This is a genomic window from Allobosea sp. 2RAB26 (genome assembly GCF_052115465.1).
Lineage (GTDB): Bacteria > Pseudomonadota > Alphaproteobacteria > Rhizobiales > Beijerinckiaceae > Allobosea.
Genome location: NZ_JBFRGS010000006.1, coordinates 56,299 through 113,536 on the forward strand (window position 1 = coordinate 56,299; position 57,238 = coordinate 113,536).

Genomic DNA, 57,238 nt, shown 5'->3' on the forward strand with positions numbered 1-57,238 from the left:
GGCGCTTCATCATATCGGCCTCGCGGCCGGGCCGGAACGCCGAACCCGACACCTGCGTCTTCTTCACGGCGATCAGCGTTTCGATGATCTGCGAGCGCTCCATCAAGAGCGCGTGCATCTCGCTGTCGATACGGTCGATCTCGCCGCGCAGATCGGCAAGGGTGGTCGGAGCAATTTCGGTCATGGCGTGATCTTGGCGCGTGAGGCGACGGACGCGCGTCTCTTAGACCTCAAGCCGGCGCTTAGCAAAGCCAGCTTCGCGCGGGGCCGCGTTGACAGCGCGCCTGCGGCACGCCATCGGTAAGTTCGATCTTTCGAACGAGCCGACCGGCAAGACAAATCAGCCTGTCAAAGCGGACGACTATGCACGACGAAATCCAGAGCCTTGCGGACCCGCTGAAGGAAGCGAACGAGCCCTCCAGTCCTGTTGTCCGGTTCGACGCGGCCACGCCACTGGTGATGGATTGCGGCGTAGTGCTCGACAGCTGGCAGATCGCCTACCAGACCTATGGCGAACTCAATGCGGCCAAGTCGAATGCCGTCCTCGTCTGTCATGCACTGACCGGCGACCAGCATGTCGCCAGCCGGAACCCGATCACCGGCAAGGGCGGTTGGTGGACGGCGATGATCGGCCCCGGCAAACCGATCGATACCGACCGCTTCTTCGTGATCTGCGCCAATGTCGTCGGCGGCTGCACCGGTACGACGGGACCGGCCTCGACCAACCCGGACACCGGCAAGCCCTGGGGCCTCGGCTTTCCGATGGTGACGATTCGCGACATGGTGCGGGCTCAGGCGCATCTGGTCGATGCGCTCGGCATCGAGTCGCTGTTCTGCGTCGCCGGCGGCTCGATGGGCGGCATGCAGGTGCTGGAATGGGCAGCGAGCTATCCCGCACGCGTCTTCTCGGCGCTGCCGCTTGCGACCTCCGCCAAGCACTCGGCCCAGAACATCGCTTTCCACGAAGTCGGCCGCCAGGCGGTGATGGCCGATCCTGACTGGCGCGGCGGGCGCTATCTCGAAGAAGGCACGCGTCCGTCCAAAGGCCTCTCCGTGGCGCGCATGGGTGCGCATATCACCTATCTGTCGGAACCCGCTCTGCACCGGAAATTCGGTCGCAAGCTGCAGGATCGCGAGGCGCCGACCTTCTCGTTCGATGCCGATTTCCAGGTCGAAAGCTACCTGCGGCACCAGGGCCTGAGCTTCGTCGAACGCTTCGACGCCAATTCCTATCTCTATGTGACGCGCGCGATGGATTATTTCGACATCGCCGCCGATCATGACGGCGTGCTCGCCAAGGCCTTCGCGGGCACGAAGACGCGCTTCTGCGTCGCCTCCTTCACCTCGGACTGGTTGTTTCCGACCGCGGATTCACGTGCCGTCGTTCATGCGCTCAATGCTGCCGGCGCTTCGGTCTCCTTCGTCGAGCTTGAAAGCGACAAGGGCCACGACGCCTTCCTGCTGGAGGAACCGAACCTGTTTGCGACCACCCGCGGCTTCATCAATGCGGCAGCTCGGGCAAGAGGGTTGTGAGGCCATGGCGCTGAGCGAGACCTATACCAATCGCATCGACCTCAAGCTCGTCGCCGAGATGGTGACGCCGGGCACGCGCGTGCTCGATGTCGGCTGCGGCGACGGCGCATTGCTGGCCCTGCTGGCCGAGACGCGCCAGGTCGACGCACGCGGCATCGAACTGTCTCGCGAGGGTGTCGCGGGCTGCGTCGCGCGGGGGCTGTCGGTGATCCAGGGCGACGCCGATACCGACCTCGCCGACTATCCCGATGATTCCTTCGACTACGTCATCCTCTCCCAGACGATCCAGGCGACGCGCAATCCGCGCCTGGTTCTGGAGCACATGCTGCGCATCGGCCGTCGCGCCATCATCTCCTTCCCGAATTTCGGGCATTGGCGCATGCGCAGCCAGATCTTCTTCCGCGGCCAGATGCCGGTGACCGATGCCCTGCCCTATTCCTGGTGGGACACCCCGAACATCCATTTCTGCACGATCCGCGACTTCGTCACCCTGTGCGATGTCGTCGGCGCACAGAAGGAGCGCGCCGTCGCGCTCGATGCGGCGGGCGGCAAGGTTGGCGTCAGCGCACCCTGGTGGTTCTGGAACCTGTTCGGCGCGCAGGCGGTGTTCCTGCTGAAGCGAGGCTGAGCCCTCCCGCTCCCGAGACCGAGTGCCGGACGAAGCGTCGGCGGATCGGCGCAGCGCAGCCCTAAAACGAGAAAAGGGCCGCTTGCGCGGCCCTTCCCTCATCCGTCTCGCGGCGGTCGCTGCCTCCTTCCCAGTAGGGAAGAACGAGGTCGTACCGTCCCTATTAGTTCAGCGGCACGCCCTCAGGCCGCCTTTCGCGGGTGACGCTGACATCGCCCAGCATCAACCCGGTCGGCCCAACGGTGACCTTCACCGTCTCGCCATCCGTGACCTTGCCGGCGAGCAGCAGTTCCGCCAGCGGGTCCTGCACCGTTTTCTGGATCACCCGCTTCAGCGGACGTGCGCCATAGGCGGGATCGTAGCCCTTGTCGGCCAGCCAGGCGCGGGCGTCTTCGGAGAGATCGAGCACGATCTTGCGGTCGGTCAGCAGCCTGGCGAGGCGTGCCAGCTGGATATCGACGATCGCCCCCATATCCGCCCGCTTAAGGCGATGGAACAGGATGATGTCGTCGATGCGGTTCAGGAACTCGGGCCGGAAGGCCTGCCTGACCACGCCCATGACATCGTCACGCACGGCGTCGCTGTCCTGCCCTTCGGGCTGGTTCACCAGGAACTCCGAACCGAGATTCGAGGTCATGATGATCAGCACGTTGCGGAAATCGACCGTGCGGCCCTGACCGTCCGTCAGACGACCATCGTCGAGCACCTGCAGGAGCACGTTGAAGACGTCCGGATGCGCCTTCTCGACCTCGTCGAAAAGGACGACCTGATAGGGCCGCCGCCGTACGGCTTCGGTCAGTGCTCCGCCTTCCTCGTAACCGACATAGCCGGGAGGCGCGCCGATGAGACGCGAGACCGAGTGCTTCTCCATGTATTCCGACATGTCGAGGCGCACCATCGCCGTATCGTCGTCGAACAGGAACGACGCGAGCGCCTTGGTGAGCTCGGTCTTGCCGACACCCGTGGGTCCGAGGAACATGAAGGAGCCGATCGGCCGGTTCGGGTCCTGCAGGCCGGCACGGGCACGCCGCACGGCTGTCGAGACCGCCTCCACCGCCTCGCGCTGGCCGACGACGCGCGCTGCCAGCACCTCCTCCATCCGGAGCAGCTTGTCCTTCTCGCCTTCGAGCATGCGATCGACCGGCACACCGGTCCAGCGGCTGACGACCTGCGCAACATGGTCAGGCGTCACCGCCTCTTCCACCATGCCGGAGGTATCGCCAATCGCCTCGACCTCGGCGAGTTGCTTCTCCAATTGCGGGATCTCGCCATAGGCGAGCTCACCTGCACGCTGATACTCGCCCTTGCGCTGCGCCTGGGCCAGTTCGTTGCGGGCATTGTCGAGCTTGGTCTTGATCTCCGCCGCCTGGCCGAGCTTGTCCTTCTCCGCCTTCCAGCGGGCCGTGATCGTGGCCGAACGTGTTTCAAGATCGGCGAGTTCGGATTCCAGCCGCTTCAACCGCTCCTTTGAGCCGCTGTCGCTCTCCTTCTTGAGAGCCTCCTGCTCGATGCGCAGGCGCACGATCTCGCGGTCGATCGAATCCAGCTCCTCGGGCTTCGAATCGACCTGCATGCGTAGGCGCGCCGAAGCCTCGTCGACAAGGTCGATCGCCTTGTCGGGCAGGAAGCGGTCGGTGATGTAGCGGTTCGACAGGGTCGCGGCCGAGACAAGCGCCGAGTCCGTGATGCGAACGCGGTGATGCTGCTCGTATTTCTCCTTGAGGCCGCGCAGGATCGAGACCGTATCCTCGACCGTCGGCTCGTCGACAAAGACGGGCTGGAAGCGGCGTGCAAGCGCGGCGTCCTTCTCGACATATTTGCGGTACTCGTCGAGCGTGGTCGCGCCGACGCAGTGCAGTTCGCCGCGCGCGAGCGCCGGCTTCAGCAGGTTCGAGGCATCCATGGCGCCGTCCGTCTTGCCGGCACCGACCAGGGTGTGCATCTCGTCGATGAACAGGATGACGCCACCATCGGAGCTGGAGACCTCGTTGAGCACCGCCTTCAGGCGCTCCTCGAACTCGCCACGATATTTCGCACCCGCGATGAGCGAGCCCATGTCGAGCGCAAGCAGTTCCTTGTCCTTCAGGCTCTCCGGCACGTCACCATTGACGATGCGCAACGCAAGGCCCTCGGCGATGGCGGTCTTGCCGACGCCGGGCTCGCCGATCAGGACGGGATTGTTCTTGGTGCGGCGGCTCAGCACCTGGATGGTGCGACGGATCTCCTCGTCGCGGCCGATGACCGGGTCGAGCTTGCCCTCGCGGGCAGCAGCGGTGAGATCCCGCGCATATTTCTTCAGCGCGTCATAGGCCTGCTCGGCAGAGGCTGAGTCCGCGGTGCGACCCTTGCGGATCGCCTCGATCGCGGCATTCAGCGCCTGCGGCGTCACGCCGGCCTTGGCCAGCGCCTTGCCGGCCTCGGTTTCCTTCTCGACCGCGAGGGCCAGAAGAAGGCGCTCGACCGTGACGAAGGAATCGCCGGCCTTGTCCGCAGCCTTTTCCGCCGTATCGAAGACACGGGCGAGGCCTGGCGTCAGATGCAGGCCGCTGGCGCCACCGCCGCTGACCTTGGGCAGCTTTGCGAGCGCCGCATCGGTCAGTTGCAAGGCAAGTTTCGACTGGCCACCCGACCGATCGATCAGGCCGGCTGCCATGCCCTCGCTGTCATCAAGCAGCGCTTTCAAAAGATGTTCGGGCGTAAACTGCTGGTGCCCGTCGCGCAGCGCAATCGTCTGCGCCGCCTGCAGGAAACCCTTTGCCCTGTCGGTGTATTTCTCAATGTTCATATTGTCGCTCCGCCCGCCGGCACGCCCCGTGGCGACGCATCCGGCTGCCTTTCATCAGGATAGGGCTCCCGAGGGACACCCTTCGCAACCAAAGATAGTGTGACATCCGCGCAACGGAAGGGGGCCCCTTGCGAATGATTGACGGCGCCCTTCCGACAGGCTCAGCCTTGGCCATGGCGGGAACAAGGCGACAGCAGGCGATTCGCAAAGCGTTGAGGGCGCTCGCCCCCGGCATTCCGCTTGCCGATGCCGAAGCGGTCCTGGCGCTCGCCGAGCGCCGCCACATGAAGGATCTGCCGCCCTCGACGGCGCTCTGGCTCGCTCTCGGCAGCCATGTCCGCCACGTCCATACCGATTACGAGCGGCTTCTGGCGGAAGGGTACGACCGCGACGCGGCGCGCTTTTTCGTCGTCGAGGACACCGATGCAGTGCTCTCCGCCTGGGGCTGCCAGCGCTCCGTGGAGAACGAAGAGGCCGAGGCCGAGGAGGCTTGAAGTCAACCTGATCGAACCGATGCAAGGATTTGATCGGTCCCGCCTCGTAGAACCCGCTATATCACCCCTGCCCGATCAGCCTGCGGACTGAAAGACTCCATGCGTGTCGCCTCGCTCTATCGCTACCCCGTCAAGGGTCTCTCGCCCGAACCCGTGCAATCGGCTTCGCTGAGCACGGGGGGCTTTTTCCCTGGAGACCGGCTTTTCGCCATCGAGAACGGCCCTTCCGGCTTCGACCCGGCCGCGCCCGTCCATCAGCCGAAGATCAAGTATCTGATGCTGATGCGCAATGAATCGCTGGCACGGCTGCAGACGCGCTATGACGACGAAAGCCGCGCGCTTGTCATCAGGCAGGATGGACGCGAGACCTTGCGGGCCGACATGACGACGCAGGACGGCCACGCGGCCCTGACGGCCTTCTTTGAAGGTTTCATGCCGGACGAGCTGCGCGGCAAGCCGCAATTGCTCACCGCCCCGCAAAGCTATCGCTTCATGGATTCACGCTCGGGGTTCATGTCGATCATCAACCTCGCCAGCGTCGCGGATCTCGGCAACCACCTTGGCACCCGGCTCGATCCGCTGCGCTTCCGCGGCAATGTCATGGTCGAGGGGCTGGCCGCCTGGGCGGAGAACGACCTGGTCGGGCAGGAGCTGTCCACGCCGTCGGGCCTGCGCCTGCGTGTGATCAAGCGAATCGAACGCTGCGCGGCAACCAATGTCGACCCGCAGACCGGAGCCCGCGATCTCCAGATCCCGAAGGCGTTGATGAAGACCTATGGCCATGTCGACTGCGGAATCTACTGCGAGATTCTGAATAGCGGCACGCTGACCGCTGGCATGCATCTCGAAAGCCAGGCCCCGCAAGCGACGCTCGACCTCGGCGTCGCCTGAGCCAAAAAAACAGGGGCCCGTCGGGCCCCTGTCATATCTGGTCAAACCGGAGCGCCTTACTCGGCAGCGCTATCGGTTTCCGACCCCAGCGCGTCCATGACTTCGCGTGGCGAGCGGCGGCGGCGCGTGCGCTTCGGTGCGGCAGCCTCTTCGGCGGCCGGCGCTTCGGCAGGAGCAGCAGCAGCCTCGACCGGTGCCGCAATGGGCTCCTCGGCGACGGCGATCGGAACCCGGACCGGATTGGTCAGGAAGGACGGAAGCGAAGCAGCGACATCGTTCGCCTCGCCTTCAGGCTCGACCTCCCGGCGCGGACGACGCTCGGCGCGCTCGGGACGCGGCCCCCGCTCCGGCCGGTCGCCGCGCTCGAAGCGACGCTCGCCCTGGCTCTGCGCCGGGGCGTTCTCGCCCTGCTCGGTAGAAGCCGGCTGCTCGGAACGCGGCGCGAAGCCCCCGGGCTGGCCGTTCTGCCCGCCTTCGGGACGGTCGAACCGGCGTTCACCACGATCGGGGCCACGGTCCTGGCGATCATTGCGATCGAATCGGCGGTTGTTGCGGTCGTTGAAGCGATCGGTGCGGGGCGGGCGGTCGAAGCGTTGGCCGTTGTTCTGCTGGCCATCCTGGCCCTCGCCATCCCCACGGGGGGCAGCATTCTGGCCATACCCGTTGCCGTTCACGCCTCCCTGAGCCTGATGCCGCAGCTCAGGCTGAGGCGAGCCCTGCGGGAAGGCAGCATTCTCATCGCCCTCACCCTCATCGTCCCCCTCGTCGCCCTCCTCACCAAAGGCGCGATTCGGCGGGAAGCTATGGCCGTATTGCTGGGCCATCTGCTCCTGCGCCGCGAGAAGGATGCGGTAATAGTGCTCAGCGTGCTGGAAATAGTTCTCAGCTGCGACCGGATCGCCCGACGACTGGGCATCGCGCGCCAGCTGCAAGTACTTCTCCGCGACATGCTGAGCGGTACCACGAACTTTGACGTCCGGGCCGTTCGACTCGTAGCTGCGCTGCAACGGGTTGGGCGACTTTCGATTGCCGTTGTTGTTATTGTTATTGTTGTTGTTGTTACGGCCGCGCATACGCCGGTTCTGACCTGGTCTCATTCGCGTCTATCTCGCGCTCTGTCTGTTCAAAGCAACCGGGTCACTGTCATACGCGTACCGGCACGCGGCGGGTTGCGGCGCCGTGCCGGAGGGAGTCGACCTGAAGGGGCAATGCGCCGTTCTTGGTCTTCACGCGCTCGTTTCCAAAAGAGGCGGTAACTCGCCCCATGAGCCGAACGGCACATCCATGCCTTCGGAATTCCGATCTTGCTTTGTCAGTTCCGTCAAACTTCGGACGTGTCCGGAGGCAAATCCTCGTCAATCAGGAGGAGGCTGCCCTAGGCTCGGCGCTGACGACACCAGCTTCGGCTGGTATCTGCATAGCGGCTTTTGCGTCCGGTTCCAAGCAAATTCGCACAATCCCTGTGCGTATCCGGTTCAGCGGGAGAAGATCAGCGCGCGCTCGTGTCCACCAAGGTCCTTGCGCGCTCCGTGATACCGGAAGCCTTCGGCCCGCATCAAGGCAGAGACATCCGGCTCCTGCCCGGCACCGATCTCGAAAATAACGATGCCACCCGGTGCCAGAAACGGCGTCAGCTCGCGCGCGAAGAGCCGATACGGAACGAGCCCGTCGATCCCGCCATCCAGCGCCAGGAGCGGATCATAGGCGCGCACAGCCACATCCAACCCGGGAATCTCATCGCCTGGAATATAGGGCGGATTGGAGACGATCAGGTCGAAGCGGCCCTCAAGGTCCTTCACCCAGTCGCCTTCCCGAAACGCCACGCGGTCACCGACGCCATTTGCAAGGGCATTTGCGGCTGCGACCTTGCAGGCCTCTCCCGACAGGTCGATACCCAGGCCCCTGGCCTGCCTGAACTCACTCAGGATCGCGATGAGCAGGCAGCCCGTGCCAGTCCCGAGGTCCAGCACCGACAACGCGTCCCCGCGCCTCTCACGAAGGGAATGGACCGCGGCCTCGACGAGCGTCTCGGTATCGGGGCGCGGCTCGAGCGTCGCTGGCGAGAGCTTGAAGGTCAGTCCCCAGAACTCACGCTCGCCGAGGATGCGCCAGACAGGTTCGCCTGCCAGCCGCCGCGCGACGTAGCCATCCAGATCCGCGGCGGCCTGCTCACCGAGCAGAGCGTCGTCCTCCGCGCCGGCCCCAGCCACGGCTTCAACAAGAAGGCGCGCATCAAGAACCGGCGTATCGCCCCCCACAGCGCGAAGACGCGCCGCAAGCTGCCGGCGTGCCTCCCGATTGGTCAGCACACCGACAGCTTGCGGCGAAGGCGTTACAGCGTCGCCACCGCTCTGCAGTGGCGACGTCACTGGGCTGGCGCTCGCATCGACATCAATTGCCCTGCATCTTGTGGTCCATGCAAATCTTCATCTTCTGATTGATTGACGATTTACTCTCGCGCGCTCCGTGCATTTCCTGCGAACACGCCTTGCGCGCCTGCGACTGCGTCATCGCATTCTGCAGCGGCACGGCCTGTCCCTGGACGACGCGGCCAAAAGTCTGCGTCTGAGCTTCAGCGGTCCCTGCCGTAGCCAGCGCCATCAGACCGGTCATCGCAATCACTGATGCAAGTTTCATGGTTTCCTCCAGCCTGCTTTCAGGTCGATATGGAAACAACGCCAGTCCGGTAAAAAGGTTTCACGCGCCGCTTTGCGCTGCAAGCAACGTCGCCTGGTGCTCCGCCGTAAGGGCATCGATGATCTCGTCGAGCGCCAGCCCCTGCATCATCTCGTCGAGCTTGTAGAGCGTCAGGTTGATGCGATGGTCGGTCACGCGGCCCTGCGGGAAATTGTAGGTGCGGATCCGCTCGGACCGGTCACCGGAGCCGATCTGCGAGCGTCGGTCCGCCGCGCGTTCGGCGTCGGCCTTCATGCGCTCCATGTCGTAGAGCCGGGCGCGCATCAACTCGAAGGCACGCGCCTTGTTCTTGTGCTGCGAGCGCTCATCCTGGACCACGACCACGATCCCGCTCGGGATATGGGTCAGGCGGACGGCCGATTCGGTCTTGTTGACGTGCTGGCCGCCGGCGCCCCCGGCACGCATCGTGTCGATGCGCAGATCGTTGTCATTGAGCGCGACGTCGACCTCGGTCGCCAAAGGCAGCATCGCCACCGTCGCGGCCGAGGTGTGAATGCGGCCGCTCGCCTCGGTATCCGGCACGCGCTGGACGCGGTGAACCCCGGATTCAAACTTGAGCTTGGCATAGACGCCCCGGCCCGAGATCTCCGCGATGACTTCCTTGTAGCCCCCAACCGTGCCTTCGCTCTCCGAGATGATGTCGACGCTCCAGCCCTTCTGCGACGCGTAGCGCTGATACATCCGCAGCAGGTCTCCGGCGAAGAGCGAGGCCTCGTCGCCGCCGGTGCCGGCCCGGATTTCCAGAATGACGCCGCGTTCGTCGGCAGCGTCCTTGGGCAGGAGAGCGATCAGGATCTGGTGGGCACGCGTGTCGATCTCGGCTCGAGCGGTGTCCCGCTCCTCATAGGCGAGATCGCGGAATTCGCTGTCGGTCGCCGGATCGTCGATCAGCCCCTGCGCCTCGTCGAGAGAGGCCTGCGCATTGCGCCAGGAGGCAATCGCTGCAACGACGGGTTCGAGCTCCGCCAGCTCCTTGGCAAGCTCTACCGTACGCACGGCATCGGTCGAGCGATTGATCTCGTCGGTGGCAACGGCGTGGCGAGCGACGATGCTGTCGAGACGGTCTTGAGGAAGCTGAAGGGACATCAGGAACTCGGAAACACTGTTTGGGGACCGGCGAAGCGCGCTTCAGCGTCGCTAGACCGGCACTTTCAATTCGGTCGCCAATGCCGAAAGCTGCGAACGCAGGCTCGATGCACCATCGGAAGAGGCGAGCATCCAATCCATACGCTCGCGCAGCTTCCTGACGTCAAGCGCACGCAGCATCGCCTTGACCGGCCCGAACGACGCCGCCGACATCGAGAAGGAGCGATAGCCTAGGCCGATCAGCGCCATCGTCTCCAGCGGCTTGCCACCCATTTCACCGCAGACCGAGACCGGGCAACCTGCCTCGCCCGCAGCCTCAACGATCGTGCGCAGCGCGCGGAGCGCTGCAACGCAAAGCGGATCGAAGCGCTCTGACACCCGGCGGTTCTCACGATCGGCAGCGAACAAGAACTGCATGAGGTCATTGGTGCCGATCGACAGGAAGTCGGCCTCGCGCGAGATCTCTGCCAGTTCGAACAGCAACGACGGCACTTCGACCATGACGCCGAGCTCGAGATTGGTGGGCGCCGGACGCTCCTGCTTCTCCATCATGGCGAGCTCGCGGCGCACGATGAAGCGCGCGCGCAGGAACTCGTCGACGGTCGCGACCATCGGCAGCATGATGCGCATGTCCTGGCCGGCTCCGGCCCGCAGCATCGCCCTGATCTGGCCGCGCAGCAGGCGCGGCTTGTCGAGGCCGATCCGGATCGCGCGCCAACCGAGCGCCGGATTCTCCTCCTCAACGCGCTCCATATAGGGCAGGACTTTGTCGCCGCCGATATCGAGCGTCCGGAAGACGACCGGCCGGCCCTGCGCTGCCTTGAGCACGGCCCCGTAGAGCGCTTGCTGCTCGGTCGTCGTCGGCATGTGCTGGGCGACCATGAATTGCAGTTCGGTACGGAACAGCCCGATCCCTGCGGCCGCCGTCTCATCGAGACTGTGCATGTCGACCAAAAGGCCGGCATTGATCTGGAGGTTGATCTCGACCCCGTCCTTGGTGACGGCCGGCAGATCCTTGAGCTTGCGGTACTGTTCCTGCTTGCGGGCGCGCAGGCGGGCCTTGTCCTTGTAGGCGTTCTCGACGTCCGGCTGCGGACGGATCTGCACCTCGCCAGCCTGGCCATCGACGATGACGGCGTCGCCGGACTGGATCAGCGCGGTTGCGTTGACGATCTCGCCGACGGCCGGAATGCCAAGCGCCCGCGCCACGATGGCGATGTGGCTGGTCGGTCCGCCTTCCTCGAGGATAAGCCCACGCAAACGGACGCGGTCATAATCGAGCAGCGCCGCCGGCCCCATCGAGCGGGCGATCAGGATGGCGTTCTCGGGCAACTTCTCGTGAGCAACGCCATTCGCCTTGCCCATCAGGGTCCGCAGCAGCCGATTGGCGAGATCGTCGAGATCGTGCAGCCGCTCCCTGAGATAGGGGTCGGTCTGGCGCAGCATCTTGGCGCGGGTGTCGGATTGCACACGCTCAACCGCAGCTTCGGCGGTGAGACCGGTCATCACCACTTCGCGCATCCGCCTGAGCCAGCCCTGGTCATGGGCGAACATGCGGAAGGTTTCGAGAACGTCACGATGCTCGCCGGTATGAGCCACGTCGCCACGCTCGATCAGTTCGTCGATCGCGGTTCGCATCTCGGCGATGGCGGCCTCGAGCCGCTTGACCTCGCGGGCGGGATTCTCGGCAATCAGATTGGTGATCGCGACCCGGGGTTCGTGGAGAACGGCGTAGCCGAGCCCGACACCGTCCGCCAGCTTGACGCCGACACCGTGAATCGGCCGGTCGAGGCCAATCATGCTGCCGGGCGGCGCCAGCGATTTCAGCCCGCCGGCCGCGATCATCTCCGCCATGATCATGGCGGTGGTCTGCAGCGTCTCGATCTCTTCCTCGTTGTAGAGCCGCGATGCGCGATTCTGGATGACGAGGACGCCCATCACGGCGCCGCCGCGCAGGATCGGGACGCCAAGGAAGGAATGATAAATCTCTTCGCCCGTCTCCGGACGATAGGAGAAGGCCGGGTGCGACTGCGCGTCGGACAGGGCGACAGGCTCGGCTTCGCTGGCGATCAGGCCAACGAGACCTTCGTCGGCGCGCATCCGGGTCAGGTGCACCGCCTCGCGATTCAGGCCCTCGGTCGCATAGAGTTCAAGCGAACCGTCCTCGAGCAGGACATAGACCGAACACACCTCCGCGACCAGATTGCCGGCGATCAGGACGACAAGCCGATCCAGCCGCTCCTGCGGGCTGACGGGCGCTGCCATGACCTCGCGGAGACGGCGCAGCAGAACGCCCGGACCTCCGAGAGCGCCTCGCATCAAATCGGCCCTCCGCCCGCCTCCTCAGACATCGTTGCCGATGCCGCTCGCAGACCTGATACCTGGCTCCGGATGAGTCGGCAGCATGCCCCGGTTCTTGTCGCCTTCTAGCGAGCGAAAGGAGTGTTCGGCAAGGGCCGCCGTTACAACCCCGAGGTGAAATCGGCGGCAGCGCTTCTCATTAATGTGGCAAGCGCCCGTTTCCAGCCGAGATTTGTGACAGATCCGACAATGTCGGAACGGTCGTTGCGGCGCCGCTTGCGGATTTGGCCGGAGCGCGCGAAGTCGCCGGTCGCTGCTTGGCTCCGGTCGCCGGCTTGGCGCGAACCGCTCTCTTGGTCGCTGGGAGCGTCACCGGAAACCCGGCTTCGCCCTCTGAGAGCGCGGCAAGATAGGTCTCGGTCCACCAGCCGATATCGGTTGCGGCGATGGTGGCGTAGAGCTTCTCGAAACGCCGGATTCGCTCCGGCTTCGGCATGACCAGCGCCTGCTGGATCGCCTCCGACATTTCCGAGAGATCGTAGGGATTGACGATCAGCGCGTCCTTCATCTGGCGCGCCGCCCCTGCAAAGCGCGAAAGAACCAGCACGCCAGGATCGGATGGATCCTGCGCCGCAATGTATTCCTTGGCGACCAGATTCATGCCGTCGCGCATCGGCGTGACCAGCCCGACTTGGGCACGGCGATAGAAGCCGGCCAGGACATTGCGGGAATAGGCCTTCTTGACCACGCGGATCGGCGTCCAGTCGAATTCGCCCAGCGCTGCGTTGATCCGCCCGGCCGTCTCGTCCGATTGGCGATCGAGTTCCGCGTATTCGGGAACATCTGAGCGGGAGGGTGGCGCGATTTGCAGCATGCCGACACGGCCGCGCTGCTCGGGATTTTCCAGCAGGAAGCGCTCGAAGGCCTCCAAGCGCTGGACGATTCCCTTGGAGTAATCGAGGCGATCGACGCCGATGACCAGCTTGCGATCGCCAAAGGCCTCGGTCGCGCGCCGGATCGACACCGCGGTCGTGCGCGCAGAACTCGTCGCAAGCTTGCGAAAGCCTTCGACATCGATGCCGATCGGGAAAGATTTGACCTGGATCGAACGCCGACCGAGGCGGACCCCGTCGCCATCGACCTTTGCGCCGCAGAGATTGACCAGTCCGCTCACCACATTGCGCGCATCGATCTCGGTCTGCAGTCCAACGAGATCATAGGCGCCGACCGTCTTCATCAGGGTGATGCTCGAGGGCAGAGCGCCAAAAACCTCGGAGGGCGGCCAGGGGATGTGGTGGAAATATCCGATCCGGTTCTTCACCCCGAGCCGCCGAAGTTCCGCAGCCAAGGGGATCAGGTGGTAATCGTGAACCCAGATCAGGTCGTCCGGCCGCAACATCGCGACGAGCGCCTTGGCAAAGCGGCGATTGACGGCGAGATAGCCCGCATAGTCGGCCCGCGAAAACTCGGTAAGGCCGAGGCGGTAATGCATGTTCGGCCAAAGGGCCCGGTTCGAGAAGCCGAGATAATAGGTCTGCCGCTCCTCCTCGCTCAGATCGGTCACCGCATAGGTCACCTTGCCGCGCTGGAGCGTCCGCACCGCGTGGGTCTTCTCTTCGCTGACATGCCCGCTCCAGCCGAACCAGAGCCCGCCATGTTTCTCCAACGCTTCTCGTAACGCCACGGCAAGACCGCCGGCGGCGACCTTCTCGCTGCGGTCGGGAATGGTGACGCGGTTGGAAACGATGACGAGACGCATGTCCGGGAAAACTCCGATCAGCCGGCTGCCCGAATTTCGACACCGGAAGCGGGAACAGAACGCGCCGGCGCACGTAATGTTTCCGAGGGGCTTCGGATGTCAGATGGCGAAGCCGCGTCAGGCTCGCGTTGAAATCATGATGACTGTGGCAAACTGAAAGCAGAATGTGGCAAGTTCACTAACATCCGCCCATAGCGCGGATGATGCAAGAACCCTCGCTCAGGCATTGGACAGCTCACCTGTCGTTCTTTCGCCCGTTTCGTCACGCAAACAGAACGAGATGATGGAACTGATCGAATCGGAATCTACCAACGAATCCCGCGACTTCACCAAGGTGGCGAAGCAGGTCGCTCTGTTTCTCGACTTTGACGGAACGCTGGTCGAAATTGCGCCGATGCCCGACGAGGTCAAACTCGACAGGCAGCTCGCGCCGGCGCTCGATACCCTGCGCTCTACGCTGGGCGGAGCGCTGGCGCTTGTCTCCGGGCGCCCTATCCCCGACCTCGACGGGTTTCTCGCCCCCTATCACTTCGACATCGCCGGCCTTCATGGCGCACAGATCCGCCTCGGCGGAACCATCCGCAGCCAGGCGGACGCTCCCGAAGCCCTGCGCGAGGCGCTGCGGGAGCTCATCCGTTTCGCCAACAGCCATGTCGGCATCCTCGTCGAGGACAAACGGATCTCGGCCGCCCTGCACTGGCGCCTGGCGCCGCAACTCCAGGATGAAGCCCTCGCGCTGGCCAGGAAGCTTGCCGCCGGGATGGGCCCCTCCGTGCGCTTGCAGGAAGGCAAATCGGTCGCCGAGCTGGTCCCAGCCGGGGCCAGCAAAGGCAACGCCATTTCCTGGCTGATGCGGGAAGCACCCTATAGCGGCCGGACACCGGTCTTCATCGGCGACGACATTACCGACGAGGCGGGCTTTGCCACGGTGAACGCGCTCGGCGGCCTGTCGATCCGCATCGGTGCGGGCGAAACCTGTGCCGGCCGACGCCTCGCCTCCCCGACTGCGCTCCGCACCATCCTGCTCGCCGCCGCAGAAAGCGGCAGCCTGACGACTGACGCTTTCTGCCAAGGCTGATCATGACCGTAGAAACCTCCACCACGGCGCGGCATTCCGCCTCGCTCGATCTTGGCGTGATCGGCAATTGCTCGATCGCCGCACTGATCGACCGGCGCGCCCATATCGTCTGGGGCTGCTTTCCCCGCTTCGACCGCGACCCGGTTTTCTGTTCGCTGATCGACAACAAGCCCGATGACGGCGACGCCATGCCCGAGAAGGGCGTGTTCGCGATCGAACTCGTCGGCATGACGCGATGCGAACAAAGCTATCTCGACAACACCGCGATCCTTTCCTCAGTCCTGTCCGACGACCAGGGCAACGCCATCGAGATTCTCGATTTCGCGCCTCGTTTCGTGCGCTACGAGCGTTCTTTCCGGCCGCCGCTGCTGGTGCGGCGCGTGCGCCGGCTTTCTGGCCGGCCGCGTATCCGGGTCGTGCTGAAGCCATGCCTCGGCCTCGGCGAATTGCCGGACGAGATTACGCGCGGCTCCAACCATGTCCGCTATGTTGGCGCCGACCAGACGATCCGGCTGACGACGGATGCGCCGATCTCCTATGTGATGGACAGCGTCCCTTTCGCGGTCGACCGGACCTTCTCCTTCTTCATCGGCTCGGACGAGGCATTGCGCGCCGAGATCGAGACGACCGCGCGCGAGTTCCTGGACAAGACGACGGATTACTGGCGCGACTGGGTGCGCTCCCTCTCCATCCCCTTCGAGTGGCAGCAGGAGGTCATTCGCGCCTCGATCACGCTGAAGCTTTGCAGTTTCGAGGAGAGCGGCGCCATCGTCGCCGCGCTGACCACCTCGATTCCGGAAGCTCCCGGCACCCAGCGCAACTGGGACTACCGCTTCTGCTGGCTGCGCGACGCCTATTTCGTGGTGCATGCGCTCAATCGGCTGGGCACGACGCGGACGATGGAGGATTATCTCGGCTTCATCACCAATATCGTCGACACCTTCTCCGAGAGCGGAGCGGAGCATCTGCCGCCACTCTACCCGATCACGCGCGGCGGCGTGCTGACCGAATTCGAGGTGCCAAACCTGTCAGGCTATCGCGGGCACCAGCCCGTGCGCGTCGGCAACGGCGCCGCGACGCAGATCCAGAATGACGGCTACGGCGCCGTGGTGCTCGCGGCGACGCATTCCTTCTTCGACCGCCGCCTGATCCAGCCCGGCAAGGACGCGCTCTTCGGGCAGCTCGAACGAATGGGCGAGCTCGCCATCGCAGTCTTCGACAAGCCCGATGCCGGCCCGTGGGAGCTGCGCGAGAAGCAGGTCGTGCATTCCTTCTCCAGCGTGATGTGCTGGGCGGCCTGCGACCGGCTCGCACGCATCGCCGGCACGCTCGGTCGCACCGACCGCAAGGACTATTGGCGTGGAGAGGCCAAACGTCTGAAGGGCGTCATTACCGACCAGATCTGGAACCAGGAGAAGGGCACCTTCGTCTCGACCTTTGGCGGCAGCGATCTCGACGCGACCCTGTTGCTGATCGCGGAGCTCGGCTTCGTCACGGCGGAGGATCCGCGCTATATTGCGACCGTCGAAACCATCGGCCGCGAGCTCGGCCGCGGCGACCTCTTGCTGCGTTACGGCACGCAGGATGATTTCGGCTTCATGCATACCGGCTTCTTGATCTGCGCCTTCTGGTATGTCGACGCGCTGCATGCGATCGGCCGGCGCGACGAAGCCAAGGACCTGTTCTGCCGCATCCTGAAACGGCGCAACAGCTTTGGCCTGCTTTCGGAGGATGCCGATCTCGAAACCGGCGAGCTCTGGGGCAATTTTCCGCAGACTTATTCCATGGTCGGGCTCATCAATTCGGCGATGCGGCTCAGCCGAAATTGGGAAGAGGCGTTCTGAGGGCCCACTGAAACAGGGGGCCATTCCCGCCATCGACGCTGGCCCCGGGAGCGAGCATCGATGCTGTTTGCGTCGCCACCCTGTCAGCAGCGATTCGACCGACGGATGGTTGGGACGCGACCGCGCATCCGCGTCGGGGCAATGCGCCCGGACCTCACTCCATGCGCGCAGCCGTGCGCATCACGGCAAGCGCCAGCACCTGCGCCGCCGGCACGATGCTCTCGACTTCGAGGAATTCGTCGGGAGTGTGCGCCATTCCGCCGATCGGGCCGACAGAGCACAGGGTCGGGCAACCCTGCGCCGCAGTGAAGCCGGAATCCGCACAACCACCGGTGAACTCGGCGCTGACGCTGATCCCGAAGCTCGCGGCGGCATCACGATAGGTATCGTAGAGGGCAGCGGCCTCGGGGGTTTTCTCCAGCGGCACGAATTCGCCCTTGATGGTCAGTTTCGCACTCGAGCCTTCGACGATGGGGGTCTCGATGATGCCGCGGATCGCGCTGACCAGTTCATCGCGTTGCGCGGCCGTGACATAGCGCAGATCGATTTCGCACCAGGCATGGGGAGCGACCGTATTGACGGTCTGGCCGCCGCCGATCAGCCCGACATTGACGGTGACGCCGCGCTCGAGATCGGTCAGCCCCTGCAGCTTCGGGATCTTGTGGCCGAGGTCGACAATGGCCGAGACGCCCTTCTCGTAATTTGCGCCGGAATGGGCGGCCTTGCCGACAAATTCGGCACGCATGAAGACGCCACCCTTGCGGCCGCTGGTGATCGACTGCTTGTGATCGCGCAGGAACTCGGTGCCGGGCGGCAGCCGGCTCGGCTCGGCATTGAAGACACAGCGCGATTCACGCGCCGCCGCCTCGATGATCGGGCGCGAAGAGGGGGAAGCGATCTCCTCGTCGCTCGTCGTCAGCATGGTGAGCGGAGCGGAAAGCCCACCGCATTCGGCAAAGGCGGCGGCGGCGAAGGCCTCGATGACGAGACCAGCCTTCATGTCGGCGACACCGGGACCATAAGCCCGGCCGGCCTTGATGGTGAAGGGCCGGCGCGTCGGCTCGCCTTCCGGGAAGACGGTATCGCGATGTCCCAGCAACAGCACCGGGCGCTGGTCGTTGGCGGCCGGATTCGGCAGTCGCGCCTTGACGGCATCGCCATAACTAGCATCCGGGATGATCTCGACGCTGAGCCCGTTCGCTTCGTGGAACCGGGCGAGCACCTGCCCTGCCCTGTCGACGCCCGGCTTGTCATAGGAGCCGGAGTCGGTGTCGACCATCTCCCGCAGGAGCGCGACCATCGCGTCCTTGCGGCTGGCAAGCCACGCCGTCACCTTGGCTTCGTCCGGGGTCAACTCACTCATGGCCTGCGCTCTCTTGGTTCCGAATGGGACCGCGAAGCTAGAGCAGGACTGCGAAGTCTGGGAACGGGCATTTGCGCCGGACAGCCCTGCTTTTGCCGAGCAGACCTCTTCACGAGAATGCGCCCGCCGCATTGCGGCGAGCCTTAGCCGTCAGATCAGCGGATCGTATCGGGTCCGATGATCTGACCTTCTGTGCTTGCATCGGCTTCCCCGAAAGCTGCAATCCACCCTTGGGGCCGATTCCCAAACCGCCCGGTTACGCGCCTTGGGCCAGATGCGTGATGGCTGCAGCAACGCCACCGGCACCATGCGGGATATTCTGCGCCTGCAAGGCCATTTCGACGGCGCTCAGGCTGCCAAGCACCATCGGCGCATTGACATGGCCCATATGGGCAATGCGAAAGGCCTTGCCGGCGAGATCGCCGATCGCGAGCCCGAGCGTCACGCCGCAGACCGTCCGCGCATAATCGGTGATCGAACTCGGATCGCCCTGAACGAGGATGGTCGTGACCGAGGGCGCCCGCTGCGATGGTTCCTCGATATTGCAGGTCAGGACCTGGCCCTCGGCCCATCGCGACATGGCAGCATGGGTTGCCCCGGCAAGCAGGGCATGACGGCGCCAGACAGGCTCCAGTCCCTCCTCGAGGATCATGTCGAGCGCGGCGCGCAGGCCGAACATCAGATGCTCGGGCGGAGTGCCGAAATGCTTCATGTAGAGGAGCGGGCTCAGCCGTGAGGTCCAGTCCCAGTAGGCCGTCCGCATCGTCGCGTGCGGATGCGCATGCAGCGCCTTCCCGCTCGCCGCGACGAAGGCCAGCCCGGGCGGCGTCATCAGCCCCTTCTGCGACGCAGACATGGCAATGTCGACGCCCCAATCGTCCATCTCGAACCGCATGCAGCCGAGCGAGGCGACGCCATCGATCATGTACAAGGCCGGGTGGCCGGCGGCATCGATCGCCTTGCGCACGGCCTGCACGTCGTTGACGACGCCGGATGCCGTATCGATCTGCACCATGAGCACGGCCTTGATCTCATGGTTCGTGTCGCGCCGCAGGCGTTCCTCGACGGCCACCGGATCGACCGCTGCGCGCCATGACCCGGCGAGGACCTCGACATCTGCCCCCAGGAAACGGGCCATCTCGCCCCAGCCTACGGCAAAGCGCCCGCTCGCCAGCACGAGAACCTTGTCGCCGCGGGAGAGCACATTGGTCAGGGCCGCTTCCCAGCCGCCATGCCCGTTGGCGGCATAGATGAAGGTCTCGCCCTTGGTGCGGAAGATCTTCCGGAAATCGGTCAGGAGCGTCTCGGTCAGATCGAGGATCGGCTTGGAGCTGAGTTCCTCGGCCGGCCGCATCATCGCCTGCAGCACGCGATCGGGGATATTGGTCGGGCCGGGGATTGCGAGCAAAGCCCGGCCGTTGGCGACACTCATGAAAAACTCCTGCTGGCCTTGCTGCGCCGCATGTCCATGCCCGTTGCGGCCGGGGCTACGACGCATGATGTCCGGCACGATATCCGGAAAGGGGATGTGAGCTAGCGCTGCGCTTCCGTCGCCATCTTCACCGCGAGGCCGGCAAGCACCGTGCCCATCAGCCAGCGCTGCACCACCGCCCAGAACGGCCGTGTGCGAAGGAAGAGGGCAATGCTGCCGGCGGTAAAGATGATCAGCGCATTGACGCTGCCGCTGATCACGATCTGGATCGCGCCGAGCACCAGCGACTGCGTCAGGACATTACCCGCCGCGGGATCGATGAACTGCGGCAGCAGCGCGAGATAGAACATCGCGATCTTGGGATTGAGCAGGCTGGTCAGGAAGCCCATGGCAAAGAGCTTGCGCGGCCCGTCAGGCACCAGCTCGCGAACCTGGAAGGGCGAGCGCCCGCCCGGCCGCAGCGCCTGCCAGGCGAGGTACAGGAGATAGGCCGCGCCACCGAAGCGCAGCGCGTCATAGGCATAAGGCACGGCGAAGAGCAGCGCCGTGATGCCGAAAGTGGCGCAAAGCATGTAGATGACGAAGCCAAGCACGACGCCGATGAGCGAGATCAGCCCGGCAGCATGTCCCTGCGAGATCGAGCGCGAGATCAGGTAGATCATGTTCGGACCGGGCGTCAGCACCATGCCGAACGCGATCAGGGCGAAGGCAAGCAGGCTCGAGAGCTCGGGCATGGCGGGTCTCCGAAACAGCGCCGGCAACCTGCATCGAACCGGAACAATCGACAAGCCGCATGGAACAGTGGGCCGCCATGCCCGTTTCTCACGCCAACCGCCCGAATTTCTGCGGACAGACTGCGTCTCTCATGTTGCTCTTCAGTCGCATCCTCTACACCGCCATTGCGGGTTCCCTGCTCGCCGCCTCGGTGATGCTGATGGTGGTTGCGGTCTGGCGGACGTTCACCGGGTTCCGAACCGGCGACGGCGCACTTGAGACCATGCTCGACGGCATCGGCCTCGTGATCATTGCGGTCGCGGTCGCGGATGTCGGCAAATTCCTGTTCGAGGAAGAGGTGATCAGCGATCGCGAATTGCGGCGCCCGGCAGAAGCGCGCGGCTCGCTGACCAAATTCATGACGATCATCATCATTGCGCTCAGCCTGGAATCGCTGGTGCTGATCACCAAGGCGTCGCGGTCCGCGATGAGCGACGTCGTCTATCCCGGCCTGCTGGTCCTGCTCGCTGTGCTGGCGATGGTCGGGCTCGGCCTGTTCCAGAAGCTGAGCCAGAACACGACGGCAACCGTGCCTGAAGCGAAAGAAGACAGCGACAAGCCTGCCCCCGTGAAGACCCTGGCCCGGGCGAAACGGACCAAGCAGGCCTGAACCGGAGGGCCGTTCAGCGCGGTTCGTCGACGAGGAGGAGATCGGTATCCTCGGGTCTGGTGCCGGCCGCCGTCAGCATGGCGTGAACCTGCCCGCGATGATGCGTCTGGTGGTTGAACATGTGCATGAGCGCAAAGGCGCGCGGCTTGCCGAGTTCGCGGCCGGCGGCGCCCGAATACCAGATCAGGGTCCCGCGCAGCCAGTTGGCGTCGACGGTAGCAGCCCAGGCCAGGATCGCCTCGTCGCGCTCGGCACGCCGACGGCGGAACTCGGCCCAGTCATCGACATAGATCGGTGCATCGCGGCCGCTGATCGGCGGCTTGGGCGTCCCGATCAGCCGGTGGAGCCAGATTTCGTCGGCCCACAGGATATGGTTCAGCGTACCGTGGATCGACTTGAAGAAGGCGCCGCGATCCCGACGACGACCTTCCTCGTCAAGTGTGTCGGCCGCATCGCACAGGCTCTGGTTCTGCCAGGCGTTGTAGCGCGCCATGGTCTGAACATAAGCCGGATCGACCATGCGTGCCTCCTCAGATGATATTGGCCTCCGTCAGCGGCCGCCCCGCAACGATGCGCTCGTGACCGAGATCGGCAAGATCGAGCGTGCGATAGCCGCCATGCACAATCTGCTCGGCAATCCCCCGTCCCACAGCCGGGGACTGCTGCAGGCCGTGCCCCGAGAAACCATTGGCAAGATAGAGATTCGGCAGGCCGACGGCCGGGCCGAGGATGGCATTGCCGTCGAGTTCATTCATGTCATAGGGGCCGGCCCAGGCGCGACCGGGCTTGATCGCCTCGAAGGCGGGCACACGATGGGCGAGCGGCGCCCAGACATGCTCCTCAAAAAAGGACCAGTCGACATCCTCCACATCGGCATCGGTCTCGATCCATTCGCGATCGAGTTCGGCCGGCGGGGAGGCGCCGCAAATGAACATCTGCCCCTCGCTGCCGCGCTTGCCCTCGGGCCGGCAATAGGCACCGGAGGTATCGATCAGAAGCGGGCAGTTATCGACCTCGCCCTTGCAGGTGAAGCTGAAGACGTAGCGCTTCATCGACCTGACGGGAATCGCGATGCCGGCCGTTGCCGCCAGCCGCGCACCATGCGTGCCCGAGGCGTTGACGACCGCGCCACAGCCGATGCGGCTGCCATCGCCAAGCTCGACGCCGACGACGCGGCCGCCTTCCACGATATACCGCGCCGCTTCGCCCTGGCGGTACTCGACACCGAGCGCGCGCGCCTTCTTGCGAAAGGCCTGGAGCAGCGCCCAACCGTCGAACCAGCCCTCCCCGCTGACCCCATAGGTGCCGCAGGCGAGATCCTCAACATTGAGCCAGCTAAATTTGCTGCGCAACATATCCGCAGCATAGAGCGCAATATCGGCGCCCTCGTCCTGCTGCAGTTTCTGGTTCGAGGCGAGGACCGGGGCTCCCTCGCCGCTCGCGACATAGAGGTAGCCGCCCTCATGCAGATCGATGGCCGGAACCTCGCCATCGACGGCGAGATGCGTCCCGATATTGCGCAAAAACTCGATGCCGTGGAGCGAGATACGGATGTTCACCGAACTCGAGAATTGCTGCCGGATCGAAGCCGCCGAGAGCGCCGAGGCGGAGTAGCGGTAGGTCGGATCCTTCTCCAGGACCACCACCCTGCCCTTGAAGCGTGGGTCGGCGGCGAGATGATAGGCGACGGAGGAACCGATGGCGGCCCCTCCACAGATCACGACATCGGCGGTCTCGGAAAAGGACGGCATGTCAGTCCTGCGCAGTTCGGGCCACGACGCTCTGTGGCCGGGGTTGGTGAATTTCACGCATGAATGACGTGACAGCGCCGGCTTGTCGAGTGCTCAGGCCGTGAGCCCGCATTCGCCGAGCAGCCAGTCGCGAAAGGCGATCACCGCCGGCAGCGCGGCCCGGGTCTCGGGATAGACCAGGTAATAGCCCTCCGTGCCGCTGACCGGCCGGTCGACCGGGACGACGAGCGCGCCCGACCGTAATTCCTCCTCGATCAGGAAGCGCGGCACGATCGCAAGACCCAACCCAGCCACGGCCGCCTGCGAGACCATGGCAAATTGCTCGAAGCGCGGCCCCATCAGCGCCCGCTCCGGAGGCAGCCCCTGTTTTTCCAGCCAGTTCGCCCAGGCCCGGGGTCGCGTCGCCTGCTGCAGCAACGGCGCGCGCAGCATATCCGCCGGCTCCTTCAAGCCCAGGCGCTCGACCAGCGAGGGCGCCGCCACGGGAACGACCTCCTCCCCCATCAAGCGATGCAGCACCGCGCCGGGCCAGACCGGATCGCCGAAATGCACGGCGGCATCGATCGGCTCGCGCCCGAAATCAAAGGGCACCAGCTTGGTCGTGAAGTTGATGGTGACGCCGGGATGGGCCTCGATGAAGCGCGGCAGACGCGGAATCAGCCAGCGTGTGCCGAAGGTCGGCAGGATACCGAGATGCAGCACGCCGGCCGCGCCGCGAAAGGCCATGGCCGAGACGGTCGCAGCCGCAAGGCGCGAGAGCCCATCGCGGATCTCGGTCGCATAGGCGCTCCCGGCCGGCGTCAGGCTGACGCGTTTCTTGACGCGCTGGAACAGACTGACGCCGAGCACCTGCTCGAGATGCGCGACCTGGCGGCTGATCGCCCCTTGCGTCAGGTTCAGTTCCTCGGCGGCGCGCGTGAAACTGCCATGGCGCGCAGCCGCCTCGAAGGCCGCGAGCGCCGACAGGGAGGGCACCGAAAGGCGTCCGGGAACGAGATCAAAGGTCATGAGCTATTCTCATCAACTCGTGAGAACATATCTGTTGCCGAGCGCGACCGGAAGAGGGCATTCTGCGCCCTTCCGGCGCGGCGGCTCTTTCCCGCGCCATTTGACATACTAGCAATCGACAGGTCGGAACCAGGACATGGCTTCATCTTTGCCGAAGGATGCGCTCGCGCTGCTCAAGCGTCTCGGCGTGCCGGACACCGTCTTCGCGTCCGCGGGCCTTGCCGCACGCTCCCCCATCACCGGCGAGACGGTGGCGACGCTGCGCGAGACGAGCGTTGCGGAGACCGAGGCGGCGATCGGCCGCGCGCAGTCCGCCTTCCTGGCCTGGCGCAAGGTCCCGGCCCCGCGCCGTGGTGAGTTCGTCCGCCTGCTCGGCGAGGAGCTGCGCAACGCCAAGACCGATCTCGGCCTGCTGGTGACGCTGGAAGCCGGCAAGGTCACCTCCGAGGGGCTCGGCGAAGTCCAGGAGATGATCGACATCTGCGATTTCGCGGTCGGTCTTTCGCGCCAGCTCTACGGCCTGACCATCGCCACCGAGCGCCCGAGCCACCGCATGATGGAGACCTGGCATCCGCTCGGCGTCTGCGGCGTGATCTCGGCCTTCAACTTCCCGGTCGCCGTCTGGTCCTGGAATGCGGCGCTTGCATTCGTCTGCGGCGATAGCGTCGTCTGGAAGCCCTCCGAGAAGACCCCGCTGACGGCGCTCGCCGTCCAGGCCATCGTCGAGCGCACCATGAAGCGCTTCGGCCCCGAGGCTCCGGTCGGCCTGTCGGAAGTCCTGATCGGCGGTCGCGAGATCGGCGACGCACTGGTGCAGGATCACCGCGTGCCGGTTCTTTCCGCCACCGGCTCGACCCGGATGGGCAAGGAAGTCGGCCAGAAGCTCGCCGCCCGCTTCGCCCGCGCCATTCTCGAACTCGGCGGCAACAATGCCGCGATCGTGGCGCCTTCCGCCGATCTCGATATCGCGCTGCGCGGCATCGCCTTTGCTGCGATGGGCACGGCCGGCCAGCGCTGCACCACGCTGCGCCGCCTGATCGTCCATGAGAGCGTCTATGACGCGCTGATCCCGCGCCTGATCAAGGTCTATGGCTCGGTCAAGATCGGCGATCCCCGCGAGGCCGGCGTGCTGGTCGGGCCGCTGATCGACGAGGCTGCCTATGAGGGCATGCAGAAGGCGCTCGGCGAAGCCAAGGCTGCCGGCGGCAAGGTCCAGGGCGGCGAGAAGGTCGATGTCGGCAGCGGTGGCTTCTATGTCCGCCCGGCGCTGGTCGAGATGCCCGAGCAGACCGGCCCGGTCGAGCGCGAGACCTTTGCGCCGATCCTCTATGTCATGAAGTACAAGACGCTGGACCAGGCGATCGCGCTGCAGAACGCGGTCGGTGCCGGTCTCTCCTCGTCCATCTTCACCCTCGACATGCGCGAGGCCGAGACCTTCGTTTCCGGCGAAGGCTCGGATTGCGGCATCGCCAACGTCAATATCGGCCCTTCGGGTGCCGAGATCGGCGGAGCCTTCGGCGGCGAGAAGGAGACCGGCGGCGGCCGCGAGGCCGGTTCGGACGCGTGGAAGGCCTATATGCGCCGCGCTACCAATACGCTGAACTACGGCACGACATTGCCGCTGGCGCAGGGCGTCAGCTTCGACGTCGACGCCTGAGCGAACGGGAGAGAAACCATGGCCGAAGCCGCACGCAGCCACTCCGCAAGCCACAAGCTCGCGGAATTCCAGTGGGACGATGCCTTCCTGCTCGACGACCAGCTCAACGAGGACGAGCGCCTGATCCGCGACACGGCCCGCCAGTACGCGCAGGAGAAGCTGCTCCCGCGCGTCTCGGAGGCCTATCTCGAGGAGAAGACCGACCGCTCCATCTTCAATGAGATGGGCGAACTCGGCCTGCTCGGCGTGACGGTGCCGGAGGAATATGGCTGCGCCGGCGCCAACTACGTCTCCTATGGGCTGGTGGCCCGCGAGGTCGAGCGCGTCGATTCCGGCTATCGCTCGATGATGAGCGTGCAGTCCTCGCTCGTGATGTATCCGATCTACGCCTATGGCGACGAGAACCAGCGCAAGAAGTACCTGCCCAAGCTCGGCTCCGGCGAGTGGATCGGCTGCTTCGGCCTGACCGAGCCCGACGCCGGCTCCGACCCGGCCGGCATGAAGACCCGCGCCGAGAAGGTGGCCGACGGCTACAAGCTGACCGGCTCGAAGATGTGGATCTCGAATTCGCCGATCGCGGATGTGTTCGTGATCTGGGCGAAGTCGGCCGCGCATGACAACCAGATCCGCGGCTTCATCCTCGAGAAGGGCATGAAGGGCCTGAGCGCGCCGAAGATCGGCGGCAAGCTTAGCCTGCGCGCCTCGATCACGGGCGAGGTCGTCATGGACGGCGTCATCGTGCCGGAAGAGAACCTGCTGCCGAACGTCTCTGGATTGAAGGGGCCGTTTGGCTGCCTCAACCGCGCCCGCTACGGCATCTCCTGGGGCGTGATGGGCGCCGCCGAGGACTGCTTCCACCGCGCCCGCCAGTACGGGCTCGACCGCAAGCAGTTCAACAAGCCTCTGGCCCAGACCCAGCTCTACCAGAAGAAGCTCGCCGACATGCTGACCGAGATCACGCTCGGCCTGCAGGGCTCGCTTCGCGTCGGCCGCCTGCTCGACGACGGCAGGATGGCGCCCGAGATGATCTCGCTGGTGAAGCGCAACAATTGCGGCAAGGCGCTCGACATCGCCCGCCAGGCCCGCGACATGCATGGCGGCAACGGCATCTCGATCGAGTTCCACGTCATGCGCCATGCCGCGAACCTGGAGACGGTCAACACCTATGAGGGCACGCATGACGTTCATGCGCTGATCCTCGGGCGCGCCGTCACCGGGCTGCAGGCGTTCTTCTGAGCCGCGACCTCATGCCTGGGGCTTGCCCCAGGCATGTCTTTTGCCGCGAACCCTTCAAGGGATGGCTGGGCCAAACCCGGCCCTGACGGCAGCCTCGAAGCCGGAATGACCTGATGACGACTCCTCCCCTTGCCGGCCTGCGCGTCCTCGAACTCGCGCGCATCCTTGCCGGCCCCTGGATCGGCCAGTTGCTGGCCGATCTCGGCGCCGATGTCGTCAAGGTCGAAAGCCCCGAAGGCGACGACACCCGCAACTGGGGTCCTCCCTTCGTCGAAGGGACAGACGGCGGCACGCTCTCGGCGGCCTATTTCCACAGCGCCAACCGCGGCAAACGCTCGATCACGGCCGATTTCCGCACGGAAGAGGGCCGCGCCCTGGTGCGCAAGCTCGCCGGCCATGCCGATGTGGTGATCGAGAACTTCAAGGTCGGCGGGCTCGCCAAATACGGGCTCGACGCCGCCTCGCTGCGCAAGCTTCATCCGAACCTGATCTATTGCTCGATCACCGGCTTCGGACAGGACGGTCCCTATGCCGAGCGCGCCGGGTACGACTTCCTGATCCAGGGCATGGCCGGCTCGATGTCGATCACCGGCCAGCCCGACGGTCAGCCGACCAAGGCCGGCTATGCCAAGACGGACATCTTCACCGGGCTCTATGCGACCGTCGGCATCCTGGCGGCGCTGCGGCGACGCGATGCCACCGGCGAGGGCGCGACGCTCGACCTCGCCTTGATGGACACGCAGGTCGCCGTGCTCGGCAACCAGGCGCTGAACTACCTGGTCTCAGGAAAAGCCCCGGCCCGGCTCGGCAACGCCCATCCCAATATCGTGCCCTACGAAGTCTTCCCCGTCGCAGACGGGCACATCATCATCGCGACCGGCAATGACGGGCAATACCGCAGGCTTTGCGACGTGCTTGGCCGCTCCGATCTCGGCAGTCATGCCGATTATGCCGACAACAAGGGCCGGGTCGCCAACCGCGCAATCCTGATCCCGATGCTGGCCTCGCTGACCGCCCGCCGCCACAAGGCCGAACTTCTGGCTGCGCTGGAAGAAGCCGGCGTTCCGGCCGGCCCGATCAACACGATCGACGAGGTCTTTGCCGATCCGCAGGTGGTGGCCCGCGGCATCAAGGTCGACCTGCCTGCCGCGGCTGCGGCCAAGGGCGCGATCCCGACCGTCGCCTCGCCCATCGTCATCGACGGCGAACGGCAGGTCGCATCGCGGCCTAGCCCTCGGCTCGGCGAACATCAAGACGACATCCTGAACGACCCCGCCTGGGGAGGGCATACACATGGCTGAACGGACTGGCGGGCAGATCCTCGTCGACCAATTGCTGATTCATGGCGCGACCGACGCGTTCTGCGTGCCCGGCGAGAGCTATCTCGCCGTGCTCGACGCGCTGCATGACGCGAAGCTGAAGGTCACCATCTGCCGCGCCGAAGGCGGCGCCGCGATGATGGCCGAGGCTGCCGGCAAGCTCACAGGCAAGCCCGGCATCTGCTTCGTCACCCGCGGCCCCGGCGCGACCAATGCCTCGCCGGGCATTCATATCGCCGACCAGGACTCGACCCCGATGATCCTGTTCGTCGGCCAGATCGAGCGCGGCATGCGCGAGCGCGAGGCCTTCCAGGAACTCGATTACCGCGCCGTCTTCGGCACCATGACGAAATGGGCGACGGAGATCGACGACGCCGCCCGCATTCCCGAGATCATCAGCCGTGCGTTCCATGTCGCGACAGCCGGCCGCCCCGGCCCGGTGGTGATCGCGCTGCCCGAGGACGTGCTGACCGACCTCGCCGACGTCGCGGACGCAGAACCCTATCAGGTCACCGAGACGCATCCCTCGCTGCTGCAGACAATCGACCTGCAGAAGCGGCTCTGGGCCGCGAAATCGCCGATTGCCATCCTCGGCGGCTCACGCTGGAACCCGCAGGCGATCGAGCGTTTCCAGCGTTTTGCCGAGCGCTTCGACCTGCCGGTCGCGGTCTCCTTCCGCCGGCAGATGCTGTTCCCGGCCAACCATCCGAATTTTGCCGGCGATCTCGGCATCGGCCCCAATCCGAAGCTCCTGAAGCGCATCCAGGACAGCGATCTCGTGCTGCTGGTCGGCGGCCGCCTCTCCGAGATGCCGAGCCAGTCCTACACGCTGTTCGGCATCCCCAATCCGGGCCGGCCGCTGGTGCATGTCCATCCCGATCCGGAAGAACTCGGCCGCGTCTACCGGCCGAGCCTCGCGATCAATGCCTCGCCGACCGCCTTCTGCGCCGCCTTGGAGACCGTTCATCCGCCCCAGACGATCAACTGGGCGGGTGCGGCGGCCGAAGCGCATGATGCCTATCTCGCCTGGAGCGAGCAGCCCGCCCCGGTACCTGGCGCCTTCCATCCCGGCGAGGCCGTCACCTGGCTGCGTCGCTACCTCCCCGACGACGCGATCCTCTGCAACGGTGCCGGCAACTACGCCACCTGGGTGCATCGCTTCCATCGCTTCACCAAGTTTGCGACGCAGCTCGCGCCGACCTCCGGGTCTATGGGTTATGGCGTGCCGGCGGCAATCGGCGCCAAGCGGCTGTTTCCCGAGAGAACGGTGGTCGCCTTCGCCGGCGACGGCTGTTTCCTGATGAACGGCCAGGATTTCGCGACGGCCGTGCAGTACGAACTGCCGGTGATCGTCGTCGTCGTCGACAACGGCATGTACGGCACGATCCGCATGCATCAGGAGAAGCACTATCCTGGTCGCGTCTCGGCAACGACGCTGAAGAACCCGGATTTCGCGGCCTATGCCAAGGCTTTCGGCGGCCATGGCGAGCGCGTCGAGACCACGGCCGAGTTCGCTCCGGCCTTCGAGCGCGCGGTCGCCAGCGGCAAGCCGGCGATCATCCACTGCCTGCTCGATCCCGAAGCGATCACGCCGGCAAAGTCGCTCTCCACGATCCGCGAGGAAGCCTTCGCCGCTCAGCGCTGATCGCCGCGGAGCGCGACCCATCTGCGGCCGAACCACATGCGGCGCAGCAGACCGTCACGCCAGATCAGCACGTGAACCAGCGCCGCCGCGACATGAATCGCGGCGAGCGCGAGGAGAAGATTGCCCGCCCAGGCATGCAGAGACTGCATCAGCTCATAGGTCGCCTTGTCGGGCCCAATGAGATGCGGGACGGCAAGCCAGCCGAAATAGAGCGTCGGGATCTGCAGCGGCGCGGCCGACACCATGAGCAATCCCGTGACAGGCAGCGCGATCAGGCAGACATACAGGCCTGCATGGACCACGTCGCTGGCCCGCTGCAGCCATCGCCCAGCATTCGCCGGCGGCGGCACAGGGGCGACCATGCGCAGGACAAGCCGCAGCACGATCATGCCTGCGACCGTCAATCCCACCGACTTGTGCAGTTGGTAGAGTTCGAAACGCTCGACGAGGTTGCGGCTTTCATCGCGCATCGGCGACGCGATCAGGAACTGGGCAATGACCAGCAGCAATGTCAGCCAATGCAGCGCGACGAGGGCCGGGTGCCAGCGCATCGGCCGCCCCACCACCTCGCTCATCGCGCAAGCTGCCCCTTGATCACAAGCTCGACCGCGTCATCGACGACATTGACCTCCCGGCCGAGTTCGAATGCAGGGCGCAAAAAGGTGCCATTGGCCTGGAAGGGCAGCTTTTCGCCGCGCCTGGCCCTGTCGATGTCGCCATCGACGACAGCCATCACCGTAATGGGTCGGGTGATCGAACGGATGGTGAGCTGCCCGCGTATCTCGAGGCTGCGGTCGCCGGTGCGGGTCACCGCAGCAGAGGTGAAGCTCGCGGTCGGATAGCGCCCCGTATCGAGCATGCTCTCGCCCTTGATGAAGCCATCCATGAGGGCAGAGCCGGCCTGGAGCGAACCCGTCTCGATCGTGACCCTGATCCGGCTGCGTTCAGGCCGATCGAAATCGAGCGCCAATGTCCCATCATAATGCGTGAAATGGCCGGTCGCGACGACTGCCCCGAAGCGGCGGGTCACGAAGCTGATATCGGTGACCCCGCGCTCGATCCGCCAGGTCGTTTGCGCCGCTGCAGGCTCGGCGACGACCAGGCCGGCAATCACGAGGGCGACATAACGGAGCATCCCGCCATTGTCGCGCCCATGATGGCCGGGCCGTGGCACCCAGCCCCGCACACGCAAAGGTGATGCCGCCCTAAAGCATCGGCCTGAAAAGTGGATTGCGACTTTCGGGAAAGCCGGTGCAAACACAAAGGGTTAGATCACCGGACCGGATACGATGTCCGGTCCGATGATCTAGCCTGCCTGCGGCGTCGCTCGCCTGGCGGCGGCGCCATTGAAGGTCGAACGGATCGCCATGGCCAATGCGACACAAGCCCAGCCCTGGAAGATCAGCTCGATCGCGAGGAAGGTGCCGAGGACCCAGAAGCTCGAGGCCGGCCATTGCGCCAGGATCATCCCGCCGAGCGCGAGTGAAAGCAGCCCGGAGACCAGAACCCAGATCCAGACCGGCGTCGGCCGCGTCTGGAAGGCGACGATGATGCGGAAGATGCCGGCTGCGACCAGGGCACAGCCCGCCAGAAGCGTCAGCGACGCCGTCGCCACGACCGGGTTGATGAAGGTCATGATGCCGACGCCGAGATAGAGCAGGCCGATCAGCACATGCATCAGCAGGCTTTTCCAGCCGCTGTGCCGGAAGGCGTCGATCAGCATGACCACGCCGCCGGCGAACATCATCGCGCCGAACCAGATGGCGCTGGCGACGCTGAGCAAGGCGGAAGCGCCAAGCCCGAGCACGCCAAGGATGACCAGGGCAATACCGGCTGCGAGCAGCCAGCCCCAGTTACGTCGCAAAGGCAGGAGATGCGTACCGAGAGAAGGTGGTTGATGCGCGGGTGCGTCCGACATGACCAGGCCCCCAGTGGAACTTCACGAAGGCTCCCACCACCGGGGCTCGCCGTCAACTCCGGGCGCACCCTAGGGGCGAACCGCTAATGTTCTCAATAGGTTGCCAGACCGGCCAAAAGATCGAAAACGGCGCCGGCGGAGAAACTGCAGCGCTCACTCGCCAGCCAGGCGACGAGCTCGGCCAGCTCATCGGCCGTTCCCAGCCGTCCGAGCGCGCTCTTGCCGACCGCGCCGGGCCGCCATTCAGGCGAACGCGACCTGAGCCAGCGGCGTGACGCGGATCGTCGCGGAACCGGCATCGAAACCGTCCAGCAGGGCATTGTGATGCGCCACGATCTGCTCGACCTGCAACGTATCGCTGTCGGCCGTCGTATGCGCATCGGCGACGAGCGTGACATCGAAGCCCAGGCTGACGGCACGCCGGCAGGTGGTGTCGACGCAATACTGCGTCATCAATCCGGCGATCACGAGATGGCCGATCCTCCGTTCCGCAAGCACAACCTGCAGGGCTGTGTCGTGAAAGGAATCGCAGGCCGTCTTGTGAACGATGATGTCGCCCGGGTGTCGCGGCAGGTCGGGATGAGTTCCCAGCCCGGGGTCCCGGTTTCCAGGCGGTGCCCGGCCGGGCCGTCATGCTGGATGAAGATCACCGGGCGGTGGGCAGCATGCGCGCGGCCGATCAACTCGGCCAGGCGCTCGCGCACTTTCGCAAAGCGCTCCCCGACGACTGCGCGCGCAGCTCCAGGCACGGCCAGGATGTCGCGCTGGACGTCGATGATGACAAGTGCCGTCATCAAGCGGCCTTGGCGCCCTCGAGGCGTGCATCGACCAGCTTGCGCAGGCTGCGCAGATCCTTGACGAAGCCGCGAATGCCTTCGGCGAGCTTCTCCGTCGCCATCGCATCCTCGTTCAGCGCGAAGCGGAACGCCTTCTCATCGAGCAGCAGCTTCGCGGGTGCCTTCCCGGAATTGTCCGGCGAGAGCCTGCGCGGCAGGTCGCCCTGCGCCGCAGCGAGCTCGTCGAGCAGGCCGGGGCCGATGGTCAGCCGGTCGCAGCCCGCCAGCGCCTCGATCTCGCTCGTGTTACGGAAAGAGGCGCCCATCACCACCGTGTCGATGCCGTAGGCCTTGTAATAGGCATAGATGGTGCGGACCGAGACCACGCCGGGATCGGTTTCCGCCGTGTAGGGGCCGCCGCCGGCCTTGACGTGCCAATCGAGGATTCGACCGACGAAGGGGGAAATCAGGAAGGCCTTCGCATCCGCACAGGCGATGGCCTGCGGCAGCGAGAAGAGCAGGGTCAGGTTGCAGTCGATGCCCTCTGCCTGCAGCACCCTGGCCGCCTGGATGCCCTCCCAGGTCGAGGCGATCTTGATCAGGATGCGCTCCCGCCCGATGCCGCGTTCCTGGTAGGCAGCGATGATGGCACGGGCCTTGTCGATGCTCGCCTGCGTGTCGAACGAGAGATCGGCATCGACCTCGGTCGAGACCCGTCCAGGGACGATCCCGGCAAGTTCGGCGCCGAAGGTCACGGCCAGCCGGTCGCAAACCGCATGCACGCGGGCGTCGCTGGAACCGGCAGCCTTCCGGCCCCAGACAATCGCCTCGTCGACGAGATGGGCATAGGCCGGGGTTTCGACGGCCTTGAGCAGCAAGGTCGGGTTCGTGGTGCAATCGACAGGCTTCAGACGGCGCACCGCTTCGATATCGCCGGTATCGGCGACGACGGTGGTCATCTTGCGGAGCTGGTCGAGCTTGGAAGCGGTCATGGCGATCCTGCCGAAATCGGTGTCTTGAACAATGGTCAAACCTGCGGCGCTCTTCCGGCCCGGTCAAGCGAGTAGGCCGGAAGGACGGCTGCGCGCACGGCGCAGATGGGTCAGCTCTTGACTGCCCCCGATGTCAGGCCCCCGACCATGTTCTTGCGGAAGCCATAATAGATCACAGCCGGCGGGATGGCGTAGAGCAGGCCCGCGGCCATCAGCAGATTCCAGGGTGCGTCATCCGCCGAGAGGAAGAGTCCAAGCCCCACCGCCAGAGGCACCGCCTTTTCGCTCGAGAGCAGCAGGAAGGCGTAGAGATACTCATTCCAGGCGAGCAGCAGCGCGTAGATGCCGATGACCACCATCGACGGCTTCATCAGCGGCAGATAGACCATGCGGAAGAGCTGCAGCGAGGTCGCGCCATCCATGATCGCCGCCTCGTCGAGTTCCTTCGGCAGCTTGTCGGAGGCCTGCTTCAGAACCCAGATCGCATAGGGCGAAGCCAGCGCGACCATGGCGAGGATCAGCGCAGTCTGCGTGTTGAGCAGCCCGTAGGAGCCCATCGCCTTGTACATCGGGATGGCGAGGAAGGCGGCCGGGATGAGGTAGGTCGCCAATGCCAGGTTCATGATCGTGCGCCCGCCCCTGACCCGCAGCCGGGCGATGGCGAAAGCGGCGCAGGTGGCAACGAAGAGCGTCAGCAGCCCCGTGGCCACGGCGATGAAGAAGCTGTTGAACATCTGCAGCCAGAAATTGGTCAGGTAATAATGCTGCTGCTTGAAGACGATCTGGAAGTTCTGGAGCGTCGGCTGATCGGGCCAGAGCTTGCCGGCCAGCATCGACTCCTGGTTGGAGATCGAGAGCACGAAGAGATGGTAGATCGGCAGAAGGGTCCAGAGCAGGACCGGGATCGCGATCAGGATCAGCTTGCCTTCGTCGAGAACCTTTTTCATCACTCGGCTCCCTTGGACAGGCGCTTCACCATCACGAAGACCATCGGCAGGATCAGCGGCATCGCGACGATGATGGAGGCGATACCGAGATCCAGGTTGTTGTTGCGCATGTAGCGGATGCCGAGTGTCGCCAGCACATGGTTCAAGTCGCCCGGCCCACCCCCGGTGAGCAGGTAGACGCTGTTGAAATCACCCAGCGTCCAGATCATCGAGAGCATGGTCGAGGTGACATAGAGCGTCGCCAGCGACGGCCAGGTGATGAAGCGGAACTGCTGCCACCCGTTGGCTCCGTCGACGCTCGCGGCCTCATAGAGATCCTGCGAGATCGCCAGGCGGCCGGTGACCAGGATCAGCGTCCAGAACGGCAGCGACTTCCAGATATGGACCATGATCGAGCTCGCGAAGGCGAGTGTCGGGTCGGTGAGCCAGCCCGGCCCCTCGACGATGCCGAACCAGTGGAAGAGCTGCTGGTTGAGCATGCCGTTCTCCGGGTTCAGCATCACCCGGAAGGACAGGATGGTCGGAATCGAGGGCACGGCCCAGGGCAGGATGAACAGCACCAGCACGATGCGCACCCAGGCGCGCTGCTGCACGAAGAAGCCCGAGAGCCAGAGCGCGAGCAGGAACTTGAGGTTCACCGCCACGAACAGGAAGATGATGGTATTGACTACCGTGCGAACGAAGATCGGGTCCGCGAAGAGCGCGCGATAGGACTGCCAGTTGAGCCCCAGCCAGAGGCCGTAGCCGACCGGGTAGACCACCATCACGGCGAAGACGAGAATATAAGGCATCAGCATCAGCGCGCCCCAGAGCGCCCTGTCTCGCGTGTGGCCCGAGGTCATTTCGGCCGATACCGTTGCCGGTGCTGACATGGTGGTGGCGGTCATCAGTCGTCCTCCGAGGCCCCGCATTCTTTCGACGGGTCGGCATCCCGCGGCGTGTTCGGCCGCAGGATGCCGTTTTCGCGGTCGTTCAGGTCGTCGGGATCAGCCGGCGATCTGCTTGATGCGAGCGATCATCTCGTCCACGGCCTGTTCGGGCGAGATCTTGTCCTGGACAACGCGGTTCACCGCCTTGGCCCAGACGTTCTCGGCATTCACGGTCGTGAAATTGTAGTTGTAGACGAACTGGAATGGAACAGTGCCGTCCTTGTACTGCTTGTAGACGACCGCGCGGTGCGGGTCCTTGCCATCCGACCAGAACGGAGCCTCGATGCCCTTGAGCGTCGTCGGCACCCAGCGCCCAGCCGAGCCCTCGACGAAGGGACGCAGGTTCTCGTCCTTCATCAGGAAGGCCATGAACTCCTTGCCGCGCTTCTTGTTCTTCGCATCGGCGAAGATCACGGCCGTCTTGACCGCCGCCAGATTCGTCATGGGGCTGCCATCCGGCTTCCTCGGGAACTCGGCCGTGCGGATGTTCTCCTCGTAGTTCTTCTTCGCCGTCGCCCGCTGCTCGGCGGTCAACGCCGGATTGTTCATGTCGTCCATATGCTTGCCGGCGATCGAGATCGTGGCGTTATGCGTGGCGACGGTCGTGCGGTTGTGGAACGCGACGTTGTTGTCGGGGTCGAGCCAGTTCACCGACGAGGGCGGGGTGCAGCCGCGCTGGAAGATGTTCGCATAGGCCTTGACCGCCTCGATCATCCCGGCCCGGTTCTTGGGCTGATCGAGGACGATCTTGCCGTTCTCGTCGACGACCTGCGCGTTGAAGGCGTTGGCGAAGGTCAGGAAGCTGTAGAAAGTGTCGGAGGCGGCGACGCCCATGGGATGGCCGATGCCGTAGATGCGCTTGCCCTTGGCCCGCAATGCGCCCTGAACCTTGTCACACCAGAAATCCCAATAGCCGTCCCAGCCCTTGGGGATGTCCGCTTCCTTGAAGCCCGCCTCCTCCAGCATGTCCTTCCAGTAGGTGATGTGCATCATCTGCTGTTCGACGGGGAAGGCGTAGTAGGATTTCTTGCCGGCCTTGCTGTTCATCAGGAAGGTCGTCGCCAGCGCCTGCGGCTGGAACTCTGCCTTCATCGGCTCGATCACGTCGGTGACGTCCTCGAGCTTGCCGTCGAAGGCCCATTTCCCGGTCGTGCGGAAATCATAGGTGGTGCAGAAGCCGACATCGGGAGGCGTTCCGGCCTCGACGGCGCCGACCGACTTGGTCACGCAATCCTCAGTCGCATAGAGCGAGAGATCGACCTTGACCCCCGTCGCTCTCTGGAACTTGTCGACCACCGCGAGCAGGGCATCGTCCTCGCCCTTGTAGAATCCCTTGGTGAACCAGACCGTCACCGTCTCCTGCGCAACGGCGGCGCCGGACCAGCCGGCGGCGATCGCCGCGAAGGCTGCACCGGTCACGAGATAACGCATGGATTTCATTGAGAACCTCCCATTTCAAACGTTTAAATCTGACGTTTTGGTACGCCTTCACCGAGGAGACTAGTCGAAAACCCGTTCGACAAACAAGCCGGGCAGATGCGGGAAATTCGGGCAGACCGGGCCGTTGGCCCGGTGGCGCATCAGCACCTTGTGGAGCAGTTGCACTGCCGCAAGCGGCCCCGGTGATGACAGGTCACGGATGTGTCATATACGCGGTCTACCGCGAGTGCCGGAGGCCGGCCGGCCGACGGACAGGAGAGAAAGACAATGCATTCGAAGGCGATGATCGCTCTGGCTGCGACGGGCCTTGCCCTTTGCCTGGCCCCTCTCGCTGTCCAGGCGGCCGAGGGCAAGCTGGTTCTCTACACCAGCCAACCCAATACCGACGCCCAGCAGACCATCGATGCCTTCAAGGCGAAATACCCCAAGGTCGAGATCAGTTTCGCGCGCGACGGCACACCGCGCATCATGGCCAAGCTCAGGGCCGAGATCGAGGCCGGCGCGCCACAGGCCGATGTTCTTCTGATCGCCGATTCGGTGACGATGGAAGGGCTGAAGCAGGAGAACCGGCTGCTCGCGCATGAAGCCGCCGCGACATCGGCCTATCCCGCCGGCATTCACGACCCGCAGAAGATGTGGTTCGCGACCAAGCTGATCACCACCGGCATCGTCTACAACACCAAGGCGGGACTGAAGCCGACCAGCTGGCTCGACCTCGGCAAGCCGGTGGTCAAGAACCTGCTGGCCATGCCGAGCCCCCTGAACTCCGGCGCAGCTTTGATCCACACCATGACGCTCGCGGGCAACCTGCCCGGTGGCTGGGGCTATTATGAAACCCTCAGGAACAACGGTGCGCTGGCAGCAGGTGGCAATGGCGACATCCTGAGGCAGGTCGCGACCGGCGAGAAGCTCTACGGCATGATCGTCGACTTCATGCCGATCCGCGAGAAGGCCAAGGGCGCGCCGGTCGAGTTCGTGTTCCCGAGCGAGGGCGTCTCCGCCGTCAGCGAACCGGTCGCGATCCTCAAGAGCACCAGGAATCCGGAGGCCGCCAAGGCGTTCGTCGATTTCCTGATCTCCAGGGATGGCCAGGAACTTGCCCTGAAGCAGGGCTATGTCGCGGCACACCCCGACGTTGCGCTGCCCGCGGGCTATCCCGAGCGCGCCGCCATCAAGCTGATGCCGTTCGATGCGGCCAAGGCGCTGGCCGACGAGACCGCGGCGCGCAAGCGCTTCAGCGCGATCTTCGAGTAAGCCCAAGCCAGGCCGGACGCAGCATGACCCTCGTCGCCCGCTCCGACCGGCCGCATATCGGGCAACCTCGGTTCCTGCCGGGGTTGCACCTGCCTTCAGGGCTCGGGCTGCCCGTGCTGGTGGCGCTTTGCGTCCTGGTCTTCGGTGGCCTTCCCTTCCTGCGCCTCCTGCTCGCCGCTTTCGCGCCCGGCGGCCGGTTCATGCCGGGTGCAGCCCTCGCCGAAATCGGCAGCCGGGCCGCTCTCACCGCGACCTTGCACAGCATCGAGACCGCCGGTCTCTCTGCGCTCGGCGCCTTCGCGATTGGCGGCGCCGTCGCGATCCTGCTCGCGGTGACCGATCTACGCGGCAAGCGCCCGCTGGCCTTCGCCTTCGTCTTCTCGATGATGATCGCGCCGCAGGTGGCGGCGCTCGCCTTCCTCAGCCTGACCGCCCCCCACTCTCCCATTCTTGGCGCGCTCGGCCTGACACCTGCACCGGGAACGCCCAATCCCCTGCTGGGCCGCGGCGGGATCATCCTGGTCATGGCGCTGCATCATGCGCCGCTGGTCGCGATCACGCTCTGGAGCGGGCTGCGCAGCATCCCGCATTCCCTGGTCGAGGCGGCGCAGCTCGAAGGTGCGGCGCCACCGACGATCATCACCCGCATCCTGCTGCCGGTGCTGCGCCCGCAGATCGTCGCAGCCGGGTTGATCGCCTTCGTCGCCGGCATCGGCAATTTCGGCATTCCTGCACTGCTCGGACTGCCGGTGAACTATCTCACCCTGCCAACCCTGATCTACCGGCGGCTTTCGAGCTTTGGACCGGCGGGGCTGCCGGATGCCGCGGCGCTGTCGTTGCTCGTCGCGCTGGTCGCCGGCCTCGGCATTCTCGCAAGCATCCTTGCGACGCGCCGCGGCGGCAAGGTCGAAATCGAGCGCCCCTTGCAGCCCTTCTGGTCTCTCGGCAGCGCCCGTCCCTTCGTTACGGCCGGTCTCTGGCTCCTGATCGCCCTTAAGCTCGGCCTGCCCTTCCTCGCCTTGCTCAGCGAGGCACTGACGCCAGCGCTCGGCGTCGCGCTCTCCTGGCAGAGCCTGACCTTCGACAAGTTCACCGAGGTGCTGCTGCGCCAGGACGTGACAGCGCGCGCCTTCCGCAATTCCTTCCTGTTCGCCGGCACCGCGGCGGTGATCCTTGCGCTGGCCTCGATCGCCTTCGCCTACGCGCTGGAGCGGCGAATGGGCAAGGCGAGGCGTGTCGTCGAACTCGTCATCGAACTGCCCTACGCCTTGCCCGGCGTGGTGCTCGCCATCGCCTGCATCCTGATGTTCCTGAAGCCGCTGCCGCTGATCGGCGTCAGCATCTATGCGACGCCGTTCATCATCCTCTTCGCCTATCTGGCGCGCTTCCTGCCGCTGGCGCTGAAGGCCCCGATCGCGGCGATGGCGCAGATCGAGGCGCATCACGAAGAGGCGGCGAAACTGGACGGTGTCACGCTCTGGCAGATGCTGCGTTTCATCGTGGCGCCGATCCTCGCCCCGGCTGCTACGGTCAGCGCATTGATGGTGTTCCTCGTGGCCTTCAACGAGCTCACCGTCTCGGCGCTGCTCTGGTCCTCGGGAACCGAGACGCTGGGCGTCGTGCTGTTCAGCCTGAAGGAAGCCGGGCTCGCCGGCGAGGCGGCAGCGGTCGCCATCAGCGCCTCGGCGGTGATCCTTGGCGTGATGCTGCTGCTCGACCTTTGCGCCAAGCGCCTGCCGGAAAATGTCCTGCCCTGGCGGATCTGAGCGTCACTCCGCCGCCTGGGTCTCGATCCTGGGCTCGCCCATCATCAGCGAGCGCGCCGCCTTCGCCTCGCGAACAATGAAATCGACGATAGCGCGCACGCGGGCGACATCCTTGAGATCGGCATGGACCAGCAACCAGAACGAGCGCGTGATCGACACCTTATGCGGCAGGACGGGCACCAGGCGCGGCTCTGTCGCCGCCATGAAATGATGGATGACGCCGATGCCGGCGCCGGCAACCACCGCATTCATCTGGGCCAGCACATTCGAGCTCTGCACCTGCGCCCGTAGGCCCTTGGCAACCTCGTCGAGATAGTCGAGCTCCGGCGTGAAGATCAGGTCGTCGATATAGCCGACGATCCGATGTTCGAAGAGGTCGTCGGGCTTCGCCACCACCGGCATGCTGTCGAGATACTCGCGCGTCGCATAGAGGCCGAGCCGGTAATCGCAGAGCTTGCGCGCGACGACCTTACCCTCCTTGGGCGGCGCCAGCGTGATCGCGACATCGGCCTCCCGCTTGGACAGCGACAGCAGCCTCGGCATTGCGATGAGCTGCAGCTCGAGCCCGGGATAGGCCTTGGCGAGGCCGGCCAGTCGTGGCGCCAGGAAACAGGTCCCGAAACCGTCCGGCGCGCCGATCCGCACAGTGCCGGCCAGCGCCATGTCGGCGCCGCCGATATCGCTCTGGATCGCGAGCGCCTCGGTCTCCATGCTCTCGGCCTTGGCCAGCAATCGCTCGCCATGGGCTGTGAGGGTGTAGCCCTGCGGCCGGCGCTCGAAGAGCTTGGCCTTGAGCGATTCCTCCAGAGAGGTGACACGACGTGAGACCGTGGCATGATCGGCGCCCAAACGCCGGGCTGCAGCCGTCAGCCGGCCGGAGCGGGCAACAGCGAGAAAGAAGCGCAGATCATCCCAGTCGAACCTCTCCAAGACGCTCTCCCTGATATTTGCTTTTGCGCACGACGACCGCTTGATAGTTGCTATAGCCGTGCACAAACGAGAATGGTAGGGGTGAGGCCAATCAAGACACCACACCATTCGTAGGGAGGGCGCGATGCGTCAGGTCGGTCATTTCATTGGTGGCAAGCACGTCGCCGGAACCTCGGGCCGCACGGCCGACATCTACCAGCCGATGGACGGAACCGTGATCGGCAAGGTCGCGCTCGCGTCCCCCGCCGAGATGCGCGCCGCTGTCGAAAACGCACTGGCGGCACAGCCGAAATGGGCGGCGGTAAACCCGCAGCGCCGCGCCCGCGTGCTGATGAAGTTCCTCGACCTCATCGCGCAGAACAATGACGAGCTGGCCGAGCTGCTCGCCCGCGAGCACGGCAAGACCATCGCCGACGCCAAGGGCGACATTCAGCGCGGCGTCGAGGTCGTCGAGTTCTCGCTCGGCATCCCGAACCTGATGAAGGGTGAATTCACCGACGGCGCCGGCCCAGGCATCGACATCTATTCGATGCGCCAGCCGCTCGGCGTCTGCGCCGGCATCACCCCCTTCAATTTCCCCGCAATGATCCCGCTCTGGAAGCTCGGCCCCGCCATCGCCTGCGGCAATGCCTTCATCCTGAAGCCGTCCGAGCGCGATCCCGGCGTGCCGATGCGTCTGGCCGAGCTGTTCATCGAAGCCGGCGGCCCTCCCGGCATCCTCAATGTCGTCAATGGCGACAAGGAAGCGGTCGACGCCATCCTCGACGATCACGACATCAAGGCCGTCGGCTTCGTCGGCTCGACCCCGATCGCCGAGTACATCTATGCCCGCGGCTGCGCCAACGGGAAGCGCGTGCAGTGCTTCGGCGGCGCCAAGAACCATATGATCATCATGCCGGATGCCGACATGGACCAGGCCGTCGACGCGCTGATCGGCGCCGGCTACGGCTCGGCCGGCGAGCGCTGCATGGCGATCTCGGTGGCGGTTCCAGTCGGCAAGGCCACCGCCGACGAACTGGTGAAGCGCCTCATCCCTCGCGTCGAGAGCCTGAAAATCGGCCCCTCCACCGACTCTTCCGCCGATTACGGCCCGGTCGTCACCAGGCAGGCGCTCGACAAGATCAAGGGCTATGTCGAGACCGGCATCAACGAGGGCGCCAAGCTCGTCGTCGATGGCCGCGGCTTCAAGATGCAGGGCTACGAGAACGGCTTCTACATGGGCGGCTGCCTGTTCGACCATGTGACGCCCGACATGCGCATCTACAAGGAAGAGATCTTCGGCCCCGTGCTCTCGGTCGTCCGCGCCAAGGACTATGAGGAAGGCCTCAAGCTCGCCAACGACCACGAATACGGCAACGGCGTCGCGATCTACACCCGCGACGGCGATGCGGCGCGCGATTTCGCTTCCCGCGTCCAGGTCGGCATGGTCGGCGTCAACGTGCCGATCCCGGTGCCGCTGGCCTATTACACCTTCGGTGGCTGGAAGCGTTCGTCCTTCGGCGATCTCAACCAGCACGGCCCGGACTCGATCCGCTTCTACACCAAGACCAAGACGGTGACCTCGCGTTGGCCGTCCGGCGTCAAGGATGGAGCAAGCTTCGTCATCCCGACGATGGGCTGAAGGCCCCGGACGACAAGGATCGCGACATGTTCTCCCTCACCGAAGACCAGATCGCGATCCGCGACATGGCGCAGGGTTTCGCTTCAGAGACCCTCGCCCCTCATGCCCTGCGCTGGGATGAGGAGAAGCACTTCCCGGTTGAGGAGATGCGCCAGGCCGCCGCGCTCGGCATGGGCGGCATCTATATCGGAGAGGATGTCGGCGGCTCGGGACTGTCACGGCTCGACGCGACGCTGATCTTCGAAGCGCTGGCGACCGGCTGCCCGACGGTCGCAGCCTATATCTCGATCCACAACATGTGCGCCTGGATGATCGACCGCTACGGCTCGGAGGATCAACGCCATGCCTGGCTGCCGAAGCTCTGTTCGATGGAGCATCTGGCGAGTTACTGCCTGACGGAGCCCGGTGCAGGGTCGGACGCCGCCGCGCTGAAGACCAGGGCGGTCCGCGACGGCAACGATTACGTGCTCGACGGCCAGAAGCAGTTCATCTCCGGCGCCGGCGTCTCCGACATCTATGTCGTGATGGTGCGCACCGGCGAGGCCGGCCCCTCAGGCATCTCGACGCTCGTCGTCGAGAACGGCACGCCCGGCCTGTCCTTCGGGGCCAACGAGAAGAAGATGGGCTGGAATGCGCAGCCGACGCGCGCCGTGATCTTCGAGAATTGCCGCGTCCCCGTGGCGAACCGCCTCGGGCCCGAGGGTATCGGCTTCAAGATCGCGATGGCAGGGCTCGATGGCGGCCGGCTCAATATCGGAGCCTGCTCGCTCGGTGGAGCACAAGGCGCGCTCGACAAGGCGCTGGCCTACGCCCAGGAGCGCAAGGCCTTTGGCGCACGCATCGCCGATTTCCAGGCACTGCAGTTCAAGCTTGCCGACATGGCGACCGAACTCGAGGCGGCGCGGACGTTCCTGTGGCGGGCAGCCTCGGCACTCGACGAGAAGACACCCGACGCGACCAAGCTCTGCGCCATGGCCAAGCGGGTTGCCACGGATACCGGCTTCGCGGTCGCCAACGAGGCGCTGCAGATTCATGGCGGCTACGGATATCTCGCCGATTACGGCATCGAGAAGATCGTGCGGGACCTGCGCGTGCATCAGATCCTGGAAGGCACGAACGAGGTCATGCGCATGATCGTGGCGCGCTCGCTGGTAGGGCGGGCAAAGGGGAACTAGCCTCAGAGCCGGGATATCCCTGCCCCACGGAAAAGCTTCTCAAACGACGAGGTTAGACCATGACCAGCATCGCCTTCATCGGGCTCGGCAATATGGGCGGCCCGATGGCCGCCAATCTCGTCAAGGCCGGACATCAGGTCAGCGCCTTCGACCTGGTGCAGGCCTCGCAGGACGCTGCGGCAGAACTCGGCGTGCATATCGCGGGCTCGGCCCGGGAGGCGGTCGCCAATGCCGAGGTCGTCGTCACCATGCTGCCGGCGGGCAAGCATGTGCTCGCGGTCTGGGCCGACATCCTGCCCGTGGTGAAGGCTGGCACGCTGATCATCGATTCCTCGACGATCGATGTCGAAAGTGCCCGTAAGGCGCATGCACTGGCCACCGAACGCGGCTGCCTCTCGCTCGATGCGCCGGTTTCCGGCGGTGTCGGCGGCGCAAAGGGCGCGACGCTGACCTTCATGGTCGGCGGTTCGAAGGAGGCTTTCGAGAAGGGAGACCCGATCCTCTCCGCCATGGGCCGGCGCGTCGTCCATTGCGGACCCTCCGGCAACGGCCAGGCGGCGAAGATCTGCAACAACATGATCCTGGGCATCTCGATGATCGGCGTCTCCGAGGCCTTCGTTCTGGCCGAGAAGCTCGGCTTGTCGCATCAGGCCCTGTTCGACGTCGCATCGACCTCATCCGGCCAGTGCTGGTCGCTGACCACCTACTGCCCCGTTCCCGGCCCGGTGCCGACATCGCCGGCCAATAACGACTACAAGCCGGGCTTCGCTTCCGCACTGATGCTGAAGGACCTGAAGCTCGCGCAGGAAGCCGCCCAGGCGGCCGGCGCTGCGACGCCTCTCGGCGCAGCCGCAGCCCAGCTTTTCGGCCTGCACAATGCCTGGGGTGAAGGCGGCTCCGATTTCTCCGCGATCATCCATCTGCTGCGCGGACGCGGCGAGCGCTAGATCGCCGATGTTGCATCGGCCTTCCCGAAAACCGCAATCCACTTTTCGGGCCGATGCTTTAAGGCACGACCAACCCGCCGGGAGCAGACCCGCCTCGCGCCTTCCACCTCTGGCGCAGGCGGCACTTTGCCGCTAGCACATCCGCCTATACGGCGGCTGTTCTTAAGCCGCCTGCCAGACGGGTGTGCGCATGAACGATGTCTCCTTTCGACGCGAACGCTCGGCCCTGACCGGCTTTGCCACGAACCCGCTCGACCGCCGCGGCGACCTGCGTGACCGTCCCGACGCGGTCGAGGGCTTTCGGGCTTCGCCCGGTACGCGCCATGCGATCGTCTCCGGCGAGACGCCGATCCTGAAGCGGATCGACGCCGAGACATTGACGATCTGGTTCGCCGAGAGCGAGGCCGACACTATCGGCAAGGCGCATGAGGAAGTCTTCCTCGGGCTCGACCCGCAAGGGACCGCCTGCTTCGGCCGACTGGTCGACCGGGAACTCGCCGAGCCGCTGCGCGAGCGCGACGACCTCGTGGTCAGCGACCTGCGCTCGATCGCCCTGAAGCGGCTCGTTCCAGCCGAAGAGGTCGGGCCGCTGGGCGAGGCCAAGGCCCTGCTCGACTGGCATGCGCGACATCGATTCTGCGCCCGCTGCGGCGGGCTCTCGCCGACGGTGAGCGGCGGCTGGCGGCGCGAATGCTCGCAATGTGGCGCGCTGCACTTCCCGCGCACCGATCCGGTCGTGATCATGCTCGCGGTGCGTGGCGATCAGTGCTTCCTGGCCCGTCAGGCCCGGTTCGCGCCGGGCATGTATTCCTGCATTGCCGGCTTTCTCGAGCCCGGCGAGACCTTTGAGGATGCGGTGCGCCGCGAAACCCTCGAGGAAGCAGGGCTGCGCACCGGCGCCGTGCGCTATGTCGCCTCGCAGCCCTGGCCCTTCCCGTCCTCCCTGATGATCGGCTGCATCAGCGAAGCGCTGAACGACGACATCACGCTGGACGGGAACGAACTCGAAGCAGGGCGCTGGTTCTCGCGGGAGGAGGCGCTGCAGATGCTGGATGGCAGGCACCCGGACGGCCTGTCCTGCCCGCCCCATATGGCGATCGCGAACACGATCCTGAAGGCGTGGGCCGAGGACGGCGTCACGCCCTAGCACGTGAGGGCGTCTGCAGCCGACGCGGTTTCCGGTCGGCTGCGATCGGCCTATTCTCCCGGCTCGGCGAGGCTCGCGCGGAACGCGTGCGCCGGGTAGACGCCGAGAATCTTCATCTCCTTGGAGAAATACTCGAGCTCCGTCAGGGCCCGCTTCAGGTCCGCGTCATCAGGATGCCCCTCGACATCGCAGTAGAACATCGTCGCTGAGAAATGGCCGTCGACCATGTAGCTCTCGAGCTTGGTCATATTGATGCCGTTGGTGGCAAAACCGCCCAGCGCCTTGTACAGCGCCGCCGGGATGTTGCGCACGCGGAACATCAGCGTCGTCACGGTCTTCTTCGCGCCCTGGCGGGCGAATTCCGGGTATTTCGAAAGCACGACGAAGCGCGTGGTGTTGTGCTTCTCGTCCTCGATGTCCTCCATCAGGATATTCAAGCCGTAGACTTCGGCGGCGATATGCGGCGCGATCGCTGCGCGGGTGACGTCGCCGGCTTCCGCGACCTGCCGGGCGGAGCCGGCGGTATCGGCAGCGACCTCGGCCTTGAGGCCGAGCTTCTTGATGATCTTGCGGCACTGGCCGAGCGCATGGATATGGCTCTGCACGGTCTTCAGGGTGGCGAGCGTCGCTCCCTGCACCGCCATCAGGTGAAAGCGGATCGGCAGGAAATGCTCGCCGATGATGTGCAGGCCGGAACGCGGCAGCAAATGGTGGATATCGGCAACGCGACCGGCGATCGAATTGTCGATCGGGATCATGCCATAGCGAGCCGTTCCGTCGCTGACCGCGGACAGGGCATCCTCGAAGGTTGCGCAGGGCAGCAATTCGCAATCCGGAAAGACCTGCAGGGCGGCCTGAGAGGAGAAGGCTCCGGGCTCGCCCTGGTAGGACACGACGACAGACATGATTCAGGCTCCGAGGCGGGATTTCAGGAGCGCGCGGGCGCGATCCAGGTCAGGAGGCGTGTCGACGCCGCGCGGGACGTGATCGATGACCATCACGTCGATGCGCATGCCGTCTTCCAGTGCACGCAGTTGCTCGAGCTTCTCGCGGAGTTCGAGCGGTGATTGCGGCAGGCTGACGAAGCGATCGAGCGCACGGCGGCGATACGCATAGAGGCCGACATGGTGATAGAGCGGCCCCTCGCCGCTCGGCGCGGTGGCACGGGTAAAGTAGAGTGCGCGCATCCGGCCGGGACTGATCTCGCTGCCGATCAGCTTGACGACGCTCGGTGCGGTCTTCTCGTCCTCGTCGGTAATGACCCCGGCCAGGGTCGCAATGTCGACGGCAGCATCCGCAAGCGGCTTCACCGCGGCAGCGATCGCGCTCGGCTCGAGCGTGGGAAAATCTCCCTGGACGTTGACGATGATGTCGTGGCGTCCCTGCGGATCGACGATATCGGCCGCTTCCTTGATTCGATCCGAGCCGGTCTGGTGGTGGATGCTGGTCATCACCGCCCTCCCCCCAGCCTTCTCGACCGCCGCGACGATGCGCGGCTCGTCAGTGGCGACGACCACGGCACCGACGCCCGATTCCATCGCCCGGCGCCAGACATGCACGATCATCGGTTCGCCCAGGATGTCTGCCAGAGGCTTGTCGGGCAGGCGGGTCGCCTGCATGCGGGCGGGAATCAGGATCAGCGGGTCCGACATCGGCAACAGCTCTGGGGGGAAGGTCGCGAGGCTGCGACGGGAGGCGTCAAAAGGTCTCAAAGAGGTGCGTGCTTATACGAGTTGCAATGAAGCGCGCAAAGCGGTTAAGCAACGGCCGTGTGTCGGCGCTCCCAGGCTCCGGCCGGAGCGCTGCTATGCCTTGCCTGTCCTGTGGCGAGGCCCAAGGGTTTCGATGCGATGAATATCGAGCTGAACAAGATTGCCGGCGCGGGACTGTCCACGCTGCTCGTGGTGATGGCCCTGAACATGGCCGCCGGCATTGTCTTCGCGCCGCACAAGCCGGCCGTGCCCGGCTTCGATCTGCCGAGTCCGGAGCCAGCTGCCGCCGGCGGTGCAACCGCTGCGGCTCCAGTTGCGGACGCGCCGATCGTGGAACGTCTCGCCAAGGCCGATCCGGCCCGTGGCGAAAAGGCTGTCGGCGCCTGCAAGGCCTGCCACACCTTCGAGAAGGGCGGCGCCAACAAGGTCGGCCCGCATCTCTTTGACGTCTATGGTCGCAGCAAGGGGTCGATCGACGGCTTCGGTTATTCGGCTGCCATGAAAGGCCATTCCTCCGAGAAGTGGGAAGCCGAGCAGCTCGACGGCTTCCTGAAGGGTCCGAAGGCCTATATGCCGGGAACGACGATGGCTTTCGCCGGTCTGACCAAGCCCGATACCCGTGCCGACGTGATCGCCTATCTCAACACGCTCGCGGATGCGCCGAAGCCGCTTCCGAAATGAGCCTTGCGTCGATTCGGCGCGCCTGAATGATTGCAAGCCGGGCCCTTGAGCCCGGCTTTTGCTTGCTCCCGCCATGCTCTTGCCCTCACCATGGCGAGGAATCTCCTCTCCGCGCTGGTATCGACCTCACGGGTCGACATAATCGGCCAGCGAATCAGTTGCAGGAGGACGAGGCACCATGGCGATGCGCATCACACGCCGCAGGCTGCTCGAAGCCGGTGGAGCAGCGCTGGCAAGTGGGGGCCTGCCTGCCCTGCCCGGCCGGGCAATGGCCGAGACCGGGGAGGTTCATGGCCTCTCGACTTTCGGCGAACTGGCGCTCCCCGCAGATTTTCCGCATTTCGCCTATGTGAACCCGAAGGCCCCGAAGGGCGGCACGATCACGCTGCAGATCAAGCGGGCCGGCGGCAACCAGAACTTCGACACCTTCAACACGCTGAACACCTTCGTGCTCCAGGGCGATGGCGCCGCTGGCATGGATGCGTGCTTCGACAGCCTGATGTCCGGCTCCGGCGACGAGCCAGGCGCGCTCTACGGCTTGCTGGCGAAGAGCGTCGCAATCTCCGGGGACAGGCTGACCTACCGTTTTCGGCTCAGGCCCGAGGCGCGTTTCCATGACGGAAGCCGGGTGACCGCTTCCGATGTCGCCTTCTCCATGAATATCCTGAAGAGCAAGGGACACCCATCCTACCGCCTGATCCTGAACGAGCTGGTCTCGTCGGTGGCCGAAGGCGACGACATCGTCGTCGTCACGCTTTCGCCGAAGCGCGGTCGCGACCTGCACCTCGTCGTCGCAGGCCTGCCGGTCTTCTCCGCGAAATTCTGGTCGACGCGGAACTTCGACGCCTCGACGCTGGAACCACCGCTTGGGTCCGGCCCCTACAAGGTGGGGCGGTTCGAGCAAGGCCGCTTCATCGAATTCGAGCGGGTTCCCGACTACTGGGGCAAGGACCTGCCGGTGAATGTCGGCGTCAATAATTTCGACCGCACGCGCTGGGAGTATTTCCGCGACCGGCAGGTCGCCTTCGAGGCCTTCAAGAGCGGCATCGTTACCTTCCAGGAGGAATTCACCTCCCGGATCTGGGCGACCGGCTATGACTTCCCGGCGATCAAGGACGGCAAAGTCAAGAAGGAATCCCTGCCCAATACCGAGCCGACCGGCTCGCAGGGCTGGTATTTCAACCTGCGCCGCGATGCCTTCAAGGACCCGCGCATCCGCGAGGCGATCGGGCTCTGCTTCGATTTCGACTGGACCAACAAGAACATCATGTTCGGCTCCTTTGCCCGCATGACCTCGTTCTTCGAGAACTCGGATTCCAAGGCTGTGGGCACACCCTCGCCCGAAGAGCTTGCTCTGCTCGAACCCTTCCGTGGCAAGGTGCCGGACGAAGTCTTCGGCGAGGTCTATCTCCCGCCGGTCAGCGACGGCTCCGGCAGCGACCGCGCCCTGCTGCGCAAGGCGGACGATATGTTCCGCGCAGCCGGCTGCAAGCGGGACGGCAATGTGCTGAAGCTGCCCGATGGCAAGCCCTTCGAGATCGAGTTCCTCGATTTCCAGGCCTCGCTCCAGCCACATACCCAGCCGTTCCAGGCCAATCTCAAGCGCCTGGGCATCAACGCGACCTCGCGCATCGTCGATGCCGCGCAGTACCAGCGAAGACTCGATGAATTCGATTTCGACGTGGTCAGCCGCGCGTTGACGGGCAGCGCGATTCCCAGCGATTCCCTGCGCATCGTCTATGGTTCCGAAGCCGCGAAGACGCGCGGCTCGCGCAACGTCGCCGGCATCAGCGATTCAGCCATCGACGCGATGATCGATCGGATCGGCCAGGCCGATAGCTACAAGGACGTCGTCGTGGCGGCCAAGGCGCTGGACCGGCTGCTGCGCGCCGGCCGCTATTGGGTGCCGATGTGGTGGAACCCGAATGAATGGCTGGCTTACTGGGACATGTTCGACCGGCCGGCATCCAAGCCGAAATACACGTCCGGCGCTCCCGCCATCTGGTGGTTCGACGCCGAGAAAGCCAAGCGGATCGGGAAGGCGTGAGGATGGTAGCGGAAGCCCGAGGCCAGGTCAGCGGAACTCCCAGGGTTCTCCTGCGCCTCGAAGGACTTGTCCTCGGCGTGCTGTGCATCTGGCTCTTTGCCGGCACCGGCGCATCGTGGTGGTTCTTTGCTGCACTGATCCTGGCCCCGGATCTCGGCATGCTCGGCTATCTCGCCAATCCGAGGCTGGGCGCCACGATCTACAACGCCGCTCACTCGCTGATCGGTCCGGCCTTGCTGGCAATCGCGGGCCTTTCGCTGGCCCTGCCGACGGCCCTTGCGATCGCGCTGATCTGGGCCGGGCATATCGAGTTCGACCGGGCGCTGGGCTATGGCCTAAAATATCCCTCGCTCTTTGCCGACACCCATCTCGGTGTGCTTGGTCCTTCCCGAAAGGCCGGGTGAACGGATGCTCTCCTATATCGCCCGCCGCCTCGCGCTGATGGTGCCGACATTGTTCGGCATCCTGCTGATCTCCTTCGTCCTCGTGCAGTTCGCGCCGGGCGGGCCGGTGGAGCGCGTGATCGCACAGTTGCAGGGCCAGGGCGGCAACGCCTCCGACCGTGTCGGCGGCAGTGCCGGCGGCGATGCCGGAGCACAGCACGGCGATGCAAGCTCATCCTATCGTGGCGCGCAGGGGCTCGATCCGGCCTTCATCAAGGAGCTGGAGAAGCAATTCGGCTTCGACAAGCCGGCACATGAGCGCTTCGGCAAGATGCTCTGGGACTATATCCGCTTCGATTTCGGCCGGTCCTATTTCCGCGACGCACCGGTACTGCAGCTGATCAAGGAGAAACTGCCGGTCTCGATCTCGCTCGGACTGTGGATGACACTGCTCTCCTATGCGATCTCGATCCCGCTTGGCATCCGCAAGGCGGTGAAGGACGGTTCGCGCTTCGACACCTGGACCAGCGCCGTGGTCATTGTCGGCTACGCCATTCCGGGCTTCCTGTTCGCGATCCTCCTGATCGTGCTCTTCGCCGGCGGCTCGTTCTGGCAGATCTTTCCGCTGCGCGGGCTCCATTCCGAGAATTGGCAAGAACTCAGCTTGATCGGCAAGGCCACCGACTATCTCTGGCACATTGCCCTGCCGGTCACGGCGATGGCGCTGGGCGCCTTCGCGACCTCGACGCTGCTGACCAAGAATTCCTTCCTCGACGAGATCCGCAAGCAATATGTCCTGACGGCGCGGATGAAGGGGCTCAGCGAACGCGGCGTGCTCTACGGCCACGTCTTCCGCAACGCCATGCTGATCGTGATCGCCGGCTTTCCCGGCGCATTCGTGCATGCGCTCTTCGCCGGATCGCTGCTGATCGAGACGATTTTCTCGCTCGACGGCCTCGGGCTCCTCTCCTTCGAGGCCATCGTCAACCGCGACTATCCGGTCGTCTTCGCCAATCTCTACATCTTCTCGCTGATCGGCCTTGTCGTGCATCTCATCACGGACCTGACCTACACATGGGTCGACCCCCGGATCGATTTCGAAACGCGGGAGGCCTGAGGTGAGCGAGACGCTGATCGACCTGCCGCCGAGCACTCGCAGTGCGGCGCTTGCACCACCCGAGGCGGGCCAGGGCTGGCTCAAGCTCTCACCGATCAACCGGCGCCGGCTCAACAATTTCAAGGCGAACCGGCGGGGCTGGTGGTCGCTCTGGATCTTCCTGGCACTGTTCGTGCTCTCGCTCTTCGCGGAGTTCATCGCCAATGATCGACCGCTCGTCGTGCGCTACAAGGGCGAGTTCCTGTTCCCGATCGTGGTGAACTATCCCGAGGAGAAATTCGGCGGCTTCCTCGCCACCACCGACTATCGCGATCCGGTCATCGCCAAGGAGATCGATGCCAATGGCTATGCCATCTGGCCGCCGATCCGCTACTCCTACCGCACGCATAATCTCGACCTGCCGGTTCCCGCTCCTGCGCCACCGACCTGGATGCTGAAGGACGAGCAGTGCCGGCCGATCGCCGAGCGAACCGGCGGCATGTCCTGCCGCGAGCTCGAATGGAACTGGCTCGGCACGGACGACCAGGGCCGCGACGTCGTGGCGCGCCTGATCTACGGGTTCCGCATCTCGATCCTGTTCGGCCTGATCCTTTCCACGATCTCTTCGGTGATCGGCATCGCGGCTGGCGCCGTGCAGGGCTATTTCGGCGGTTGGACCGACCTGATCTTCCAGCGCTTCATCGAGATCTGGACCTCGATCCCCGCGCTCTATCTGCTGATCATCGTAGCGGCCGTGATCACGCCCGGCTTCTTCGTGCTGCTCGGCATCCTGCTGCTGTTCTCCTGGGTCGCGCTGGTCGGCGTGGTCCGGGCCGAATTCCTGCGGGCCCGCAATTTCGAGTATGTCCGCGCAGCGCGTGCGCTCGGCCTGTCCGACGCCAAGATCATGGTCAAGCATCTGCTGCCGAACGCCATGGTCGCGACGCTGACCTTCCTGCCCTTCATCATGAACGGCTCGATCACGACGCTCACCTCGCTCGACTTCCTCGGTTTCGGCCTGCCGCCCGGCTCGCCCTCGCTCGGTGAGCTGCTGGCGCAAGGCAAGGCCAATCTGCAGGCGCCCTGGCTCGGGCTGTCCGGCTTTTTCGTGATCGCCCTGATGCTGTCGCTGCTGATCTTCATCGGCGAGGCGGTGCGCGACGCCTTCGATCCAAGGAAGACCTTCGCGTGAGCGCTCCCCTTCTCTCTGTCGAGGATCTTTCCGTCGCCTTCCGCCAGGGCGGCAGGGAGACGCTCGCCGTCGACCGCATTTCCTTTCATGTCGCCAAGGGCGAGACCCTGGCGATCGTCGGTGAATCCGGCTCGGGCAAATCCGTCTCCGCGCTCTCGATTCTGAAGCTGCTGAACTATCCGGCCGCGCATCACCCGTCCGGCAAGGTGCTATTCAACGGACAGGACCTGATCGCGGCCGATGAGAACGCGATGCGCAAGGTGCGCGGCAACGACATCACCATGGTGTTCCAGGAGCCGATGACCTCGCTGAACCCGCTGCACACCATTGCGCGGCAGATCGGCGAGATCCTCGAGCTGCACAAGGGCTTGCGCGGCGCGGCGGCTCGCGCCCGCACGTTGGAGCTGCTGGCCCTGGTCGGAATCCGCGATGCCGAGAGCCGGCTCGACGCCTATCCTCATCAGCTTTCCGGCGGTCAGCGCCAGCGCGTAATGATCGCCATGGCGCTCGCCAACGAGCCGGACCTGCTGATTGCCGATGAGCCGACGACTGCGCTCGACGTCACCGTGCAGGCGCAGATCCTGTCCTTGCTGAAGGATCTGCAGAACCGCCTCGGGATGGCGATCCTGTTCATCACCCATGATCTGGGCATCGTGCGGCGCATCGCCGACCGGGTCTGCGTGATGCTCAAGGGCCGGATCGTCGAGCAGGGGGCTGTCGCCGAGATCTTCGACAAGCCGCAGCACAGCTATACCCAGCGCCTGCTCGCAGCCGAGCCCAAGGGTCGCCCCGCCCCGGTCGCCGAGGGCGCCGCGACGCTGCTCGAGGCCGGGCCGATGAAGATCTGGTTTCCGATCAAATCCGGCTTCCTGCGCCGGACCACCGGCCATGTGAAGGCCGTCGATGGCATCTCGATCAAGGTGCGGGAAGGCGAGACGCTCGGCGTCGTCGGCGAGTCCGGCTCAGGCAAGACGACGCTCGGCCTCGCCATCCTGCGGCTGATCTCCTCGGAGGGGCCTGTCGTCTTCCTCGGCGATCGCATCGACGGGTTGACCAGCGCCGCCGTCCGCCCGAAGCGCAAGGATCTCCAGGTCGTCTTCCAGGATCCCTATGGCTCGCTGTCTCCGCGCCTCTCGGTCGCCGGCATCGTCGAGGAAGGGCTGACCGTCCAGGACAAGGGGCTGAGCTATGAAGCTCGCCGCGAGATCGTCGCCAGGGCGCTCAGCGATGTCGGCCTCGACCCGGCAGCGATGGATCGCTACCCGCATGAATTCTCAGGCGGACAGCGCCAGCGTATCGCAATCGCGCGCGCCATGGCCCTCGACCCGAAATTCGTGGTGCTGGATGAGCCGACCTCGGCGCTCGACATGTCGGTGCAGGCGCAGATCGTCGAGCTCCTGCGGGAGCTGCAGAGCCGCCGCAAGCTCGGCTATCTCTTCATCAGCCATGACCTCAAAGTGGTGCGGGCGTTGTCGCACCGGGTTGTGGTGATGCAGAACGGCAAGGTCGTCGAGGAAGGACCAGCCGAGGAGATTTTTGCGCATCCTCGCGAGGCCTATACCCAGGCCCTGCTCGCCGCCGCGCTCAACCTCGAGCCCGTCGGCAGCGCTGCGGTGAAGGATTGAGATGACCCGCGCCATCCTTATCGTGCTTGACTCCGTCGGCTGCGGCGGCGCGGAGGACGCGCATCTCTATGGCGATGCCGGCGCCGACACGCTGGGCCATATCGCGGAGAGCTGCGCGGCAGGCAAGGGCGACCGCGAAGGTCTGCGGCACGGCGCATTGCAGGTGCCGAACCTCGCCCGGCTGGGCCTGGCCCACGCCTGCGAGGCTTCCACCGGAAGGCCGCTCGCGGGCGTCAGCAAGCCGATCGCGCCACAGGGGCAGTACGGCTATGGCATCGAGACCAGCCAGGGCAAGGACACTCCCTCCGGTCATTGGGAGATCGCTGGCTGCCCCGTTCCGTTCAAATGGGGCTATTTCACAGAGCTGGAAAACTCCTTCCCGCCGGATCTGGTCGCGGCGATCATTCGCGACGGCAGGCTGCCGGGCATTCTCGGCAACAAGCACGCTTCGGGAACCGTCATCATCGACGAGCTCGCCGAGGAGCATATCCGGACGGGCAAGCCGATCTGCTACACCTCGGTCGACTCCGTGCTGCAAATCGCGGCACATGAGGAGCATTTCGGGTTGGAGCGGCTCTACGAGCTCTGCCGCACGGTACGCGTCCTGGTCGATCCGCTCAGGATCGGGCGCGTCATCGCGCGCCCCTTCGTCGGCACCGCGACAACCGGCTTCACCCGGACGGCGAACCGGAAAGACTTCGCCATTCCGCCGCCCAACGACACAATCCTCGACCGGCTCGCGACGCTGGGCCGCAGCGTCATCACCATTGGCAAGATCGGCGACATCTTTGCCCATCGCGCCACCGGAGAGGAGATCAAGCCGTTCGGCAATGCGGCCATGTTCGAGGCCGCCCTCGCCGCGCTCGACCGGTTGCCGGATGGCGGCTTCTGCTTCGTCAATCTTGTCGATTTCGATACCGAATACGGCCATCGCCGCGACGTGCCGGGCTATGCGGCCGCATTGGAAGCCTTCGATGCGATGCTGCCGCGGCTGGAGGCGAAGCTCGGCCCGGACGATCTTGCCATCATCACGGCCGACCATGGCAACGACCCGACCTGGAAGGGCACGGACCATACGCGCGAGCATGTGCCGATCCTCGCCTTCGGGCCAGGTGTCGCGGCACAGGCGATCGGGGGGCGCCGGAGCTTTTCGGATGTGGCCGCGACACTCGGTCAGCGGCTCGATATCGGCAAGATCGGACCCGGCCGGGCCTGGTAATAGGGCCTCGTCCGATCAGGCTGCCGCGACCCGGCCGCAGAACGCCGCGACCTCCTGACGGATGCTGTGGGCCTGCTTCGCCAGCGCATCGGCAGCGTCCTGCAACTGCGCGGCGGCATCATGGGTGCGAACGGTCATCGTCTCGAAATTGCCGACCGCACCGGCACTGCGCCTCGCCCCCTCGAAGGAAAGCTGGACCTGCCGGGCGATTTCCATGGTCGCCCGGTCCTGCTCGTGGACGGAGACGGCGATCGCCTCCGCCACACGCTCGACCTCGGACATCGCCGTCACGATATCGCGGATCGCCTTCAACGAGCGCTGTGACGCGACCTGCATCGCGCTGATCTGACCGGAAACCTCGTCCGTTGCACGGGCGGTCTGGGCAGAGAGCGTCTTCACCTCGCTTGCGACGACGGCGAAGCCTCGTCCCATCTCACCGGCCCGGGCCGCCTCGATGGTGGCGTTGAGAGCCAGCATGCTGGTTTGCGCTGCGATGCCGCGGATGATCTCGACGACCGCACCGACATTCTCGCTGCTGCGGGCGAGATCCTCGATTTCCGCGCTGGCGCGCCGGGCAAGCTCGGCTGCGCTCTTGGAGCCGTCGGCCGAGTGCGACACATTCTGGCCGATCTCGCCGATCGAAGCTGCGAGTTGCCCGCTGGCAACCGCAAGCTGGTCGATGCTGCGCGTCGTCGCCTCGGCAGCCTCCGAGACATGCCCCATCTGGTGACGCGCCTGATCGGAGGTGCCGGTCAAGGCCCGCGACTCGCCCTGCATGGCCTCGGCCGAACGGTCGAGAACCGCCATGGCCTGCTCCATCTGCTGGCGGAAATTCAGAACGGTTTCGCGCAGAGTCTCGCTGCGGCGGCCGAGCTCGTCGGCGAGGTGCCTCTCCCGCTCTCCGGCCGCGCGTTCGCGCTCGGCGATCGCATTGGCATGACGCAGGCTGTCGCGGTTCATGGCGAACATCCGCCCAAGGATCATGGCAAGCGCCGCCAGGAACGTGGTCTCGATCACCACGATCACGGCATGCAGGAGCACGCGCCAGATATTGCCGCCCTGGTAGAACACGGCTGACGGAAGCAGGTACTGCAGCGCCAGATGGTGAAGCGCGGTCAGGCCAGCCCCCATCACGATCGGGCGCCAGTCGCAAAACCCCGCCAACAGCGCGAGGACCGCGAAATAATACATGTGCGTGTCAGGCTGCCAGGGATGGCCGGCGAAGCTGTAGACCAGCATCGAAACCTGGCCGATCAGCACTATCGCTATCACCAGCTGTGAGACGATCGCCACGCCGAAGCGGGCATAGAGCAGCAGGGCACCAGCGGCGAGCACGAAGGCGAAGGAGGCAGCAAGCAGCACCTCGCCACCGTGGAACCAGACGCTCAGCGCCAATAGCGGAACATGAAGGAAGGCGAGCCCGAGCAGGAAGCGGGCCACGACGACGCGAACTCCGGTCAGGGTCCAGATCATGACGAAGCATCCGCCGACGAACGGGCGTCAAGGCACCCGGCCAGCCCCGAAAGCGCCAGCATCAGCAAGGCCCCCTT

At 65.1% G+C, this 57,238-nt stretch carries 50 protein-coding genes and 1 pseudogene (2 of these 51 running past the window's edge); 24 read left to right on the forward strand and 27 right to left on the reverse strand.

The features are described from left to right. A protein-coding gene (locus AB4118_RS12805; protein ID WP_441490091.1) for a chorismate mutase crosses the window boundary here: on the reverse strand, positions 1-184 show its beginning. 650 nt of this gene lie to the left of the window's left edge; the window shows 184 of its 834 coding nt (coding positions 1-184); its start codon is at positions 182-184; the stop codon falls past the left edge of the window. A gap of 179 nt (positions 185-363) precedes the next feature. Between AB4118_RS12805 and metX the strand changes: the two genes are divergently transcribed. Continuing rightward, complete coding sequence (metX, locus tag AB4118_RS12810; protein WP_441490092.1) at positions 364-1,533, forward strand: homoserine O-acetyltransferase MetX; 1,170 nt, start codon at positions 364-366, stop codon at positions 1,531-1,533. A gap of 4 nt (positions 1,534-1,537) precedes the next feature. After that, positions 1,538-2,161, forward strand: a complete 624-nt coding sequence (gene metW / locus AB4118_RS12815; protein WP_441490093.1) for a methionine biosynthesis protein MetW — start codon at positions 1,538-1,540, stop codon at positions 2,159-2,161. Positions 2,162-2,324: 163 nt separating this feature from the next. On the opposite strand, the gene clpB is transcribed toward metW, so the two are convergent. Next, complete coding sequence (gene clpB, locus AB4118_RS12820) at positions 2,325-4,946, reverse strand: ATP-dependent chaperone ClpB (RefSeq protein WP_069877622.1); 2,622 nt, start codon at positions 4,944-4,946, stop codon at positions 2,325-2,327. A 173-nt stretch (positions 4,947-5,119) separates the two neighbouring features. Between clpB and AB4118_RS12825 the strand changes: the two genes are divergently transcribed. Continuing rightward, positions 5,120-5,440, forward strand: a complete 321-nt coding sequence (locus AB4118_RS12825) for a DUF2293 domain-containing protein (protein ID WP_441490487.1) — start codon at positions 5,120-5,122, stop codon at positions 5,438-5,440. A 99-nt stretch (positions 5,441-5,539) separates the two neighbouring features. Continuing rightward, entirely contained in the window at positions 5,540-6,331 is a 792-nt protein-coding gene (locus AB4118_RS12830; protein ID WP_441490094.1) for an MOSC domain-containing protein, read from the forward strand. Positions 6,332-6,387: 56 nt separating this feature from the next. On the opposite strand, the gene AB4118_RS12835 is transcribed toward AB4118_RS12830, so the two are convergent. The 6 genes from AB4118_RS12835 to otsA all read right to left on the reverse strand — a co-directional run bounded on the left by AB4118_RS12835 (position 6,388) and on the right by otsA (position 14,174). Further along, complete coding sequence (locus AB4118_RS12835) at positions 6,388-7,404, reverse strand: DUF4167 domain-containing protein (protein WP_441490095.1); 1,017 nt, start codon at positions 7,402-7,404, stop codon at positions 6,388-6,390. Between the two features lie 402 nt (positions 7,405-7,806). Beyond that, entirely contained in the window at positions 7,807-8,640 is an 834-nt protein-coding gene (gene prmC, locus AB4118_RS12840) for a peptide chain release factor N(5)-glutamine methyltransferase (protein ID WP_441490488.1), read from the reverse strand. A gap of 82 nt (positions 8,641-8,722) precedes the next feature. Beyond that, a complete protein-coding gene (locus tag AB4118_RS12845) occupies positions 8,723-8,968 on the reverse strand; it encodes a hypothetical protein (RefSeq protein ID WP_441490096.1) in 246 nt (81 codons plus the stop codon). Positions 8,969-9,028: 60 nt separating this feature from the next. After that, a complete protein-coding gene (prfA, locus tag AB4118_RS12850) occupies positions 9,029-10,114 on the reverse strand; it encodes a peptide chain release factor 1 (RefSeq protein ID WP_441479668.1) in 1,086 nt (361 codons plus the stop codon). A gap of 51 nt (positions 10,115-10,165) precedes the next feature. Continuing rightward, complete coding sequence (gene ptsP, locus AB4118_RS12855) at positions 10,166-12,433, reverse strand: phosphoenolpyruvate--protein phosphotransferase (RefSeq protein WP_441490097.1); 2,268 nt, start codon at positions 12,431-12,433, stop codon at positions 10,166-10,168. Positions 12,434-12,614: 181 nt separating this feature from the next. Continuing rightward, entirely contained in the window at positions 12,615-14,174 is a 1,560-nt protein-coding gene (gene otsA / locus AB4118_RS12860) for an alpha,alpha-trehalose-phosphate synthase (UDP-forming) (protein WP_441490098.1), read from the reverse strand. A 283-nt stretch (positions 14,175-14,457) separates the two neighbouring features. Between otsA and otsB the strand changes: the two genes are divergently transcribed. Then, positions 14,458-15,252 (forward strand): trehalose-phosphatase, encoded by a 795-nt coding sequence (otsB, locus tag AB4118_RS12865; RefSeq protein WP_441490099.1) that lies wholly within the window; start codon positions 14,458-14,460, stop codon positions 15,250-15,252. A 2-nt stretch (positions 15,253-15,254) separates the two neighbouring features. Then, positions 15,255-17,096: a glycoside hydrolase family 15 protein gene (locus AB4118_RS12870; protein WP_441490100.1), complete on the forward strand. Its 1,842-nt coding sequence runs from the start codon at positions 15,255-15,257 to the stop codon at positions 17,094-17,096. Positions 17,097-17,250: 154 nt separating this feature from the next. On the opposite strand, the gene AB4118_RS12875 is transcribed toward AB4118_RS12870, so the two are convergent. The 3 genes from AB4118_RS12875 to AB4118_RS12885 form a co-directional block, all read right to left on the reverse strand. Further along, complete coding sequence (locus tag AB4118_RS12875; RefSeq protein WP_441490101.1) at positions 17,251-18,459, reverse strand: M20 family metallopeptidase; 1,209 nt, start codon at positions 18,457-18,459, stop codon at positions 17,251-17,253. 256 nt (positions 18,460-18,715) lie between these two features. Beyond that, the gene (locus tag AB4118_RS12880; RefSeq protein ID WP_441490102.1) at positions 18,716-19,891 is read right to left on the reverse strand and encodes a pyridoxal-phosphate-dependent aminotransferase family protein; all 1,176 of its coding nucleotides are present in this window, start codon (positions 19,889-19,891) and stop codon (positions 18,716-18,718) included. 101 nt (positions 19,892-19,992) lie between these two features. Next, positions 19,993-20,625: a LysE family translocator gene (locus tag AB4118_RS12885; RefSeq protein WP_441490103.1), complete on the reverse strand. Its 633-nt coding sequence runs from the start codon at positions 20,623-20,625 to the stop codon at positions 19,993-19,995. A 131-nt stretch (positions 20,626-20,756) separates the two neighbouring features. Here AB4118_RS12885 and AB4118_RS12890 point away from each other — a divergent pair, with 131 nt between their 5' ends. Beyond that, positions 20,757-21,275 carry a GNAT family acetyltransferase gene (locus AB4118_RS12890; RefSeq protein WP_441490104.1) on the forward strand — a complete coding sequence of 173 codons (519 nt, stop codon included), beginning with the start codon at positions 20,757-20,759 and terminating at the stop codon, positions 21,273-21,275. Between the two features lie 13 nt (positions 21,276-21,288). Here AB4118_RS12890 and AB4118_RS12895 read toward each other — a convergent pair whose 3' ends face one another. From AB4118_RS12895 to AB4118_RS12905, 3 genes are all read right to left on the reverse strand, one after another. After that, positions 21,289-21,795, reverse strand: a complete 507-nt coding sequence (locus tag AB4118_RS12895; RefSeq protein ID WP_441490105.1) for a DinB family protein — start codon at positions 21,793-21,795, stop codon at positions 21,289-21,291. Positions 21,796-21,805: 10 nt separating this feature from the next. Beyond that, positions 21,806-23,026, reverse strand: coding sequence for an NAD(P)/FAD-dependent oxidoreductase (locus AB4118_RS12900; RefSeq protein WP_441490106.1), 1,221 nt, complete (start codon positions 23,024-23,026; stop codon positions 21,806-21,808). Between the two features lie 93 nt (positions 23,027-23,119). After that, complete coding sequence (locus tag AB4118_RS12905; protein ID WP_441490107.1) at positions 23,120-24,034, reverse strand: LysR family transcriptional regulator; 915 nt, start codon at positions 24,032-24,034, stop codon at positions 23,120-23,122. Positions 24,035-24,170: 136 nt separating this feature from the next. Between AB4118_RS12905 and amaB the strand changes: the two genes are divergently transcribed. From amaB to AB4118_RS12925, 4 genes are all read left to right on the forward strand, one after another. Further along, the gene (gene amaB, locus AB4118_RS12910; protein WP_441490108.1) at positions 24,171-25,691 is read left to right on the forward strand and encodes an L-piperidine-6-carboxylate dehydrogenase; all 1,521 of its coding nucleotides are present in this window, start codon (positions 24,171-24,173) and stop codon (positions 25,689-25,691) included. Positions 25,692-25,709: 18 nt separating this feature from the next. Continuing rightward, complete coding sequence (locus AB4118_RS12915) at positions 25,710-26,927, forward strand: acyl-CoA dehydrogenase (protein ID WP_113515131.1); 1,218 nt, start codon at positions 25,710-25,712, stop codon at positions 26,925-26,927. A 113-nt stretch (positions 26,928-27,040) separates the two neighbouring features. Beyond that, the gene (locus tag AB4118_RS12920; RefSeq protein ID WP_441490109.1) at positions 27,041-28,228 is read left to right on the forward strand and encodes a CaiB/BaiF CoA transferase family protein; all 1,188 of its coding nucleotides are present in this window, start codon (positions 27,041-27,043) and stop codon (positions 28,226-28,228) included. After that, positions 28,221-29,891, forward strand: coding sequence for a thiamine pyrophosphate-binding protein (locus tag AB4118_RS12925; RefSeq protein WP_441490110.1), 1,671 nt, complete (start codon positions 28,221-28,223; stop codon positions 29,889-29,891). The genes AB4118_RS12920 and AB4118_RS12925 overlap by 8 nt, the downstream gene beginning before the upstream one ends. Here the strand turns inward: AB4118_RS12925 and AB4118_RS12930 are convergent. From AB4118_RS12930 to AB4118_RS12965, 8 genes and pseudogenes are all read right to left on the reverse strand, one after another. Next, the gene (locus tag AB4118_RS12930) at positions 29,882-30,466 is read right to left on the reverse strand and encodes a cytochrome b (protein ID WP_441490111.1); all 585 of its coding nucleotides are present in this window, start codon (positions 30,464-30,466) and stop codon (positions 29,882-29,884) included. The genes AB4118_RS12925 and AB4118_RS12930 overlap by 10 nt on opposite strands. Then, entirely contained in the window at positions 30,463-31,026 is a 564-nt protein-coding gene (locus AB4118_RS12935; RefSeq protein WP_441490112.1) for a YceI family protein, read from the reverse strand. Before AB4118_RS12935 ends, AB4118_RS12930 begins: the two co-directional genes overlap by 4 nt. A gap of 171 nt (positions 31,027-31,197) precedes the next feature. Then, positions 31,198-31,809 (reverse strand): HdeD family acid-resistance protein, encoded by a 612-nt coding sequence (locus tag AB4118_RS12940; protein WP_441490113.1) that lies wholly within the window; start codon positions 31,807-31,809, stop codon positions 31,198-31,200. 243 nt (positions 31,810-32,052) lie between these two features. Further along, positions 32,053-32,603: pseudogene (locus tag AB4118_RS12945) on the reverse strand (isochorismatase family protein). Beyond that, positions 32,603-33,577, reverse strand: coding sequence for a transaldolase (gene tal / locus AB4118_RS12950; RefSeq protein ID WP_441490114.1), 975 nt, complete (start codon positions 33,575-33,577; stop codon positions 32,603-32,605). Before tal ends, AB4118_RS12945 begins: the two are co-directional and overlap by 1 nt. Before the next feature lie 110 nt (positions 33,578-33,687). Next, positions 33,688-34,524 (reverse strand): carbohydrate ABC transporter permease, encoded by an 837-nt coding sequence (locus tag AB4118_RS12955; RefSeq protein ID WP_113515117.1) that lies wholly within the window; start codon positions 34,522-34,524, stop codon positions 33,688-33,690. Continuing rightward, on the reverse strand, positions 34,524-35,411 hold the full coding sequence (locus AB4118_RS12960; protein ID WP_441490115.1) for a carbohydrate ABC transporter permease: 888 nt from the start codon (positions 35,409-35,411) through the stop codon (positions 34,524-34,526). The genes AB4118_RS12955 and AB4118_RS12960 overlap by 1 nt, the downstream gene beginning before the upstream one ends. A 99-nt stretch (positions 35,412-35,510) precedes the next feature. Beyond that, complete coding sequence (locus tag AB4118_RS12965; RefSeq protein WP_441490489.1) at positions 35,511-36,884, reverse strand: ABC transporter substrate-binding protein; 1,374 nt, start codon at positions 36,882-36,884, stop codon at positions 35,511-35,513. A 276-nt stretch (positions 36,885-37,160) separates the two neighbouring features. Between AB4118_RS12965 and AB4118_RS12970 the strand changes: the two genes are divergently transcribed. Next, positions 37,161-38,147 (forward strand): ABC transporter substrate-binding protein, encoded by a 987-nt coding sequence (locus tag AB4118_RS12970; RefSeq protein ID WP_441490116.1) that lies wholly within the window; start codon positions 37,161-37,163, stop codon positions 38,145-38,147. Positions 38,148-38,170: 23 nt separating this feature from the next. Beyond that, entirely contained in the window at positions 38,171-39,913 is a 1,743-nt protein-coding gene (locus tag AB4118_RS12975; RefSeq protein ID WP_441490117.1) for an ABC transporter permease, read from the forward strand. Between the two features lie 3 nt (positions 39,914-39,916). On the opposite strand, the gene AB4118_RS12980 is transcribed toward AB4118_RS12975, so the two are convergent. Beyond that, on the reverse strand, positions 39,917-40,843 hold the full coding sequence (locus tag AB4118_RS12980; RefSeq protein ID WP_441490118.1) for a LysR family transcriptional regulator: 927 nt from the start codon (positions 40,841-40,843) through the stop codon (positions 39,917-39,919). Positions 40,844-40,967: 124 nt separating this feature from the next. On the opposite strand from AB4118_RS12980, the gene AB4118_RS12985 reads away from it, so the two are divergent. The 4 genes from AB4118_RS12985 to nudC all read left to right on the forward strand — a co-directional run bounded on the left by AB4118_RS12985 (position 40,968) and on the right by nudC (position 45,733). Beyond that, complete coding sequence (locus AB4118_RS12985) at positions 40,968-42,464, forward strand: CoA-acylating methylmalonate-semialdehyde dehydrogenase (protein ID WP_441479655.1); 1,497 nt, start codon at positions 40,968-40,970, stop codon at positions 42,462-42,464. A 26-nt stretch (positions 42,465-42,490) separates the two neighbouring features. Continuing rightward, positions 42,491-43,639: an isobutyryl-CoA dehydrogenase gene (locus AB4118_RS12990; protein WP_441490119.1), complete on the forward strand. Its 1,149-nt coding sequence runs from the start codon at positions 42,491-42,493 to the stop codon at positions 43,637-43,639. Between the two features lie 59 nt (positions 43,640-43,698). Continuing rightward, the gene (gene mmsB / locus AB4118_RS12995; RefSeq protein WP_441490120.1) at positions 43,699-44,586 is read left to right on the forward strand and encodes a 3-hydroxyisobutyrate dehydrogenase; all 888 of its coding nucleotides are present in this window, start codon (positions 43,699-43,701) and stop codon (positions 44,584-44,586) included. 190 nt (positions 44,587-44,776) lie between these two features. Beyond that, on the forward strand, positions 44,777-45,733 hold the full coding sequence (gene nudC / locus AB4118_RS13000) for an NAD(+) diphosphatase (RefSeq protein ID WP_441490121.1): 957 nt from the start codon (positions 44,777-44,779) through the stop codon (positions 45,731-45,733). A 50-nt stretch (positions 45,734-45,783) separates the two neighbouring features. Here the strand turns inward: nudC and AB4118_RS13005 are convergent, their stop codons facing one another. Then, positions 45,784-46,638, reverse strand: coding sequence for a prephenate dehydratase (locus AB4118_RS13005; protein WP_441490122.1), 855 nt, complete (start codon positions 46,636-46,638; stop codon positions 45,784-45,786). Between the two features lie 3 nt (positions 46,639-46,641). Beyond that, positions 46,642-47,385, reverse strand: a complete 744-nt coding sequence (locus AB4118_RS13010) for a 3-deoxy-manno-octulosonate cytidylyltransferase (protein WP_441490123.1) — start codon at positions 47,383-47,385, stop codon at positions 46,642-46,644. 198 nt (positions 47,386-47,583) lie between these two features. Between AB4118_RS13010 and AB4118_RS13015 the strand changes: the two genes are divergently transcribed. The 7 genes from AB4118_RS13015 (at position 47,584) to AB4118_RS13045 (ending at position 55,688) form a co-directional block, all read left to right on the forward strand. After that, a complete protein-coding gene (locus tag AB4118_RS13015) occupies positions 47,584-48,126 on the forward strand; it encodes a c-type cytochrome (protein WP_441490124.1) in 543 nt (180 codons plus the stop codon). Between the two features lie 178 nt (positions 48,127-48,304). Then, positions 48,305-50,173: an extracellular solute-binding protein gene (locus AB4118_RS13020; protein WP_441490125.1), complete on the forward strand. Its 1,869-nt coding sequence runs from the start codon at positions 48,305-48,307 to the stop codon at positions 50,171-50,173. 2 nt (positions 50,174-50,175) lie between these two features. Further along, the gene (locus AB4118_RS13025; protein ID WP_441490126.1) at positions 50,176-50,577 is read left to right on the forward strand and encodes a DUF4260 domain-containing protein; all 402 of its coding nucleotides are present in this window, start codon (positions 50,176-50,178) and stop codon (positions 50,575-50,577) included. Positions 50,578-50,581: 4 nt separating this feature from the next. Continuing rightward, positions 50,582-51,673: a microcin C ABC transporter permease YejB gene (locus AB4118_RS13030; RefSeq protein WP_441490127.1), complete on the forward strand. Its 1,092-nt coding sequence runs from the start codon at positions 50,582-50,584 to the stop codon at positions 51,671-51,673. Position 51,674: 1 nt separating this feature from the next. Beyond that, positions 51,675-52,844, forward strand: coding sequence for an ABC transporter permease (locus AB4118_RS13035; RefSeq protein ID WP_441490128.1), 1,170 nt, complete (start codon positions 51,675-51,677; stop codon positions 52,842-52,844). Then, positions 52,841-54,469 (forward strand): ABC transporter ATP-binding protein, encoded by a 1,629-nt coding sequence (locus tag AB4118_RS13040; protein WP_441490129.1) that lies wholly within the window; start codon positions 52,841-52,843, stop codon positions 54,467-54,469. The genes AB4118_RS13035 and AB4118_RS13040 overlap by 4 nt, the downstream gene beginning before the upstream one ends. Before the next feature lies 1 nt (position 54,470). Beyond that, complete coding sequence (locus AB4118_RS13045) at positions 54,471-55,688, forward strand: phosphopentomutase (RefSeq protein WP_441490130.1); 1,218 nt, start codon at positions 54,471-54,473, stop codon at positions 55,686-55,688. Positions 55,689-55,703: 15 nt separating this feature from the next. On the opposite strand, the gene AB4118_RS13050 is transcribed toward AB4118_RS13045, so the two are convergent. Continuing rightward, positions 55,704-57,161 carry a methyl-accepting chemotaxis protein gene (locus AB4118_RS13050; protein WP_441490131.1) on the reverse strand — a complete coding sequence of 486 codons (1,458 nt, stop codon included), beginning with the start codon at positions 57,159-57,161 and terminating at the stop codon, positions 55,704-55,706. Further along, on the reverse strand, positions 57,158-57,238 hold the final stretch of the coding sequence (locus tag AB4118_RS13055; RefSeq protein WP_441490132.1) for a hypothetical protein. Its footprint extends 360 nt past the window's final position; 81 of the gene's 441 nt are visible here — the last part of the coding sequence; the start codon falls outside the window, past its right edge; its stop codon occupies positions 57,158-57,160. The genes AB4118_RS13050 and AB4118_RS13055 overlap by 4 nt, the downstream gene beginning before the upstream one ends.

Excerpts from the sequence above, each read along its gene's own strand:
- AB4118_RS12875 (WP_441490101.1), bottom strand. The coding sequence starts at position 18,459 with ATGAGTGAGTTGACCCCGGACGAAGCCAAGGTGACGGCGTGGCTTGCC.
- AB4118_RS13020 (WP_441490125.1), top strand. The coding sequence starts at position 48,305 with ATGGCGATGCGCATCACACGCCGCAGGCTGCTCGAAGCCGGTGGAGCA.
- AB4118_RS13045 (WP_441490130.1), top strand. The coding sequence starts at position 54,471 with ATGACCCGCGCCATCCTTATCGTGCTTGACTCCGTCGGCTGCGGCGGC.
- metX (WP_441490092.1), top strand. The coding sequence starts at position 364 with ATGCACGACGAAATCCAGAGCCTTGCGGACCCGCTGAAGGAAGCGAAC.
- AB4118_RS12960 (WP_441490115.1), bottom strand. The coding sequence starts at position 35,411 with ATGACCGCCACCACCATGTCAGCACCGGCAACGGTATCGGCCGAAATG.
- mmsB (WP_441490120.1), top strand. The coding sequence starts at position 43,699 with ATGACCAGCATCGCCTTCATCGGGCTCGGCAATATGGGCGGCCCGATG.
- ptsP (WP_441490097.1), bottom strand. The coding sequence starts at position 12,433 with ATGCGAGGCGCTCTCGGAGGTCCGGGCGTTCTGCTGCGCCGTCTCCGC.
- AB4118_RS12985 (WP_441479655.1), top strand. The coding sequence starts at position 40,968 with ATGCGTCAGGTCGGTCATTTCATTGGTGGCAAGCACGTCGCCGGAACC.
- AB4118_RS12895 (WP_441490105.1), bottom strand. The coding sequence starts at position 21,795 with ATGGTCGATCCGGCTTATGTTCAGACCATGGCGCGCTACAACGCCTGG.
- prfA (WP_441479668.1), bottom strand. The coding sequence starts at position 10,114 with ATGTCCCTTCAGCTTCCTCAAGACCGTCTCGACAGCATCGTCGCTCGC.
- AB4118_RS12835 (WP_441490095.1), bottom strand. The coding sequence starts at position 7,404 with ATGCGCGGCCGTAACAACAACAACAATAACAATAACAACAACGGCAAT.
- AB4118_RS12925 (WP_441490110.1), top strand. The coding sequence starts at position 28,221 with ATGGCTGAACGGACTGGCGGGCAGATCCTCGTCGACCAATTGCTGATT.
- AB4118_RS12900 (WP_441490106.1), bottom strand. The coding sequence starts at position 23,026 with ATGCCGTCCTTTTCCGAGACCGCCGATGTCGTGATCTGTGGAGGGGCC.
- amaB (WP_441490108.1), top strand. The coding sequence starts at position 24,171 with ATGGCTTCATCTTTGCCGAAGGATGCGCTCGCGCTGCTCAAGCGTCTC.
- AB4118_RS12930 (WP_441490111.1), bottom strand. The coding sequence starts at position 30,466 with ATGAGCGAGGTGGTGGGGCGGCCGATGCGCTGGCACCCGGCCCTCGTC.
- AB4118_RS12830 (WP_441490094.1), top strand. The coding sequence starts at position 5,540 with ATGCGTGTCGCCTCGCTCTATCGCTACCCCGTCAAGGGTCTCTCGCCC.
- AB4118_RS12890 (WP_441490104.1), top strand. The coding sequence starts at position 20,757 with ATGTTGCTCTTCAGTCGCATCCTCTACACCGCCATTGCGGGTTCCCTG.
- AB4118_RS13005 (WP_441490122.1), bottom strand. The coding sequence starts at position 46,638 with ATGTCTGTCGTCGTGTCCTACCAGGGCGAGCCCGGAGCCTTCTCCTCT.
- AB4118_RS12975 (WP_441490117.1), top strand. The coding sequence starts at position 38,171 with ATGACCCTCGTCGCCCGCTCCGACCGGCCGCATATCGGGCAACCTCGG.
- AB4118_RS12870 (WP_441490100.1), top strand. The coding sequence starts at position 15,255 with ATGACCGTAGAAACCTCCACCACGGCGCGGCATTCCGCCTCGCTCGAT.
- AB4118_RS12880 (WP_441490102.1), bottom strand. The coding sequence starts at position 19,891 with ATGAGTGTCGCCAACGGCCGGGCTTTGCTCGCAATCCCCGGCCCGACC.
- AB4118_RS13010 (WP_441490123.1), bottom strand. The coding sequence starts at position 47,385 with ATGTCGGACCCGCTGATCCTGATTCCCGCCCGCATGCAGGCGACCCGC.
- AB4118_RS12920 (WP_441490109.1), top strand. The coding sequence starts at position 27,041 with ATGACGACTCCTCCCCTTGCCGGCCTGCGCGTCCTCGAACTCGCGCGC.
- AB4118_RS12885 (WP_441490103.1), bottom strand. The coding sequence starts at position 20,625 with ATGCCCGAGCTCTCGAGCCTGCTTGCCTTCGCCCTGATCGCGTTCGGC.
- clpB (WP_069877622.1), bottom strand. The coding sequence starts at position 4,946 with ATGAACATTGAGAAATACACCGACAGGGCAAAGGGTTTCCTGCAGGCG.
- metW (WP_441490093.1), top strand. The coding sequence starts at position 1,538 with ATGGCGCTGAGCGAGACCTATACCAATCGCATCGACCTCAAGCTCGTC.
- AB4118_RS12915 (WP_113515131.1), top strand. The coding sequence starts at position 25,710 with ATGGCCGAAGCCGCACGCAGCCACTCCGCAAGCCACAAGCTCGCGGAA.
- AB4118_RS12845 (WP_441490096.1), bottom strand. The coding sequence starts at position 8,968 with ATGAAACTTGCATCAGTGATTGCGATGACCGGTCTGATGGCGCTGGCT.
- AB4118_RS12955 (WP_113515117.1), bottom strand. The coding sequence starts at position 34,524 with ATGAAAAAGGTTCTCGACGAAGGCAAGCTGATCCTGATCGCGATCCCG.
- nudC (WP_441490121.1), top strand. The coding sequence starts at position 44,777 with ATGAACGATGTCTCCTTTCGACGCGAACGCTCGGCCCTGACCGGCTTT.
- AB4118_RS13030 (WP_441490127.1), top strand. The coding sequence starts at position 50,582 with ATGCTCTCCTATATCGCCCGCCGCCTCGCGCTGATGGTGCCGACATTG.
- AB4118_RS12935 (WP_441490112.1), bottom strand. The coding sequence starts at position 31,026 with ATGCTCCGTTATGTCGCCCTCGTGATTGCCGGCCTGGTCGTCGCCGAG.
- AB4118_RS12970 (WP_441490116.1), top strand. The coding sequence starts at position 37,161 with ATGCATTCGAAGGCGATGATCGCTCTGGCTGCGACGGGCCTTGCCCTT.
- AB4118_RS12990 (WP_441490119.1), top strand. The coding sequence starts at position 42,491 with ATGTTCTCCCTCACCGAAGACCAGATCGCGATCCGCGACATGGCGCAG.
- AB4118_RS12965 (WP_441490489.1), bottom strand. The coding sequence starts at position 36,884 with ATGCGTTATCTCGTGACCGGTGCAGCCTTCGCGGCGATCGCCGCCGGC.
- otsB (WP_441490099.1), top strand. The coding sequence starts at position 14,458 with ATGGAACTGATCGAATCGGAATCTACCAACGAATCCCGCGACTTCACC.
- otsA (WP_441490098.1), bottom strand. The coding sequence starts at position 14,174 with ATGCGTCTCGTCATCGTTTCCAACCGCGTCACCATTCCCGACCGCAGC.
- AB4118_RS12825 (WP_441490487.1), top strand. The coding sequence starts at position 5,120 with ATGGCGGGAACAAGGCGACAGCAGGCGATTCGCAAAGCGTTGAGGGCG.
- AB4118_RS13025 (WP_441490126.1), top strand. The coding sequence starts at position 50,176 with ATGGTAGCGGAAGCCCGAGGCCAGGTCAGCGGAACTCCCAGGGTTCTC.
- tal (WP_441490114.1), bottom strand. The coding sequence starts at position 33,577 with ATGACCGCTTCCAAGCTCGACCAGCTCCGCAAGATGACCACCGTCGTC.
- AB4118_RS13050 (WP_441490131.1), bottom strand. The coding sequence starts at position 57,161 with ATGATCTGGACCCTGACCGGAGTTCGCGTCGTCGTGGCCCGCTTCCTG.
- AB4118_RS12940 (WP_441490113.1), bottom strand. The coding sequence starts at position 31,809 with ATGTCGGACGCACCCGCGCATCAACCACCTTCTCTCGGTACGCATCTC.
- AB4118_RS13015 (WP_441490124.1), top strand. The coding sequence starts at position 47,584 with ATGAATATCGAGCTGAACAAGATTGCCGGCGCGGGACTGTCCACGCTG.
- AB4118_RS12905 (WP_441490107.1), bottom strand. The coding sequence starts at position 24,034 with ATGACCTTTGATCTCGTTCCCGGACGCCTTTCGGTGCCCTCCCTGTCG.